The sequence below is a fragment of the Polaribacter sp. 20A6 genome, from assembly GCF_011378915.1.
GTDB lineage: Bacteria > Bacteroidota > Bacteroidia > Flavobacteriales > Flavobacteriaceae > Polaribacter > Polaribacter sejongensis.
Genome location: NZ_WTPZ01000002.1, coordinates 667,094 through 724,764, shown reverse-complemented (window position 1 = coordinate 724,764; position 57,671 = coordinate 667,094). Strand labels below are relative to the sequence as shown.

General features: G+C 30.0%; 51 protein-coding genes (1 of these 51 cut by a window edge). 32 read left to right on the top strand and 19 right to left on the bottom strand.

Going from position 1 to position 57,671, the window contains the following annotated elements; genetic code table 11:
- A protein-coding gene (locus GQS57_RS06980; protein ID WP_165731852.1) for a hypothetical protein crosses the window boundary here: on the bottom strand, nucleotides 1-1,873 show its 5' portion. 161 nt of this gene lie to the left of the window's left edge; 1,873 of the gene's 2,034 nt are visible here — the first part of the coding sequence; it begins with the start codon at nucleotides 1,871-1,873; its stop codon lies beyond the left edge, outside the window.
- Between the two features lie 239 nt (nucleotides 1,874-2,112).
- On the opposite strand from GQS57_RS06980, the gene GQS57_RS06975 reads away from it, so the two are divergent.
- Nucleotides 2,113-3,063 (top strand): GSCFA domain-containing protein, encoded by a 951-nt coding sequence (locus GQS57_RS06975; protein WP_165731851.1) that lies wholly within the window; start codon nucleotides 2,113-2,115, stop codon nucleotides 3,061-3,063.
- A gap of 73 nt (nucleotides 3,064-3,136) precedes the next feature.
- Nucleotides 3,137-3,523 carry a hypothetical protein gene (locus GQS57_RS06970; protein ID WP_165731850.1) on the top strand — a complete coding sequence of 129 codons (387 nt, stop codon included), beginning with the start codon at nucleotides 3,137-3,139 and terminating at the stop codon, nucleotides 3,521-3,523.
- Between the two features lie 111 nt (nucleotides 3,524-3,634).
- On the opposite strand, the gene GQS57_RS06965 is transcribed toward GQS57_RS06970, so the two are convergent.
- Together GQS57_RS06965 and GQS57_RS06960 are read right to left on the bottom strand one after the other, a co-directional pair.
- Nucleotides 3,635-3,913, bottom strand: coding sequence for a rhodanese-like domain-containing protein (locus tag GQS57_RS06965; protein WP_165731849.1), 279 nt, complete (start codon nucleotides 3,911-3,913; stop codon nucleotides 3,635-3,637).
- Between the two features lie 51 nt (nucleotides 3,914-3,964).
- Nucleotides 3,965-5,710, bottom strand: coding sequence for an aromatic amino acid hydroxylase (locus GQS57_RS06960; protein WP_165731848.1), 1,746 nt, complete (start codon nucleotides 5,708-5,710; stop codon nucleotides 3,965-3,967).
- A gap of 164 nt (nucleotides 5,711-5,874) precedes the next feature.
- Here GQS57_RS06960 and GQS57_RS06955 point away from each other — a divergent pair, with 164 nt between their 5' ends.
- Nucleotides 5,875-6,135 (top strand): hypothetical protein, encoded by a 261-nt coding sequence (locus tag GQS57_RS06955; protein ID WP_165731847.1) that lies wholly within the window; start codon nucleotides 5,875-5,877, stop codon nucleotides 6,133-6,135.
- A gap of 75 nt (nucleotides 6,136-6,210) precedes the next feature.
- On the opposite strand, the gene GQS57_RS06950 is transcribed toward GQS57_RS06955, so the two are convergent.
- Nucleotides 6,211-6,597: an ankyrin repeat domain-containing protein gene (locus tag GQS57_RS06950; RefSeq protein WP_165731846.1), complete on the bottom strand. Its 387-nt coding sequence runs from the start codon at nucleotides 6,595-6,597 to the stop codon at nucleotides 6,211-6,213.
- Between the two features lie 268 nt (nucleotides 6,598-6,865).
- On the opposite strand from GQS57_RS06950, the gene gpmI reads away from it, so the two are divergent.
- Genes gpmI through GQS57_RS06920 form a run of 6 tightly spaced genes read left to right on the top strand, consistent with a single transcriptional unit; the run spans nucleotide 6,866 to nucleotide 11,442 of the window.
- Nucleotides 6,866-8,383 (top strand): 2,3-bisphosphoglycerate-independent phosphoglycerate mutase, encoded by a 1,518-nt coding sequence (gene gpmI, locus GQS57_RS06945; protein ID WP_165731845.1) that lies wholly within the window; start codon nucleotides 6,866-6,868, stop codon nucleotides 8,381-8,383.
- A gap of 17 nt (nucleotides 8,384-8,400) precedes the next feature.
- Nucleotides 8,401-8,943 (top strand): thioredoxin family protein, encoded by a 543-nt coding sequence (locus GQS57_RS06940; protein WP_165731844.1) that lies wholly within the window; start codon nucleotides 8,401-8,403, stop codon nucleotides 8,941-8,943.
- A complete protein-coding gene (locus tag GQS57_RS06935; RefSeq protein ID WP_165731843.1) occupies nucleotides 8,943-9,344 on the top strand; it encodes a BT0820 family HAD-type phosphatase in 402 nt (133 codons plus the stop codon). The genes GQS57_RS06940 and GQS57_RS06935 overlap by 1 nt, the downstream gene beginning before the upstream one ends.
- A 58-nt stretch (nucleotides 9,345-9,402) precedes the next feature.
- Nucleotides 9,403-10,206, top strand: coding sequence for a type I methionyl aminopeptidase (gene map / locus GQS57_RS06930; RefSeq protein ID WP_165731842.1), 804 nt, complete (start codon nucleotides 9,403-9,405; stop codon nucleotides 10,204-10,206).
- Nucleotides 10,207-10,265: 59 nt separating this feature from the next.
- Nucleotides 10,266-10,643, top strand: a complete 378-nt coding sequence (locus GQS57_RS06925; RefSeq protein WP_262501899.1) for a GxxExxY protein — start codon at nucleotides 10,266-10,268, stop codon at nucleotides 10,641-10,643.
- 28 nt (nucleotides 10,644-10,671) lie between these two features.
- Nucleotides 10,672-11,442, top strand: coding sequence for a class I SAM-dependent methyltransferase (locus tag GQS57_RS06920; protein ID WP_165731841.1), 771 nt, complete (start codon nucleotides 10,672-10,674; stop codon nucleotides 11,440-11,442).
- Here GQS57_RS06920 and GQS57_RS06915 read toward each other — a convergent pair.
- Complete coding sequence (locus GQS57_RS06915; RefSeq protein WP_165731840.1) at nucleotides 11,439-12,758, bottom strand: hypothetical protein; 1,320 nt, start codon at nucleotides 12,756-12,758, stop codon at nucleotides 11,439-11,441. The genes GQS57_RS06920 and GQS57_RS06915 overlap by 4 nt on opposite strands.
- 69 nt (nucleotides 12,759-12,827) lie before the next feature.
- Nucleotides 12,828-13,817 (bottom strand): FAD:protein FMN transferase, encoded by a 990-nt coding sequence (locus tag GQS57_RS06910; RefSeq protein WP_165731839.1) that lies wholly within the window; start codon nucleotides 13,815-13,817, stop codon nucleotides 12,828-12,830.
- Nucleotides 13,818-13,932: 115 nt separating this feature from the next.
- On the opposite strand from GQS57_RS06910, the gene GQS57_RS06905 reads away from it, so the two are divergent.
- From GQS57_RS06905 to GQS57_RS06890, 4 genes are all read left to right on the top strand, one after another.
- Nucleotides 13,933-14,772, top strand: coding sequence for an OmpA family protein (locus GQS57_RS06905; RefSeq protein ID WP_165731838.1), 840 nt, complete (start codon nucleotides 13,933-13,935; stop codon nucleotides 14,770-14,772).
- Between the two features lie 85 nt (nucleotides 14,773-14,857).
- Nucleotides 14,858-15,577 (top strand): 3-ketoacyl-ACP reductase, encoded by a 720-nt coding sequence (locus GQS57_RS06900; RefSeq protein ID WP_165731837.1) that lies wholly within the window; start codon nucleotides 14,858-14,860, stop codon nucleotides 15,575-15,577.
- A gap of 194 nt (nucleotides 15,578-15,771) precedes the next feature.
- Entirely contained in the window at nucleotides 15,772-17,649 is a 1,878-nt protein-coding gene (locus tag GQS57_RS06895; RefSeq protein WP_165731836.1) for a mucoidy inhibitor MuiA family protein, read from the top strand.
- Nucleotides 17,650-17,779: 130 nt separating this feature from the next.
- A complete protein-coding gene (locus GQS57_RS06890; protein ID WP_165731835.1) occupies nucleotides 17,780-18,961 on the top strand; it encodes a hypothetical protein in 1,182 nt (393 codons plus the stop codon).
- Between the two features lie 82 nt (nucleotides 18,962-19,043).
- Here the strand turns inward: GQS57_RS06890 and GQS57_RS06885 are convergent, their stop codons facing one another.
- Nucleotides 19,044-19,409 (bottom strand): Na(+)-translocating NADH-quinone reductase subunit F, encoded by a 366-nt coding sequence (locus tag GQS57_RS06885; protein ID WP_165731834.1) that lies wholly within the window; start codon nucleotides 19,407-19,409, stop codon nucleotides 19,044-19,046.
- Nucleotides 19,409-20,767, bottom strand: a complete 1,359-nt coding sequence (locus GQS57_RS06880; RefSeq protein WP_165731833.1) for a DEAD/DEAH box helicase — start codon at nucleotides 20,765-20,767, stop codon at nucleotides 19,409-19,411. Before GQS57_RS06880 ends, GQS57_RS06885 begins: the two co-directional genes overlap by 1 nt.
- Before the next feature lie 100 nt (nucleotides 20,768-20,867).
- Between GQS57_RS06880 and GQS57_RS06875 the strand changes: the two genes are divergently transcribed.
- From GQS57_RS06875 to GQS57_RS06850, 6 genes are all read left to right on the top strand, one after another.
- Entirely contained in the window at nucleotides 20,868-21,632 is a 765-nt protein-coding gene (locus GQS57_RS06875; protein WP_165731832.1) for a TatD family hydrolase, read from the top strand.
- The gene (locus GQS57_RS06870) at nucleotides 21,632-22,342 is read left to right on the top strand and encodes a hypothetical protein (RefSeq protein ID WP_165731831.1); all 711 of its coding nucleotides are present in this window, start codon (nucleotides 21,632-21,634) and stop codon (nucleotides 22,340-22,342) included. The genes GQS57_RS06875 and GQS57_RS06870 overlap by 1 nt, the downstream gene beginning before the upstream one ends.
- A complete protein-coding gene (locus tag GQS57_RS06865; RefSeq protein ID WP_165731830.1) occupies nucleotides 22,339-22,857 on the top strand; it encodes a methylated-DNA--[protein]-cysteine S-methyltransferase in 519 nt (172 codons plus the stop codon). Before GQS57_RS06870 ends, GQS57_RS06865 begins: the two co-directional genes overlap by 4 nt.
- A gap of 56 nt (nucleotides 22,858-22,913) precedes the next feature.
- Nucleotides 22,914-26,291, top strand: coding sequence for a hypothetical protein (locus GQS57_RS18840; RefSeq protein WP_205860224.1), 3,378 nt, complete (start codon nucleotides 22,914-22,916; stop codon nucleotides 26,289-26,291).
- Nucleotides 26,292-26,343: 52 nt separating this feature from the next.
- Nucleotides 26,344-26,907 (top strand): DUF3575 domain-containing protein, encoded by a 564-nt coding sequence (locus GQS57_RS06855; protein WP_165731829.1) that lies wholly within the window; start codon nucleotides 26,344-26,346, stop codon nucleotides 26,905-26,907.
- A gap of 63 nt (nucleotides 26,908-26,970) precedes the next feature.
- The gene (locus tag GQS57_RS06850) at nucleotides 26,971-27,474 is read left to right on the top strand and encodes a DUF3575 domain-containing protein (RefSeq protein WP_165731828.1); all 504 of its coding nucleotides are present in this window, start codon (nucleotides 26,971-26,973) and stop codon (nucleotides 27,472-27,474) included.
- A 362-nt stretch (nucleotides 27,475-27,836) separates the two neighbouring features.
- Here the strand turns inward: GQS57_RS06850 and GQS57_RS18835 are convergent, their stop codons facing one another.
- Both GQS57_RS18835 and GQS57_RS06840 read right to left on the bottom strand, forming a co-directional pair.
- A complete protein-coding gene (locus tag GQS57_RS18835; RefSeq protein ID WP_205860223.1) occupies nucleotides 27,837-30,059 on the bottom strand; it encodes a hypothetical protein in 2,223 nt (740 codons plus the stop codon).
- Between the two features lie 107 nt (nucleotides 30,060-30,166).
- A complete protein-coding gene (locus GQS57_RS06840; RefSeq protein ID WP_165731827.1) occupies nucleotides 30,167-32,977 on the bottom strand; it encodes a TonB-dependent receptor in 2,811 nt (936 codons plus the stop codon).
- A gap of 337 nt (nucleotides 32,978-33,314) precedes the next feature.
- Here GQS57_RS06840 and GQS57_RS06835 point away from each other — a divergent pair, with 337 nt between their 5' ends.
- Together GQS57_RS06835 and GQS57_RS06830 are read left to right on the top strand one after the other, a co-directional pair.
- Nucleotides 33,315-34,523: a porin gene (locus tag GQS57_RS06835; protein WP_165731826.1), complete on the top strand. Its 1,209-nt coding sequence runs from the start codon at nucleotides 33,315-33,317 to the stop codon at nucleotides 34,521-34,523.
- An 82-nt stretch (nucleotides 34,524-34,605) separates the two neighbouring features.
- Complete coding sequence (locus tag GQS57_RS06830; RefSeq protein WP_165731825.1) at nucleotides 34,606-36,861, top strand: inorganic phosphate transporter; 2,256 nt, start codon at nucleotides 34,606-34,608, stop codon at nucleotides 36,859-36,861.
- A gap of 364 nt (nucleotides 36,862-37,225) precedes the next feature.
- On the opposite strand, the gene GQS57_RS06825 is transcribed toward GQS57_RS06830, so the two are convergent.
- The gene (locus GQS57_RS06825) at nucleotides 37,226-39,427 is read right to left on the bottom strand and encodes a patatin-like phospholipase family protein (protein ID WP_165731824.1); all 2,202 of its coding nucleotides are present in this window, start codon (nucleotides 39,425-39,427) and stop codon (nucleotides 37,226-37,228) included.
- Nucleotides 39,424-41,220: an excinuclease ABC subunit UvrC gene (gene uvrC, locus GQS57_RS06820; protein WP_165731823.1), complete on the bottom strand. Its 1,797-nt coding sequence runs from the start codon at nucleotides 41,218-41,220 to the stop codon at nucleotides 39,424-39,426. Before uvrC ends, GQS57_RS06825 begins: the two co-directional genes overlap by 4 nt.
- A gap of 181 nt (nucleotides 41,221-41,401) precedes the next feature.
- Between uvrC and GQS57_RS06815 the strand changes: the two genes are divergently transcribed.
- From GQS57_RS06815 to GQS57_RS06800, 4 genes are all read left to right on the top strand, one after another.
- Nucleotides 41,402-41,764, top strand: a complete 363-nt coding sequence (locus GQS57_RS06815; RefSeq protein WP_165731822.1) for a hypothetical protein — start codon at nucleotides 41,402-41,404, stop codon at nucleotides 41,762-41,764.
- A 10-nt stretch (nucleotides 41,765-41,774) separates the two neighbouring features.
- Nucleotides 41,775-42,443, top strand: a complete 669-nt coding sequence (locus GQS57_RS06810) for a hypothetical protein (protein ID WP_165731821.1) — start codon at nucleotides 41,775-41,777, stop codon at nucleotides 42,441-42,443.
- Between the two features lie 140 nt (nucleotides 42,444-42,583).
- Nucleotides 42,584-43,375, top strand: a complete 792-nt coding sequence (locus GQS57_RS06805) for a sensor histidine kinase (protein WP_165731820.1) — start codon at nucleotides 42,584-42,586, stop codon at nucleotides 43,373-43,375.
- A gap of 10 nt (nucleotides 43,376-43,385) precedes the next feature.
- Entirely contained in the window at nucleotides 43,386-44,066 is a 681-nt protein-coding gene (locus GQS57_RS06800; RefSeq protein WP_165731819.1) for a response regulator transcription factor, read from the top strand.
- A gap of 144 nt (nucleotides 44,067-44,210) precedes the next feature.
- Here the strand turns inward: GQS57_RS06800 and GQS57_RS06795 are convergent, their stop codons facing one another.
- From GQS57_RS06795 to GQS57_RS06770, 6 genes are all read right to left on the bottom strand, one after another.
- The gene (locus GQS57_RS06795) at nucleotides 44,211-44,810 is read right to left on the bottom strand and encodes a DUF4230 domain-containing protein (RefSeq protein WP_165731818.1); all 600 of its coding nucleotides are present in this window, start codon (nucleotides 44,808-44,810) and stop codon (nucleotides 44,211-44,213) included.
- 29 nt (nucleotides 44,811-44,839) lie between these two features.
- Entirely contained in the window at nucleotides 44,840-45,460 is a 621-nt protein-coding gene (locus GQS57_RS06790; RefSeq protein ID WP_165731817.1) for a lipoprotein signal peptidase, read from the bottom strand.
- Between the two features lie 43 nt (nucleotides 45,461-45,503).
- Nucleotides 45,504-46,085 carry a hypothetical protein gene (locus GQS57_RS06785; protein WP_165731816.1) on the bottom strand — a complete coding sequence of 194 codons (582 nt, stop codon included), beginning with the start codon at nucleotides 46,083-46,085 and terminating at the stop codon, nucleotides 45,504-45,506.
- A 142-nt stretch (nucleotides 46,086-46,227) separates the two neighbouring features.
- On the bottom strand, nucleotides 46,228-46,605 hold the full coding sequence (locus GQS57_RS06780; protein WP_165731815.1) for a TraR/DksA C4-type zinc finger protein: 378 nt from the start codon (nucleotides 46,603-46,605) through the stop codon (nucleotides 46,228-46,230).
- A 5-nt stretch (nucleotides 46,606-46,610) separates the two neighbouring features.
- Nucleotides 46,611-50,018, bottom strand: a complete 3,408-nt coding sequence (gene ileS / locus GQS57_RS06775; protein WP_165731814.1) for an isoleucine--tRNA ligase — start codon at nucleotides 50,016-50,018, stop codon at nucleotides 46,611-46,613.
- A 193-nt stretch (nucleotides 50,019-50,211) separates the two neighbouring features.
- Nucleotides 50,212-50,976 carry a TerB family tellurite resistance protein gene (locus GQS57_RS06770; RefSeq protein ID WP_165731813.1) on the bottom strand — a complete coding sequence of 255 codons (765 nt, stop codon included), beginning with the start codon at nucleotides 50,974-50,976 and terminating at the stop codon, nucleotides 50,212-50,214.
- Nucleotides 50,977-51,395: 419 nt separating this feature from the next.
- Here GQS57_RS06770 and GQS57_RS06765 point away from each other — a divergent pair, with 419 nt between their 5' ends.
- The 6 genes from GQS57_RS06765 to GQS57_RS06740 all read left to right on the top strand — a co-directional run bounded on the left by GQS57_RS06765 (nucleotide 51,396) and on the right by GQS57_RS06740 (nucleotide 55,942).
- Nucleotides 51,396-51,806: a BrxA/BrxB family bacilliredoxin gene (locus tag GQS57_RS06765; protein ID WP_165731812.1), complete on the top strand. Its 411-nt coding sequence runs from the start codon at nucleotides 51,396-51,398 to the stop codon at nucleotides 51,804-51,806.
- 77 nt (nucleotides 51,807-51,883) lie between these two features.
- A complete protein-coding gene (locus GQS57_RS06760) occupies nucleotides 51,884-52,123 on the top strand; it encodes a hypothetical protein (protein WP_165731811.1) in 240 nt (79 codons plus the stop codon).
- A 102-nt stretch (nucleotides 52,124-52,225) separates the two neighbouring features.
- Nucleotides 52,226-53,182, top strand: a complete 957-nt coding sequence (locus GQS57_RS06755; protein WP_165731810.1) for a hypothetical protein — start codon at nucleotides 52,226-52,228, stop codon at nucleotides 53,180-53,182.
- Between the two features lie 85 nt (nucleotides 53,183-53,267).
- Nucleotides 53,268-54,356: a hypothetical protein gene (locus tag GQS57_RS06750; RefSeq protein WP_165731809.1), complete on the top strand. Its 1,089-nt coding sequence runs from the start codon at nucleotides 53,268-53,270 to the stop codon at nucleotides 54,354-54,356.
- 11 nt (nucleotides 54,357-54,367) lie between these two features.
- Nucleotides 54,368-55,210: a universal stress protein gene (locus GQS57_RS06745; protein WP_165731808.1), complete on the top strand. Its 843-nt coding sequence runs from the start codon at nucleotides 54,368-54,370 to the stop codon at nucleotides 55,208-55,210.
- A 72-nt stretch (nucleotides 55,211-55,282) separates the two neighbouring features.
- Complete coding sequence (locus GQS57_RS06740; protein WP_165731807.1) at nucleotides 55,283-55,942, top strand: HD domain-containing protein; 660 nt, start codon at nucleotides 55,283-55,285, stop codon at nucleotides 55,940-55,942.
- A gap of 10 nt (nucleotides 55,943-55,952) precedes the next feature.
- Here GQS57_RS06740 and GQS57_RS06735 read toward each other — a convergent pair whose 3' ends face one another.
- Nucleotides 55,953-56,825 carry an AraC family transcriptional regulator gene (locus GQS57_RS06735; protein WP_165731806.1) on the bottom strand — a complete coding sequence of 291 codons (873 nt, stop codon included), beginning with the start codon at nucleotides 56,823-56,825 and terminating at the stop codon, nucleotides 55,953-55,955.
- Nucleotides 56,826-57,033: 208 nt separating this feature from the next.
- On the opposite strand from GQS57_RS06735, the gene GQS57_RS06730 reads away from it, so the two are divergent.
- Nucleotides 57,034-57,606, top strand: coding sequence for a hypothetical protein (locus GQS57_RS06730; RefSeq protein ID WP_165731805.1), 573 nt, complete (start codon nucleotides 57,034-57,036; stop codon nucleotides 57,604-57,606).
- Nucleotides 57,607-57,671 lie beyond the last annotated feature (65 nt).

The following is a 57,671-nucleotide window of genomic DNA, read 5'->3' as shown; positions in this document are numbered from 1 at the left end:
TATGAAAATACGTTTTATTTTCTATAAAAAGTGCATTATTTGAGTTTACAGAAAGATTTTTAAATGCATCAGGCAAATCTAACTTTTTTGTTATTTGGTTATTTTCGGTATCTAATTCCCAAAAATCTAATTGCTTATTAACTTGCCCAGAACCAATGTAAATTTTATTATTATCGACAAAAACTAAAGGGTTTAATTTAGATGTTTCGTAAGAAGAGGTAATTTCCGGAAAATTATCTATAATTTTTTCCCAAGAATTATTTATAATAGAATATTTCCAAATATCTCTCATAGGCTCTCTAAAATACCTTTCACCTAAACCTGTGTAGATGTAATCCCCAACAACAACCATAAAACCGTACTCTCTTAGTACTCCAGGGAAATCTGATAACTCTTTTTTATCATTTGTTAATATATTATAACTAGCAAATAAATCATCATTACTAGAAAGGTATTTTTTTGAATACATTTTATCTTTATAAAAAACATTTAACCTCCCAGAATTAGAGGAATACTCTTTATTAAAATTTTCATCAGTAACTTTTTCAAAATTAAAAGTATTTTTATTCAGTTTAAAAACATCTTTAAGAGTATCCCAATTCGTGTATGTAAATCCTAAAGCATAAATGTCTTCGTTGAATGTAAACATTTTAATTACACCGTGTCCCTCATAATCATTATTTACTTTTAACCAAGGTTCATCTATGCATATTTTATCTTTAGCTATGTTAACTTCATTTAAATAGTTTATTGAAATTTCATTGTCTTTAAAATCTTTAAATTTATAACCATTGTCTATTTTAAAAACTAAACTATCTCTAGTTGCTATATAAGGAGAAAGATAATTATCTTCTAACTTTATAATAAACCTATCATTATTTAAAGGAAAATTAGCTCCTTTTATTACTAAGTCATCTTCAAAAGAAAGGCAGTTTGTTGGTATAGAAGTAATTTCGGGCATTAATACTTCCATTTGTTTTGTCACATTTGTAAGCTGACTTCTAACAACTATAGTAGGGTTCTTTTTTCTTATTATTGAAGGCTCAAGGATAATTATATTTTTACTAGATTTTATTATCTTATAATTATATTGTAGATTATCTGATATAGTAGTGACCATATTTGATCTTTTAGCATCGAAATAATCTCCATAAATTCTTAATGTATCAGAATCTGTAATTCGTTTCGGAACAATAGAATCAATTCTAGGAGTATTTAAAGAAAAATTACTGATTGTATTTTCTTGATTATCTTCATTAACAATTTTTATTTTAGAATAAGGTTTAGTTAATAAATAATTGTTTTTAGGAAAAGGAACTACCACTTTAATTAATGAATCTGAACTCACAAAAGGAACAGCTACTACATCAGAAAAATAAATTTTTGGGTTTTGGGAAAAATAAGAACCTTTAATTAAAAGGGTATCTAAAAGACTCAACTTATTTGATGATAACTCTTTAATAATTGGTATTGCACTACCATTAGAAACAAAAAGTTTTTCTTTTCCATAGAAATACTCTCCATTTAAAATTATAAAAACATTAAAATAATATTTTTCACCTTCTTTTAAGCCTGATCTATATTCGATGGAATATTCATTATCTAAAACATTTTCAATTATTTTAACTTCTCCTAATTGGTTATAGGTTCCTCCTTCTATACCTGATAAAACAAACCCAAAATCTACATTTTCATTAACGTTCGTAAATCTACCTTTTAAAACAACTCCTCCTTCATTAATATTTTCATTTGAAATGGTCTCTACTAATATTTCATTACTTATTATATCTTCATCATCATCAGAACATGAAATGATAATTATTAATAAAAAACATAAAAAAAAATTACTAAAAGTACTACTAGAAAAACTCATAACTAAATAATTACATGTGAACAAAAATACAATCAATTTCTGATTAATCAACATTCAATTAATTACCGATAAATGTTATTTTCTGAAAGTGATATTATGTATTTAATTAAAGAAGAAAAGTTGTTTTTATTTTTTTAAAGTTGTTTTTATTTTTTTAAATAGATGAAGATTATTAGGTATATAAAATAAATTTAAAAACAAGCATCAAAGAGTCAAAATTTTTATTTTATCTTTATCCAATGCAACTTCAAACTAAAATCCCGTTAAAAAAAGAGCTTTTAAATCAAATAATTTATGATTCAAAAATTGTATTATTCGGCTCTTGTTTTTCAGAAAACATTGGAGATAAGCTCAATTATTTTAAGTTTCAATCTAACCAAAATCCATTCGGAATTTTATTTCACCCAAAAGCAATTGAAAATTTAATTACAAATGCCATAAATGAAAAAGAATACACGGAAACAGATTTAATTTTCCAAAATGAACGCTGGCATAGTTTTGATGCACATTCTAGTTTAAGTTCTCCAGATAAAAGTAAACTCTTAGAAAATTTAAATTCTGCTATTTCATCAACTAACAAACAACTAAAAGAAGCAACACACATTATAATTACATTGGGAACTTCTTGGGTGTATCGTTACATTGAAACAGATACAATTGTTGCTAATTGCCATAAAATTCCACAAAAAAAATTCTTAAAAGAATTGCTTTCTGTTGATGAAATTTCAGAGAGTTTAGAAGCTATACTTGTACTTTTAAAATCTATAAATAAAGATATCCAAATACTTTTTACGGTTTCTCCTGTACGTCATTTAAAAGATGGTTTTGTAGAAAATACACAGAGTAAATCTCATTTAATTGCTGCGATTCATAATGTTGTAAACCATAAAGAAAACACGCATTATTTTCCGAGTTATGAAATTATGATGGATGAATTACGAGATTATCGTTTTTATGCAGAAGATATGGTGCATCCCAATAAAACTGCCATTAATTATATTTGGGAAAAATTTGTTGCCACTTGGTTTTCTGAAGAGACCACTTTAACAATGAAAGAAGTGGATGTAATTCAAAAGGGACTTTCTCACAGACCTTTTAACGAAAACTCAGCACAACATCAGCAATTTTTAAAAAATCTAGAAGTAAAAAAAGACAAGTTAAAAGTTCAGTTTCCTTTTATCAATTTTTAAAGCACAAAAAAATAAAATTAATTTACTTAAAAATTTTATGTAAATTCCCTTCTTATAACTTTAACCTCCAAAAATGAGTAAGAAAATATTAATTGGTATAATTTCAGGACTGTTACTAGGCATGTTTATAACATCCATTTTTGTTTCAGATGAAATTAATATATCAAAACTCATTTTAACAAAAATTACGGCAACCTCAATAATAACAGGATTTATTTGTGGTATTTACGCCCATATATCAAAATCTAAAATAAAAGTTTTTATAGTTTCTATTTTTATAGGAGTCATTGTTTTCTATATCAAATACCTTATTACTGGTCATAATTTTGATCCATTGACTATGGGAGCTTTTGTAGGTGCAATGCTAGGTGGAATCTTTGCTTTTATTAGAAAAGCGACACATTCTATAAAAAAATACAACAGATTACAAAGACACAAAAAAAAGGGTTTCAAGAAATAAACTTTTTAATTTTAAACAAAAAAATAGAATTCTAACACGAAGTTAAAATTCTATTTTTTTATCTTTTCAATAAAACCCTTCTTTAAAAACAGGTTTTACAAACGTTTATTTTTAAGAAACGTGTTGATCTACGTTTTGCCAAGGACCTCCATTAATAACATCTACTCCATGTTTTTCTAAAAACTGAGTTGCTTGTCCGCTTCTTGCTCCACTTCTACAAACAGCAATTACAGGTTTGTTCCAAGCTTTAATTTTTTCAACTTCTAAAGGAATAACCGTTAAAACTACGTGTTCTGCTCCTTCTGTATGTCCTTCATCCCACTCTTCTTGTGTTCTTACATCTAGAATTACAGCTCCTTTTTCTAAGTATTCTTTAATTTCTGCACTCATATCTTTTCTTTTAAACATGTCAAATAGACCCATGTTGTTTTTATTTTAATATTAAACTTGACACAAAATTAATCCATTTTCAATTAGCTTTGTGTAGCTTTTGTTACATTTTAAAACTTCTAATCTTTCTAAAATGGTCTCCTTAATAGAAAAATTACTTTGCAAAGCTAATTCATATAATTCTAAAAGCAACAACCAATCTCCTTGAAATTTGCTATTTAACTGATTAAATATTTCTGTTATTTTTTTATTGGTCGAAGTCTCTTCTTCTCTTAGACACCTGACTTCATCATACAAGGCATACAATTCTTGTTCACTTTCTGAGTATTTAATTTTATGTGTTTTGGTTTCAGATACTTTTCCTAGACCTAAAAACGAATCTACATCTGCAGGACCTGCATAAGCCGAAACCACCTCTTTACCAACTGCCATATCATAAATTCCCCATTCTGGTTGAAACAAAACCTCATCTTTATAAGTAACCGTGCAATCATCAAAAGAAATAATTAAAATTTTACCTCTTAAATCTCTAGTTCCGGTAATTGCTTTTCCTTTTACAATAACGCCACTCTCAAACTCTAAAGTCATAAATTCACCTTCGTAAATTCCGTATGCTTTTAAATCTCTCGGACTCATATCTTCAATTGGCAAATTAATTCCTTTTAATTTACCAACCGGACTTCCAAAACCACTTGCATGACTTGTAATTCCGTGCCCAATTAATTCTTTATCTCTATTAGACAATGCCGTAGCACCTGTAGTTTGAAAATACGCTACTTTATTATTTTTAAACTGAATAACTTTTGTAAAAACGCCAGAAATTTGAATTCCTGTTGTCAATTCGATGGTTCCTAAATTATCAGAATTTATTAATTTCTGGATACTTTTTAATCCGCCTGTTCTTATTGCCATTGTATTCGCAAACTCATCTAAGACCAAACTTAAATAAGCAAAATCTGGCGTTACAAATAACTGAGGTTGGGGTTTTGTAATATCAAAATTAATGGTTGCTGCATCAATAGAATACGCAACTTTTTTTACTTCATCTTGCATACACCAAGCACTTTCTCCTATCGAAGAAAGTAAACCTGCTCCGTATATTTTAGGGTTCTCTAAAGTACCGATCAACCCGTATTCTACAGTCCACCAATGTAAATTTCTAATTTGTGCCATTTCAGACAATTCACCCATATTATTCTGCAGATAAGCTACTTTTTGTTCTGCATCATCTATTTCACTTTCTGTTGAATTTGGATTTTCTTTTAAGATGGATAAAAGCCTGATTGCTTCATACATTTCATAATCTTTAGCAGAGGAAATTGCTTTACTACCTATTTCTCCAAACCTACGTAAATATTCTGCATATTCTGGGTTTGAAATAATAGGCGCATGACCTGCTGCCTCGTGGATAATATCTGGTGCTGGTGTATATTCTATATGATTTATGGTTCGCATATCCGACGCAATCACCAAAACATTATAAGCCTGAAACTCCATAAATGCATTTGGCGGAATAAAACCATCAACCGAAACTGCAGCCCAACCAATTTCTTTTAAAATCCTATTCATACCTTCCATATAAGGAATATTTTCTACAGAAATACCCGTTTTTTCTAATCCAGTTATGTAAGACTTATGGGCTACTTTACTCAAGTAATCTACATTCATTCTCATTACATAGCGCCAAACAGCTTGGTTTTGCGCTGTATATTCTTCATACGGCTGTTGTACCACAAACTTGTGTAAATGTTTGGGTAATTTTTTAGTGACTTCGTTTAATTCGAAATGGAGGCTCATTAAAAAAGTATTGAATTATTCTTACAATAATACACTTTAAAATAATGATTATTTATTTTATACATGTTAAAATCACTTTTACACACATTTATCATAATCTATATTTTTTTTATTGTAACATTTAGTCCTTTTCAGCTACCTATAAGTAACAAAAAATAAATACTATGAGTTTTGGAGGTTCAGTTGCTGCAATGATTGCGAGTTTAAAAGCGAATAAAAGAAGTCGTGTTTCTACTTTTGATAAAATCAAAGGCCATAAAAAAAGCGAAAAAAGTGAACTTCATTTTGATAAAAAAGCAACTCCTTATGAGTTAGAACAACTTAAAAAAAGATTGATAGCAGAAAACAACACCATCTTTAAAAGAAAAGTATTGATACTTATATTAATGATTACTGCTATTTTAATAGGTTTAAATTATGTTTAATAATATCAAATAAAAAACAGACTACCTTATAAGGCAGTCTGTTTAACTTTAGATTAATTAATTCAAATAATAATACTAAAGTGCTTCTTCAATTACTCTTATAGCATCTACAGCCTTAGATCTTTTTCCTATTGACAAGGCAGTCATATTTCCAACAGATGATTTTATATTTAACTTTGCTCCATTATCTATTAAAAGTTGCGCAATTTTTGCTCTATTGTGCCTTGCAGCAAACATTAAAGGCGTTAATCCTGTAGATTTTATATTTACATTTTCTCCAGATTCAATTAATGCTTTTACAGCTTCGTAGTTCCCCATTTGAATCAACCTACAAAAAGCGTTTACTTTAGAATACGTTTTTGAATAGTTTATCTTATTAGATTTCAAAACTTCTGGTGCGCTTGCATTTATAGAATTAAAAGCAATAAGACATACGAACATTGATGAGATTATTTTTTTCATAATAAGTAGATTTTGATTTTTAATTATTTTAACCGTTATATTTAAAAGACGATTAACTACTTAATATGTTTCAAAAAGAAATCATCTATTAACAAGTATTTAAGAAATAAAAAAAAATCAGAAAAACTTAATTAAAATTAACAGCAACAGGTTATAAAATATACCTTTATTACAGAAAGGTTCTTTACGTTATCGGTTTCGTAAAAAATCTTTAAAAGCTATAAAAACGGTAAAATATTTCTTAATTTTACTGTTCAATTTTAAGACAATGGACAAGAAAGTTATATTAATGATTTTAGATGGTTGGGGAATTACACAAGACCCTAAGGTATCTGCTATTTACAATGCAAAAACTCCTTTTATAAACGGTTTATACGACAAATATCCAAATGCTCAATTAAGGACAGACGGAGAACATGTTGGTTTGCCAGAAGGGCAAATGGGAAATTCTGAAGTTGGACACATGAATTTAGGTGCTGGTAGAATTGTATATCAGAATCTAGCTCGTATTAATAAAGCTGTTAAAGAAAATACTTTAGGACAAGAAAAAGTATTATTAGATACTTTTAAATACGCAAAAGAGAATAACAAAGACGTTCATTTATTAGGACTAGTTTCTAATGGAGGAATTCATGCACACATTAATCACTTAAAAGGATTATTAGATGTTGCTAAAGAAAATAATGTAGATAATGTGTATTTACATGCATTTACAGATGGTAGAGATTGTGATCCTAAATCGGCTCCTTATTTCTTAAATGAGGTACAAGAACATATGGATAAAAGTACCGGTAAAATAGCAACTGTAACAGGTCGTTATTACGCAATGGATAGAGATAACCGTTGGGAACGTGTAAAGGAAGCGTATGATGGTATTGTTAATGGAGTTGGTACAAAAACAACTGATATTATTAGTACTATAAAAACGAATTACGAAGCTGGTATTACAGATGAATTTCACAAACCAATCATTGTAACCAATGAAGATGGTTCGCCAAAAGCTCAAATTAAAGAAGGTGATGTTGTACTTTTCTTTAACTACAGAACAGATAGAGGTAGAGAATTGACAAATGCGTTGTCTCAAAATGATTTCCCAGAATTTGGAATGAAAAAATTAGACCTTTATTACACAACCATCACTTTATATGATGCAAGTTTTAAAGGAATTAACGTTATCTATAATACTGATAATATTAAAAATACTTTAGGAGAAGTTTTATCTAAAGCAGGTAAAAAGCAAATTAGAATTGCAGAGACAGAAAAATATCCTCACGTTACATTTTTCTTTTCTGGAGGACAAGAAACACCGTTTGAAGGTGAATCTAGAATTTTAAGAAACTCACCAAAAGTTGCTACTTACGATTTAAAACCAGAAATGTCTGCTTACGAATTAAAAGATGCTTTGTGTGAAGATTTAAAGAAAGGTGAAGCTGATTTTGTTTGCTTAAACTTTGCTAATGGTGATATGGTTGGACATACAGGAATGATGGATGCTGCTATTAAAGCTTGTGAAGCTGTAGATATTTGTGCTAAAGAAGTTATAGAAACTGGTTTAGATAATGGATATTCTATTTTATTAATTGCAGATCATGGTAACTGTGAAACAATGATGAATCCTGATGGATCTCCTCATACAGCACACACTACAAACCCAGTTCCTTTTATTTTAATTGATAAAGAAATAAAATCTGTAAACAGTGGTGTTTTAGGTGATATTGCTCCTACTATTTTAGATTTGATGAATGTAGAACAACCAAAAGAAATGACACAACATTCTTTATTATAATTAAAACAACTCAACTTATGAAAAAAGTCTTTTTATTGGCTTGTATTATGGTATTTGCATCTTGCATTAGCCAACAAAAAGTAACTGAAACTCAAAAAGTACCTGCAGTTAAAAATCAAAGTGGGGATTTGATTGGAGTGGCTAACAAAGCCTCTTTTCAACAAATCCCTTATAGCACTTGGTTTAATCAGAAGTTAGAGAGTTATACTCCAGACCCAGCAACAATTACCGCTCTTAAAAGTGAGTTAAAAGGTATTACAATTAAAGGTTTTATGGGAACTTGGTGTGGAGATAGTAAAAGAGAAACACCTCATTTGTACAAGATTCTAGAACAAACTGATTTTAACATCAATAATTTTGAGCTTATTACTGTTGACGTAAGTAAAAAAACTCCTGATAATTTACAGGAAGGTTTCGACATAAAAAGAGTACCAACTTTTATCTTTTATAGAGATGGAAAAGAAATTGGTAGATATGTAGAATATGCTCGTGAATCTTTAGAGAAAGACATGCTAAAAATTGTTTCTGGAGAGCCTTATAAACATTCTTACGACAATTAATGATACCTAATAATCCGTTAATTATTGCCGTAGATTTTGATGGTACCATTGTAGAAGATGCGTATCCAAAAATAGGTGAAGAAATAATTTTTGCTTTCGACACCTTAAAAAGGCTACAATCTCAAGGGCATCGATTAATTCTCTGGACTTACAGACACGGAAAAAGATTAGATGAAGCAGTTGCTTTCTGTAAAGAAAACAACATTGAATTTTATGCAGTAAACAAAAATTTCCCTGAAGAGGAATACGATGAAAAACACAGTCGTAAAATACATGCAGATTTATTTATAGACGACAGAAATGTTGGAGGCTTTTTAGGTTGGACAGAAATACACAAAGCTATTTTTAATTACGAGCCACCTAAAAAAAAGAAAAAAGGATTTTTCTCTTTTTTCAAATAGACAAACCTTACTTCATTCTACCTAAATTATAGTAACTTTGCCATTCAATTTTTTTAACATGATTAAGATAAAAACAAGAGAAGAGATAGAATTGATGAGAGAAAGCGCACTAATCGTTTCTAAAACGTTAGGTATGCTTGCTAAAGAAGTAAAACCCGGAGTTTCTACTTTGTACTTAGATAAACTTGCCGAAGACTTTATTAGATCTGAAGGTGCTGTACCTGGTTTCTTAGGATTATACGATTTTCCAAATTCACTTTGTATGAGTCCAAATAACCAAGTTGTACACGGTATTCCAAATAAAAACCCATTAGTAGAAGGCGATATTATTTCTATAGATTGTGGCGCATATAAGAATGGTTTTCACGGAGATCACGCCTACACTTTTGCTGTTGGAGAGATTGAACCAGCAACTAGAAAATTACTAGATGTAACTAGAGCTAGTTTATACGTTGGTATCAAAGAATTTAAGGCAGGAAATAGAGTTGGTGATGTTGGTTATGCTATTCAAAAGTTTTCTGAAGACCATGGTTATGGTGTAGTAAGGGAATTGGTAGGTCATGGGTTAGGAAGAGAAATGCACGAAGATCCAGAAATGCCAAACTACGGAAAAAGAGGTCGTGGTAAAAAGTTTGTAGAAGGTATGGTAGTTGCCATAGAACCAATGACAAACTTAGGTACTCATAAAATTAAACAACATTCAGACGGTTGGACCATTACTACTTTAGACAACAAACCTTCTGCGCATTTTGAGCATGATGTTGCTATTGTAAACGGTAAACCAGAATTACTTTCTACGTTTAAATATGTACACGACGCATTGGGGATTGTTACCGATGAGGAGGATGCATTCAGACAGTAAAAAGGACACTAATTCCACTAATTGTCACTAAAAAATAAACTTTAATTTCACTAAAAAAATTGAAATCAGAACTTCTACATAAACAGGAATCATATAACATTATTGGTTCCTGCATGGAAGTTCATAAAGAGTTAGGAAAAGGTTTTAGTGAAATTATTTATGGTGATGCTTTAGAAATTGAATTTAAAAGACGTGGAATTTTATATCAAAGGGAAGTAAAATTTCAAATATTATATAAAGGAGAAAAATTGTCTCATTATTATTTTGCTGATTTTGTTATCGATAATAAAATAATACTTGAAATTAAAGCAATTGAATGTTTAACAAACAGCCATATAAAACAAACTCTAAATTATTTAGCTGCATCAAAAATAAAACTAGGCTTATTAGTTAATTTTGGTGAAGATAGTTTAACCTACAAAAGAGTAATTTTATAACTCTCATTTTGTGTAATCCGTGTAATTCGTGTCTATTTTTAAATCCATTCTAAACACCATCCCAAGACCTTGGTTAATAAAAGCTAGTTATCTAGTACGACCAATTATTGCTTTTTCTTTAAAAGGCGATAGATTTACAGACCCAATAGATGGCAAGAGTTTTAGAAAGTTTTTACCTTACGGATATGGTAAACAAAGAGAAAACGCACTTTCTCCTTCTACCCTATCTTTAGAAAGACATCGTTTAATGTGGTTGTTTTTAAGAGATGAAACACCTTTTTTCACATCAACAGAAAAACTAAAAACTTTACACATTGCTCCAGAGCAATGTTTTTTAGACATTTTTAGAAAGCAAAAAAACTTAGAGTACACAACATCAGATTTAGAATCTCCTATTGCAGATGTAAAAGCAGATATTTGCGACTTACCTTTTGATGACAACTCTTTTGATGTTGTTTTCTGTAATCATGTGTTAGAACATATTACAGATGATACAAAAGCGATGCAAGAGCTATTTAGAGTGCTTAAAAAAGGTGGATTTGGTATTTTTCAAATTCCGCAAGATTTATCTAGAGAAACAACTTTTGAAGACGATACCATAACAGACAGAAAAAAGCGTGCAGAAATTTTTGGACAGTATGATCATGTAAGAGTGTATGGTAGAGATTATTTTGATAAACTACGTTCTATCGGTTTTAAGGTGGATGAAGTAGATTATACAAAAAAAATCGCTCCAGAAAAACTAGAACGATTTTGTTTGATGAAAAATGAAATTCTTCCGGTGTGTTATAAAAGTTAGTTCTTTTTGTGTTTTCTTAAGAAATCACTTAATTTTTCTAATTCTTCATCACCCAATACAATTACCTCGTTTCTTATAATTTGATATGTACCCGACGCTAATTGCACCACTTTAGAGTCTCCTGAATATTTTTTATAACCATCTTTAACATCACTTACTTTCGCTCCTTCTTGGTTGATCCAAATAACTTTACCTTTTTTAATCGCCTGAAAGGTTTCTTTATAATAAGCTCCAATATATTCAAATCCAGCATCAGCATTTATTATTTTTTTATTGGTAGAAAACAAGAAAGAACGGACTTTATAACTGTCTTCAGAATATAGTGGATATACGCCTCCTCCTAAATGACCTCCAAACTGATACCAAACTTTATTTATTTTAACCTCACCATCTTTGTTATACCTATCAATTACATCCTCTTTTTTTAAGGATTTCAACAACTCTTCTTCATTAGGAATTCTAATAATTTTTTGATCATTCAAATCATATACCAACGGCTCAAAAGAATTATTTGGATACGTAACTAACCGACCATTTCCTCTAGGCAACATTACTTGACCGTAATCTGTGGCAAGTGGATTAAACTCAGTGACATTTGGTAGAACAAACCCTTTTTTATTATTTGTATTGAAAGAATAAATTTGATCAGGATTCACTTTTTTATTCTTTAATAAAATAAAACCTTCGGAAGATATGGCGTCTTTATAATCGGTGGCTGCTACAATAATTCTACCTCTATCATCTATAACTCCAAAATTTCCATCCTTTTTAAAAAGAGCTACATTGTTCGTATTAAAATTATAAATCTTATCTACGTTTATAGAAAGGGATTCAGATTTTTGATTCCAAAGACTTTTAAGTGAATCTATTTTTTTAGACGCTTTCTCTCTTCTAAGACGTTGTTCCTCCTCTTTCTTTAACTTGGTTTCTAAAGATTCTATAGATTCCTGAATTAAAATAAGACTCTCTAAGTTTTTGGTATACCCTTCGGCAGTATTATCTTGTTCTAAAACAAAATACCGTCTACTATAAGTTTCCGAGTTTTTAAGAAATGCTATTTTTTCTTTATCAGTAGTTTGAAATTGATAATTTTCATAATAAATAGAGGAAGCTAAGGTTGCTAAGTTCTTGTCTGAAATTGAATCGACATACTTTAATGCTTTTTCAAATTGCACTAATGCTTCTTTGTAATTTACATTGGTTTCTACCGCTTCTTTTGCTCTCCTTAAATACACATTAGCAATGTCTGTGTTAGACTGCGCATTTGTGAATGTAAAAGAAATTATGCATAAAAGTGTTAGAAGTAATCTCATCATATTAATACCAATTATTCAGCGTTATGTATCTACAATGCAAGATAGCAAAAACACAGCGTAAACGGTGAACTACTGAAAGGCAATTGTTGTGTATTCTTCTAATTCTCCATTCTCGTTATTAAATAATAAGATAGCATCAATGTTTTTATGAATATCTAAAAATTCTTTCGCTTTCTCTAATCCCATGGCCATAAAAGCAGTGGCATACGCATCTGTATCTGCACAATCTATACCCGCTATTACAGAAGCACTCAATAAATTACTTTCTTCAGCATACCCAGTTTTAGGATTTACAGTATGCACGTATTTATGTCCGTCTTTGGTAACTCTAAACTTTCTATAATTACCCGAAGTAGCCATCGATTTATTAGACAAATTTATTTTTCGATATCCTTTTATACTGTCCTTTTTTATAGGATTTACTAATTTTATAACCCAAGGATGATTTTCTTTTTTTATCCCTTTTGCCCTAATCTCTCCACCAATTTCAACTAAATAGTTCGAGATATTTTTACTATCTAGAAAACGAGCTACCACATCAATTCCGAATCCTTTGGCAATAGAGTTAAAATCTAAATAAATGTTAGGATCTTGTTTTTTAATTTTACCATTAACAATAGTCACTTTATCTAAACCAACATACTGCATTTCTTGTTTTACTTGATCTTCGTTTAAATTGATCCTTTCATTCTTTGGACCAAAACCCCAAGCATTAACTAGGTTTCCAACAGTAGGATCAAAATAACCATTGGTTTCCGTATAAATTCTTTTCGATTTTTTAAAAACCTCTAAAAATAAATCATCAACAATAACTGTAGAATCTCCTTTGTTAATTCTAGAAATATCTGAACTAGGAATATAGGTTGATAAGGATTTATTCATTAAAAAAAACAGACTATCTAAAGAGGTTTGATAGTCCTTAGCACCATCTAAATAAACAATCTTATAAGTGGTACCAAAAACGTGGCCTGTTAAGGTATAGTCTTTTGTTTTTTCTTTAGAACAAGAAAGAAACGATAGTAAAACGATAGTAATTATAACTTTATTTTTTAGAATCATAAAATTTAAAATCTTTTACAAACATAGAACATAAAGTTTTCATAAAATATCATTTATACTGTTTTTTGTAGTAACAATTCGTTAAATTTGTTCACTTAATTAAATATTATTACCAATGAAAAAAATATCAATCTTATTATTGACTGCAGTTATAGTTAGTTCTTGTGTTTCTAAAAAGAAGTTTGTTACTTTACAAGACGAACATGATCAAACTACAACAGAATTAGTAGATGTAAAAGCAACTTTACAGAAGTGTTTAATTGAAAGCGAAAAAGATGTAGCTACACTAACAGAGCAAATTAACTCTTTAAAAGAGGATAAAAAAGGTGCTTTAAAACAAGTTGAAAACTTAACGGTTTTAACACAATCTTCTTCTGATAATATTAAAAACGTTATTACACAGTTAAGTGAAAAAGACAAATTTATAAACGGTATTAGAGCTGCAATGACTCAAAAAGATTCATTAAACCTTGCAATTAAATACCACTTAACTAAAAACTTAACAGACGGAATTCAGGATGAAGACATACAGGTTAATGTAGAAAAAACTGTAGTATTTATTTCTATTTCAGACAAGTTATTATTTAAAAGCGGTAGTTATAATGTAACAGACAAAGCATACACTGTTTTAGAAAAAATATCTAAAGTAATTAAAGACCAACCAGAAATGGAAGTTATGATTGAAGGTCATACAGATTCTACACCAATAAAAAGAACTATTATTCAAGACAACTGGGATTTATCTGCTTTAAGAGCAACTTCTATAACAAGAATTTTACAATATAAATTCGGAGTTAAACCAAGTAGATTAATTGCAGCTGGTAGAAGCCAGTATGTTCCTTTAGTAGACAATAATACTGCTGCTAATAAAGCAATAAACAGAAGAACAAAAATTATCATCATGCCTAAATTAGATCAATTCTTTGATTTGTTAGAGCAAGATTCTAATAAATAATCTTTATTGAATAAAAATTTAAAAACCATCTGAAATTCAGATGGTTTTTTGTTTAGAAAAATAGTCATACTTTAAAAATTTAAAAATGGAAAATTTAAAAAACAAAAAAGCAATTATTACAGGTGGCGGAAGAGGTTTAGGAAAAGCAACCGCAATAGCCTTTGCTAAAGAAGGAATTGATGTTGCCATAACTGGTAGAACTGAAGCCGTTTTAAAAGAAACAGTTGCAGAACTAGAAGCATTTGGCGTTAAAGCGATTTACGAAGTTTTTGACGTTGGTGTTTATGAAGAAGTTAAAACAGGAATCAAGAACATTATAGACTCTTTAGGTACTGTAGATATTTTAGTAAACAATGCAGGAATTGCAGCTTTTGGTTCTTTAAACGACATGGAAGTTAGCAAATGGACTCAAATTATACAAACCAATGTTATGGGTATGTATCATGTAACAAAAGAAGTTTTACCTTATTTAATTGATAAAAATGAGGGTGATATTTTTAATGTTGCTTCTACTGCAGGATTAAACGGAAATGCAACTACATCAGCATATTCTGCTTCTAAATTTGCGGTTATCGGTATGTCGGAATCTTTAATGAAAGAAGTTCGTAAAAACAACATTAGAGTTTGTACGTTAACACCAAGTACTATTGCATCTGATATGTCTGTAGAATTAGGTATTGCAAACAAAGATTCTGAAGATTCTGTTTTACAACCAGAAGATTTTGCTGAGTTAATTGTAGCTGGATTAAAATTACCTAGAAGAGCAATGCTTAAAGGCGCTTCTTTATGGTCTACAAATCCATAAATAGACTTTTATTACCACAAAGGGTATACTTATATTAAATAGCGTAAAAACCACCTCATTAAAGGTGGTTTTTTATGTAAAAGCAAATTTGAATTTGTTAAATAAATACGGTAACTTCGTTTAACTTCTGATATAAAATATTAAAACCCTAGATATCAATAACGTTGTACCTAACTACTGAACAAAACAATAAAATGGCTATCCTTAAATTTCCCTTACTAATTGCGCTTTGCTTATTTTTTAGCAATACGTATTCTCAAGAAATAATTGAAAAAAAAATATCAACCCAGGTAAATGAGGTAACTGTATTTCTAGAAGGGGCTCAAATAACCAGAAAAAAAACGGTTCAAGTAAAACAGGGTAAAACAATCTTAAAATTCTCTAATTTATCTCCTTTTATTGACGCTAAAAGTATTCAGGTAAAAGCAGAAGGAAATATTACCGTTTTTGCAGTAAATCATCAACAAAATTTTATAGAAAAATTAGACAAACAACAAGAACTAATTGATCTAGAAACGAAACTTAAAGAAGTTGATGATAAAATAGTATTAGAACGTACCTATTTGCAAATCCTGAAAGAAGAATTAGCTTTTCTTAAAGAAAATAGAAATATTGGAGGTAAAAATCAAGAGGTAAGTGTTACTAATCTTAAAAATGCATCCATTTTTTTTGGTGCTAAGCTAAAAGAACTTAAAATTAAAGAGATTGAAAGAAACAATACCTTAAAAAACCTGACAATAGCAAGTAGAGATTTAACAAACCAAATAAATACAATATCAGGAAAGAAAGAATTTCCTAATGGAGAGATTTTGGTAAAAGTAGAAGCTAAAACTAATGCTACTGTAAATTTTGAATTATCCTATGTTGTAGAAAATGCGGGTTGGTTTCCAACTTATGACATTAGAGCAAAAAACGTAAACGAACCAGTTCAACTTATTTACAAGGCAAATATTAAACAAGATACAAAGATCAGTTGGGATAATGTAAAATTAAACTTATCGTCTGCAAACCCTAATGTATCTGGAGTTGCGCCAGAACTTAAAACCTACTTTCTAAATTACAACACACGTCCTCCTGTTTACAATAGAACCACTAATGAAGTATCAGGAGTTGTATTAGATCAAAACAACGATCCGCTACCAGGCGCTACGGTGTTAATAAAAGGAACCACAATAGGAACATCAACAGATTTTGATGGTAAATACTCAATAACAATTCCTAATAATGAGAGTTCTTTAGTGTTTTCTTATTTAGGATTTATCAGTCAGACCAAACCTATTCAAAGTGAAGTACTAAATATAATGTTAGAAGAAGATTCAGCAACATTAGATGAAGTCGTTGTAATAGGATACGGAACTTCTCGTAAAAGTAAATCTATAACGAAAGCTCTTCAAGGCACAGTTTCTGGGGTTAATATTCGAGGAGCAAGTAGTTTGCCTGTCCCAACTGTTCAAACAGAAAACCAGACCACCGTAAACTTTGAAATAAAAACTCCTTACACGATAAAATCTGATAATAAAAGTTATTCTGTTGATATTGACACTTATAATTTGTCTGCATTCTATCAATATTACGCTGTACCTAAAATTGATAAAGATGCTTTCTTAATCGCGAACATATCTAATTGGGAGCAATACAATTTATTGGAGGGTGAAGCAAACATCTTTTTTGAAGGTACCTATATTGGTAAAACATTGTTAGATGTTAGATATGCTACCGATACTTTGCAAATATCTCTTGGTAGGGATAAAAATGTAAGTGTAAAAAGAGAGAAGGTAAAAGAATTTATCTCGAAGAATTTTATGGGAAGTAAAAAGGAAGAATCTAGAGGATGGAATATTGATGTAAAAAACAATAAATCACAACAAATTAATATGGTGATATATGACCAAGTTCCTGTTTCGACAAACGACGAAATAAAAATTGAAGTTTCAGAAATTTCAGGGGCGAAAAAAAATCCTGAATCTGGTGAAATAAAATGGGAATTTACAATTGCACCAAATGAAACTAAAAATTTTATTTTAAGATATTTGGTTAAATACCCGAAAAATAGAACGATAGTGTTAGAGTAGAATCGTACACATTTAAAGCAAAAAAAACAGCTAACTTCGTTTAACTTCTGATATAAAAATTTAAAATGCTCGATATCATTATAGTTGGCAATAATTCAGGGGGGAATTAAAAAATAATATTAATAACAAAATGAAAATATTTTTAGATCTTTCTTTTTACAAGAAAAGAAAATTTAATTTTCCTAATCATTTAAATCCAATTATTGAATCAAGTTTCGTTGGTATAATAACTCATTACGTTGAACTTTCAAAAAGTAATTATGGAAAAACTCTTTTTAAAACATTTAATCAAATAGGAGATGAAAACTTACTTTTAAGTCTTATTTCAAAACATGGAATCTTCTTTGAAAAATTTTACGCAAAAAAATTAAGACTTAGATTAAATAACTCCTTTTATTCCTCTAAAAAAACTTCCGAATTAGTATTAATGTGCAAACAATATTATAGTAAAGAATACAAAGAATCGACAGCACTTAAAATCATAAAAGAAGATTTTATAAAAATCTCACAAAATAACTTGAAAAATCAAGATTTATATAAAAAACTTAATGATTCAATAAAAACATTATCTACAAACAAAAATTGTAAAATATGTGGGAATAAGTTTAAGGTAATAAATTTTCCAGATTGGCTTTATTTTGGGGTAAACGGTAACGTTTCAATCTGCTATGAATGTCCAATAAATTATAAATTAAAAAAAGCTCAAATGACTGTCTTAATCAGTCAATTTGTTAATGAATGTGGTTTTATTCCAAATTCTAATTTCAATCCAATCAACAACAATTTTAGCGCTAGAATACCTAAAGAAAAATGGATTAAAATATGTGAATTATTTTTTGAATTAGGTTTAGAGGGAAACATTAGATTATCTTCAAATAAAAAAATTGATTCAAAATTCGGCTCTTGGTTCAAAGCTTTAATCCAATCTAATGTACTACCTAACAATACATTAAAAACCTCAAGAGGTATTAGGTGTTTAGCTAAAAGTGGAAATGAGTGTTTATCATTAGATGAAATGTTTATTGATAATTGGTTCTTTAATAATAATATAAAAGCAGAAAAAGAACCATACTACCCTAAACATTCTAAATACAATAAAAGTGGGAGACGTCGTGCAGATTGGAAAATTAATGATTATTACATAGAATATTTTGGATTAAAAGGGGAAGAAACTTATGATAAAAAAACTCAGGAAAAAATTGAATTATCAAAAACCTTAAATCTAAAACTTATACCTATATATCCTTCTGACTTAGATAATCTAAATGAAAAATTTATTGAAATAAAAACTACTGCCAACACCGTGTATTAAAAATTGCTATATTAGTTCTTAATTAAAAGCAATTGCATTTTTGTGAACGGCTATTCTCCACAAAACAACACCTCAAACCAACCTACTCCAAGATCTTTATAAAATCATCAAAAGCCTCATAGTAAGGTTGATCTTTAAAAACAGGACTATCAACACATTCTGCGTTGGCAATTCCTACGCCAGCAAACCAAACTTTGGCATTCTGTTTTTTAGCGTGATTTTTAAAAGTCTCCATCCAAATGGTATCATATTCATTCGGATTTTGAATATTATTACTCGCCTTTACCAAGACAAAAATAGTAGGTTCTCCTTTTTTAAATAACACAAATTGGGGATGTCTTTTCAACTGACTGTTTATAGCCTGAAATTCATACCCCATTTTTGTAAGCTTCTTACCAACAATGTTCATTGCTAAATTATGCAATTCTTGTGCTGTTAAAATCTGCATTATTTTTTCTTTTTCTTGTTATGCTTATTATAGTTTTTATCTCCTCTAGTTTTAGGTTTCTTATATTTTGCAGCAATTTCTCGTCTGTAAGAACCTCCTAAATTTATTTGGCTATTTTTCTCACTCTTTTCATGAAACGCAGGTCCTGGAACATATTCTAAAGAAGTTCTGTTCTTAGAAATTCCTTGATCTTCTTTCGGACGTTCATCTTCTGTTAATAATTTAGAAATTTCTAAATCTTCAGGTAAGTCTAAAACCGGAATTTCATAATTCATCAATTCCTCTATACCTTTCTTTGTTTCTTGCTCTTTAGGAGTAGAAAAAAGAATCGTTTTACCTGCTCTCTCTGCACGCCCCGTTCTACCAATTCTATGCATATAATTTTCAGGAAATTCCGGAGTATCAAAATTGATAACATGAGAAACATTATCAAAATCTAAACCACGCGCCATTACGTCGGTAGCTAGTAAAATTCGGTTTTTACCTTCATCAAACTGTTTTATAGAACGAATTCTATAATTTTGCGTTTTATTAGAGTGAATCACACACATTTCATCATTAAATACTTCTTGTAAGTGCTTAAATAACAAATCTGCAGTTCTTTTAAAACCAACAAAAATCAATACTTTATTATAGGTTTCTTTATCTGCTAAAAGCTCATGTAACAAATTAACTTTGGTAAAAAAGTTAGGTAAATTATAAGAAACTTGCTCAATATTATCTAGCGGTGTTCCACTTACTGCAACAGATATTTTTTCCGGATTTTTAAAGAAATCGTAAATTAACAAATCTACATCTTCCGTCATTGTTGCAGAAAATAATACGTTTTGTCTTCTTTCTGGAATCACGTCAAAAATGTTCATCAACTGAAAACGGAATCCTAAATCTAACATTACATCTACCTCATCAATTACTAATTTCTGAATAGATTTTAGTTTTAAAGCATTGCTCAACGCCAAGTCATATAAACGACCAGGAGTTGCCACAATAATATCTTGTCCTTGTAAAATAGCTTGTTTTTGGGTATTGATGTTTGCACCACCATACACACCTAAAACACGTGTATTAATATATTTAGATAATTGTTCTATCTGTTCAACTACTTGTAAAACAAGCTCACGCGTTGGCACTAATACCAAAACTCGAGGGTGTTGTTGCTTAGAAAACTTTAATTCTTGCAAAATAGGCATCATATACGCAAAAGTTTTTCCGGTACCTGTTTGCGCAATTCCCACTACATCTTTCCCCGATCTTACAACAGAAAATGCTTGTTCTTGTATTGGCGTTGGTGTTACATAACCCAAATCGTCAATAGCATATTGTAATTGATTAGAGATTCCTAAATCTTGAAAAGTCATTCTTAATATTTTTCTGCAAAGGTACGTTTTATAAAACGCTAAACAATAGCCCTTTTCACTAAGAATAATTTGTAGTTTTGCATCTGAAATTTTACACATCATGATTACAGATACACACACCCATTTATATTCTAGTCAGTTTAAAGAAGATCAACCAGAAATGATGCAACGCGCTAAAGACGCTGGTGTTACTCGTTTTTTTATTCCTGCGATAGATTCTACGTATACAGATAAAATGTTTCAATTAGAAAAAGATTATCCAAATGATGTTTTTTTAATGATGGGCTTACACCCTACTTCTGTAAAAGAAAACTATTTAGAAGAACTAGCGCATGTTAAAAAATGGATTGATGAAAAGAAATTTTACGCCATTGGAGAAATCGGAATGGATTTATATTGGGATAAAACTTTTTTAACACAACAGCAAGATGCTTTTAGAACACAAATTCAGTGGGCAAAAGAAAGAAAAATGCCGATTAACATTCACTGTAGAAATGCTTTTGATGAAGTTTTTGAAGTATTAGAATCTGAAAAAAGTGATGATTTAAGAGGGATTTTTCACTGTTTTACAGGAACTTTAGAACAAGCAAAACAGGCTATTTCTTACAATATGAAATTAGGAATTGGTGGTGTTGCTACGTTTAAAAATGGTAAGATTGATAAATTTCTGAATGAAATTGACATCAAACACATTGTTTTAGAAACCGATGCGCCTTATTTAGCGCCAACTCCATACAGAGGAAAAAGAAATGAAAGTGCTTATTTAGCCAACGTTGTTGATAAATTGGTAGATATTTATGGACTTTCTTTTGATGAAATTGCAACCATTACTACTCAGAATTCTAAAGATGTTTTTGGTATTTAATGGTATTTGATACAATTACAACAGAAGAAAAATTCTTCAATTTTGAACATCCTAAAACATATACTAATTTAGGAATAGCAGTTGGAATGTTTGCTTTTGTAATTATTTCAATCAACAAAGTATATTTAGAATTTGATTTTATAGAAACTGTTTTTTACCCAGTTGCTGTTATTTCTTTTATAGCCTTTATCGCTTCTGTATTTTTTACAATGTTTTCTAAAGAAGATATTTTGATAAATTATACAGGGTATTTAAAAATAACTTCGGATGAATTTATTATTGATAAAGAAAAAATAAATTTCACTGATGTTGTTTCAATTAAATTATCTGTTGATGATTATGAAGGGAGAGCAAAAAACACACATTCTAGCATCAAACCAATGTATAGCATAGGTGTTAACAATTTTGTAACGATTTCAACGGATGATAAAAAAATAGAAAAGAAAATTCAGGTTTGTAGCTTAAGAGAAACCCATTTAATTTCTGATTTTTTAGCTGCTCAAATTGTAAAAAATAAATTTCCAAAAGCAAATCCAAAACAATTAATTGCTATTTTTAGTGATTCTTTCAAGAAAACAGAAGAGGGGAGGAATTATATTGCTGATCAAATTAAAAGCAATAAAATAAAAACTATTGAAGGGTTATTAATGATGAATTATTCCTCTGATGAAGAAGTTAAAGAATTAAGAAAAAAATATAATTTTAATTGAGCTTACAAACCACATACTACAAAACACCATTAGGAACCGCAAGAATTGTAGGAGACGAAAACGGAATTCAATCTGTTTCTGTTTTAGATGATGATCCCTTGTCGGAGTTTATCTTTAGCGAAGACGAAAGACTCCAAGTGACAAATTCTGAAATCCCTGAATGTTTACAAGAATGTGTCACTCAATTAGACCAATATTTTTCTAGTGAAAGAAGTAATTTCGATTTAAAATTGAATCCACAAGGAACCGATTTCCAAAAAAAAGTGTGGGATGAATTATTAAATATTCCTTTTAATAAAACCAGAACCTATTTAGAACAAAGCAAAGCTTTAGGTGATGTAAAAGCCATTAGAGCGGTTGCTTCTGCAAATGGAAAAAACCCAATTTGGATTATTATTCCGTGTCATAGAGTTATTGGTTCAGATGGTTCTTTAACAGGTTATGCAGGCGGAATTTGGCGTAAAAAATGGTTGTTAGCACACGAAAATCCTGTAAAGCAACAATCATTATTTTAATTTTTATTTTCAAACATTAAAAAACATATTTTTACGTTTAGAACATATAGTTTTTTATGATTCAAAGAATTTTCTTCTTCTTTTTACTTTTTATTGGATTCACGGTCCAATCTCAAACTGTATCTAAAGATTTTAGAGTGCAAAAATATTTAATTGAAAAAGATACCATTCAATTAGATTCTGTTGCTTTAAATCCAGAGAAATTTAAAGTATTCAATGCTTTTTCAAAGGAAATTCCTTTTTCTGAATATACCATCGATTTTAGCAATGCCGTTTTAATTATCAATTCAGCAAAACACACTGAAATTACAGTTGAATATTTTAGGCTTCCAGATTTTATCACCAAAGTTTACACGCCTTTCGATGATAAATTCATCCTGCCAAATGGTACAAATACTGGTAAATTATACAGTTTAACCACCAACAAAAAAGCATCAGACATCAAATTATTTGATGGTTTACAAACCAAAGGTTTTATAACGAGAGGAATTACCTCTGGTAATAACCAAAATGCAGTTACAAACTCTGCTTTAGATTTAGAAATATCGGGTAAACTCTCTAAAGACGTCACGTTAAGAGCCAATATTTTTGATACAAATATTCCCATACAAGAAAATGGGTATTCTCAAAACATTACCGATTTTGATCGTATTTTTATTGAAATGTTTACAGATAATTGGCGCGTAAAAGCGGGTGATATTTCATTACAAAATACCAAAAGTTACTTCTTACCATTTACCAAACAAGTTTCTGGTTTATTGGTAGAAGCACAAATTAACGACAATCTTAAAGTTGCTGCGTCTGGTGCTGTGGTTAGAGGACAATTTAGCTCGTATAACATTACGAGTATAGAAGGAAATCAAGGTCCGTATAAAATTTTAGGAGCCAATAATCAAATTGCTATTTTAATGATTGAAGGCAGCGAGAAGGTATTTATCAACGGAATTCAGATTAACCGAGGAGAAGAAAATGATTATACCATCGATTATAATCTTGGAGAAATAGAATTCAACACCACATATCCGATTACCAATGATATGAGAATCCAGATTGATTTTCAATATTCAGAAAGAAATTATACGCGTTTTATAACCTACGATGAAGCTTCTTATGAAGGCGAAAAATTTAGTATTGCTGGATATTTTTATTCTGAAAATGATGCTAAAAATCAACCTATTCAACAAAATTTAACAGACGAGCAAAAACAAATCTTAGAAAACGCTGGTAACAATGCAGATTTAATGATTGCAGAAAGTGCTTATGAAGATGCTTTTAATGAAAATAAAATTCTGTACAAAAAGGTTTTAAACGGTAGTGAAGAAATCTTCGAATATTCTAACAACGCTACAGACGAGTTATACACGGTAACTTTTTCTAATGTTGGTACAAATTTAGGTGATTATGTTTTAGATGAAACCACAGCAATTGGTAATATCTTTTTGTTTGTGGGTACAAATCAAGGAAATTATAACCCTATCATTCGTTTAACTCCACCAACAAAATCTCAGTTATTTATTGTACAATCTACATACAATCCTTCAGGAAAAACAATTATTAATACAGAAGTTGCACTGAGTAATAATGATGCAAATTTGTTTTCTACTATCGATGATGCCCAAAATAAAGCAATTGCAACAAAGGTAAATTGGCAACAAACTTTAATTGATAAAAAATGGAAATTACAAAGTAATGTAAGTCATGAATTTGTGCAAAATAATTTTAAAACAGCTCAACGTTGGGAATCTGTAGAATTTAATAGAGATTGGAATATTTTAACAAACGACGCAACGAAAAGCTACTTTCAGTCGGAATTTAGTTTACAAAATAAAAAGGAGGATTTTATTCTATATCGATACAACAACCTAAATTATAAAGATATTTTTTCTGGTAACAAACATGAACTCCAATCTAAAATGAAGTTAAAAAATACTTCTTTTTATGTAAATGGTAGTTTTTTAAAAAACACCTCAACTACAGAAGATAACTCCTTTTTTACAGCAAAAGCGAAAGCAGAACAAGATTTTAATAAAAAATGGTTGGGTGCGTTTATCAACTTTGAAACCAATAGCAGAAAAGATCTTACTACACAAGAATTTATAAATACCAGTCATAAATTTAAAGAATATGAAGCTTATTTTGGTATTGGAGACTCTACTAATGTATTTGCTAAAATGGGGTTTAATTACAGGAATAACGACAGTATCAAATCGAACAATTTTACAGAAATCAATAATAGAAAAACGTTTTATATCAACAGTAAAATCATTCAGAACAAACAAACCAATTTAAGTGTTTTTGCCAATTACAGACTTACAGAAAACAAGTTTACCGAAAATGAAAAATCGTTGAATTCTAAAGTTGTTTTTAATCAGGAATTATTTAATAGTTTCATCAATTTAGGAACCGTTTATGAAACCTCATCGGGTAACGTTGCCCAACAAGAATATATTTATGTAAAAACAGAACCTGGTTTGGGCTATTATACTTGGATAGATTATAACAGCGATGGCGTTAAGGATTTTGATGAATTTGAAGTTGCAGAATTTCAAGATCAAGCGGAATATTTGCGTTTACCAAAACCAAACTTGCAATTTATTGCCACGCAACGTGCAAAATTTACGCAGTCTATCACTTTAAATCCAAGAATTTGGACAGCTAAAAATGGGGTTAAAAAATTGCTTTCTAATTTTTACAATCAGAGTTTTTTAAGTGTAGAAAATGAACAGCAAAGAATAAGAAATTCTTTTAATTTTAATCCTTTTGATTTTGATGAAAGTAAACTGATTGGTTTAAATTTCAGTCTTAGAAATAGTCTATATTTCAACAGAAACCTTCAAAAATATAGCACAACGTATACCTATGGAAAAAACAGAAATAAGCTACAGTACTTTATCGGAAATCAAGAAAATAACATTGAGTTACATCAGCTAGATTTTGCACATAAATTCGCAACTTTTTGGTTGCTTGAGTTAATGGGTAAAACCGCTGAAAATGATTTAAAAACAGCCAATTTCAACAACAGAAACTACACCATTAGTGCACACGAGTTTCAACCAAAAATTAGTTTTTTATATAATGACAGTAATCGTCTAACTGCTTTTTATCACTTTAAAAATAAAGAAAACCAACTCGCAGATTTCGAACATTTGAAGCAACAAAAATTCGGAATTGAATATTTCTACATCAATAGTAAAAAGAATCAAATTTCGGCCAATGCAAACGTATTTTTAAATGATTTTACAGGAGATACCAACTCGCCCGTTGCCTACCAAATGTTAGAAGGTTTACAAGATGGAAAAAATTACACTTGGAATCTTTTATTCAATCAAAAATTGAATGCTTTTTTAAATCTGAATTTATCTTATTTAGGTAGAAAGAGTGAAAGCACAAAAACAATCCATACCGGAAGTGTGCAATTGAGAGCTATTTTTTAGAAACTTGAGTGCTTTTTTAATACGTTTGTTACATCAACCAAAAAAAACTATTATGAAAAAAATTACATTATGCCTTTTATTGTTTATTTCAGCAATTTCAATTGCTCAAGAAAAAGAAGAACAATACCCACAAGACATCAATAAAAAACACGAAGTAAAATTAAATGTCTTGGGTGCACTAGTTTTTGAATGGATAGATGTTTCTTATGAATACTTAATTAATGATGAATCTTCTTTTGGAGTTGGAGTTTTAGTGGGGTTTGACAATAATGAAGATCTAGATGAGTATCGAAAATTTTCTTTAACGCCTTTTTATAGAAGATACTTCTCTAACAAATTTGCTAGAGGTTTTTTTGTGGAGGGTTTTGGGATGTTACACTCTTATGAAAACAATAATTACGACGTTTATATTACAAACTCTGGAAATTATAATACACAGCGCAATGATGAAACTAAAACAGAATTTGCCGTTGGTATTTCTGTTGGAGGGAAATTTATTTCTAAAAAAGGGTTTACAACAGAAATATATTTAGGAATAGGACGCAATTTAGTTGGAGATAACGGCTCTTTAGAGGCTGTAGGTAGAGGTGGAATCTCTTTAGGATATAGATTCTAAAACCAATCTTATTTATTAGATTTGCACTCTATAAAAATCATTAAATACAAAAAAACAAAAAACATGAAAAAATTACTTTTAGCTTTCGGACTTTTAGCGAGTACTTTAAGCTACGCACAACAAGAAATTAAATTAGACATTGGAGATGCATTGGTTATAAAAAGTTTAGAGTTTTCTTATGAAAACTACATCTCTGAAAGTTCTTCTTTTGGTATTTCTGCTTTATTTAACTTAGCCAATCAAGATGACAGTTTTAGATATAATGAAAACACGATGATTACACCTTATTATCGTAATTATTTTTCTACAAACGAAGAATGGAACTTTTTTGGTGAAGCTTTTTTAGGAATTAATTCTGGAAAAGAAGAATCTGATGAAGAAAACAACCCTGGAGTTTACGATAACAAATATACAGATGGTGCCTTAGGTGTTGCTGTTGGTACAAAGTATATTACAGGAAGTGGTTTAACTATTGATGTACACGCTGGTGTTGGTAGAAACTTATTTGGATCTGACTCACCTACTTTAGTACCTAGATTAGGTGTTAATATTGGTTGGAGATTCTAATACATTTCTTACTTTATAAAACAAAAAACGCACTCTAGGGTGCGTTTTTTTTGTTTTGCTTTTGGTCGTTTATTAATATAAGAAAAATTGTTGTTTGTCAGAAATGAAACGATCTTTAGTTAATCAATAATTTATGGTTTTTGTATACACCCTTAGAAACCTTTAACACTTTGTTTTCTAGTATCAAACATAATTGATTTTCAGGGTCGATTGAAGCTTTAAATCTACTAATTTAAGTATTGTATATCGCTCTCATTGCATTCAAAACTAAAAGGCCTTAAACAGCAAATTACACCTATTAATTTAAGCTAAAAAAAGCAGACTTTTCAGCCTGCTTTCTTTATTTATAATATTATTAAATCTTATAAACCTTTTGTCCAACCATTAGTCCAATCCGGAGCGGCAGCTCCATTTCCTGCACCTGTAGCTGTACCATTAGTAATAAAACTTTGGTTAACACCTATATAATCCGTCATAACAAATCCAGTTACACTATCTGCAAACTCTACATTCGTCATTACTAAATTTCCAGACTCAATTCTAACAGCAGCTTCTGCATCTGTACTTTTTACTTTTACTCCTAAGTTAACACCAGAAACAAATAAGTTATCGACAGTAAAATTACCACCACCTTCTTTAAAGTATAAAGCACCTTCTGTTACGGGACCAACTACTGTAATGTTTTTTAATGTAGCATTTGTTACAGGACTTGCATTTCCATTATCTCCGTTATTAGATCCTTCTATTCCTGCTTTAGCACCACCAGATATATACCAGTATTCTCCAGTTCCTGCCCATCCGTCAGCAAAATCAATTGAATCATCTCCACTATTTGTAGAAACTAAATATTTACCATTAACAGTTCCTCCAAAAAATTCGATTCCGTCATCTCCTCCTTCAAAAGACTGAACATACTCTACAGTAGTACCAGAACCTACACCAAATAAAGATAAACCATTAAATTCTTTAGAACTATTAAAAGTAGCTCCTGAATATTCGATTCTTAAATACTTAATGCTTCCAGAATTATCATTAGAAACTGTTCCTCCGTAAGTAAGATCTGCAACTTCAGAAGTAGCTACATCACCAACATTTGTTGGAGCTTTACCACAAACCACTAAACCACCCCAATCTGAAGCAGATGGGTTCGCTGCACCAGAAGTCATTACTACTGGATTAGTAGAAGTACCTTCGATATAAATTTTACCTCCCTGAGCAACTGCGATATACGAACTTGTTCCTCCGGTTGCTTTAATTATTGTTCCTGCAGGAATCGTTAAAGAACCACCATCTTTTACTACAAAAGAACTAGTTAATTCATATTCTACATTAGCATTTAAAGAAACATTTCCTGTTACCTCACCTGCTAAGTTTTCATTAGTAACACCACTATTACTTAGACCTCTTGTCCATCCAGCAGTCCAATCTGGAGCAGCTGCACCGTTTCCTGCACCTGTTGCAATACCTTGTTGTATGAATGACTGATTATCTCCTGTATAATCTGTTTGAACAAAACCAGTTGCGTTGTCTGCAAACTGTACATTTGTCATAATTAAATCACTTGCCTCAATTCTAGCTGCAGCTTCTGTATCTGTATCTTTTATTTTTACTCCTAAATCAGCACCAGCAATATAAAAGTTATCTACATAAAAGTCTCCTCCACCTTCTTTAAAGTATAGTGCTCCTTCTGTTACAGGACCAACTACTGTAATATTTTTTAAAGTAGCATTTGTTACAGGACTTGCATTTCCATTATCTCCGTTGTTAGAACCTTCTATTCCTGCTTTAGCTCCACCAGAAATGTACCAATACTCTCCAGTACCTGCCCATCCATCAGCAAAATCAATAGAATCATCTCCACTGTTAGTAGATACTAAATATTTACCTTTAACTGTTCCTCCAAAAAATTCAATTCCATCATCTCCACCTTCAAAAGACTGAACATACTCTACAGTAGTACCAGAACCAACACCAAATAAAGACAATCCGTTAAATTCTTTAGAACTATTAAAAGTAGCACCAGTATACTCTATTCTTAAATATCTAATACTACCAGAGTTGTCTGTTGAGTTTGTACCACCATAAGTTAAGTCGGCAACTTCAGAAGTTGCAGTAGCGCCTACATTTGTTGGTGCTTTACCACAAACTACTAAACCACCCCAATCTGAAGCAGATGGGTTCGCTGCACCAGAAGTCATAACAACTGGGTTACTTGAGTTACCTTCTATAAATATTTTTCCTCCTTGAGCCACTGCTATATAAGAGCTAGTACCTCCAGTAGCTTTAATTGTTGTTCCTGCAGGAATCGTTAAGGTTCCTCCATCTAGAACGACATACGAAGCCGTTAATTCATATTCTACGCTAGCATCTAAAAGAACATCTCCAGCAACTTCACCTTCTAATATATTACTTTGCTCATCCACACATTCGTTGCAAGAAGAACCTCCACAGTCAATCCCTGTTTCATCTCCATTTTGTATACCATCTGTACATGAAGCTGTAAAAACTGGATCATCACTTCCACAAGAAACTACAAATGCTGTAGAAGCCATTAGTAACATTAATTTTAAAATTTGTTTTTTCATTTTTAAATGCGTTTTATTGTTTTATTTTATTTTATTTCCACAAATAACTTACTTGTACTTAAACTTAATGTTGCTTGTAAATTAATGTTTAGTTATTCAAATGTTAATTAAAAGTTATATGAAAACGATAACTTAACATTCATTCCTGCTTTATAAGAAGATACAACTACATCTTGTGTTTCTTGCTTTCTTTCTATAGTAGGGTTTAATAGGTTTTTTGCAGTTAAACTAACCCCAAAGTTCTTACTTAATTTTCCTTTTAGAATAAGATCTAATGTACCAACACCAGCATCTATAAGATCTCCTTTACCTTCTGTACCAAGAGCAAAGATTCTATCTGAAAAATAATTATATGCTACAGTTGTTTGTAGGCTTTTATTATTTTTAAAATCTTTAAAATAACTTACGTCTGTATTTAATAATAAGTCTGAAGCTCCTGAAATTCTACTTTCATCATTTGTAAAATCTACACTCATAGGAAATCCTCTTTCTGTTGTTTCTTTAACTACTTTATCTCCATCTAAATCTTGATTTGATTTCATGTAAGATGCGTTAAAACCTAAAGTTAAGTTGTTTTTAAGCGTAGTGTAATCATCAGTTTCTACCTCTTTATCGAAAAGTGTTTTTCGTATTTCAAATTCTGCACCAAATGCAGTTGCTTTGTCACCAGAGTTTACCCAACTAATATCATTTGAAGCAGAGTTTATTGTTGCTTCATTAATTGGATTTTGAATATATTTCCCGAAAAGACCTAAAGAAATAATTTCACTTGATTTAGGAAAATAATCCCATTTTAAATCGACATTATAATCAGTAGAAGCATATAAAGCTGGATTTCCTATATACGCCTGAGTTACATCTTCGTATTGAAACAAAGCTCTTTCTTTATACTGAGGCAATGTATATGTTTTACTTGTTGCAAATTTTAAATTTTGATCGTCATTTAATATATATTTTAAAGAAATAGCTGGAAGTATTTCAAAAATATTTAAAGCACTAGAATCTCCAGAAGGATCTAAAGATGTAGTCCAAGAGATCGTTTGATTGATATCTTCTCCTCTTACACCAAAAACTCCTGAAAATTTATCAGAAAAAACATATTCTAAAGAAACATAACCAGCATGGATTGTTTGATCTCCGTCATACGTTTGTGGCAATAAAACATTTGTACTTGTTGTTCCCAACCCACCTCTAAATGTTTTTATTTCGAACAAACCTGCATTAAAATTATCTTGATTAAAATAATCATCTAAATTATAAATATCACTTATAATAGGTTGATTACTTTTATCTAAAATTCTAAAATTAAATTGAGTTGCTCTAAATTTCACATTTTTAAATCTTCCATTATACCCCAAGGTAATTTTACCCTTATATTCTTCATCTTCATTTTTGTTGAATTTATATGAAGTAGCAAAATTAGCCGCAACTTCTTCTTCTTCTAAATTTTGATAAAACCTATGATTGTCAGATTCATTATTTGTTTGTTTAAAAGATTTTGGTCCCTCAGGAATATCCCAATTATCTGGTGTTAAGATAACTTGCCTTCTATTTGGTACTTTATTATCTACAAAATTATATGAACCTCCCCAATTAACTTGAAATTGATCACTTAATCTATGATCTCCTAATAATTGATGAACTATTAACTGTGTTCTTTCAAATGTTTGACGCTGAACAAATGCGCCTCCCTCAGGTGCATAATCAAAAATATCTACAGTACCTGCATATTCATCTTGTTTCTGACTAGAAGTATTTACTCCTAAACCATTATATTTAAAAGTGTGATCTTTATGTTTTAAAACCATATTTCCCATAAAGGTTGCATTCGTTTCATATGCATAACTTTTAAAAGTGTAATCTCTTCTTGCTACACCAGAAACATTTACACTACCTCTAGAAACTCCTTCTTTAAATTTAAACTCATTATCAAAAGAAGCAACTGCAAAAATATTTAATTTTGTATTTTCTCCTAAACTATATGAATCTCCTCCCTTAATAGAAAAACTAGAATTAATAGGAGTTCCTGTTTTTTCTCTATCCCAACTTGTAGTAAAATTATAATTATTTAAAGGAAATGCAGGATAATTTTTCTTGTAGAAACCAGATGTGTTTGGACCATCAGTTAAGTAAAAATCACTTTGAGAAATTGCTTCTGAATTTATACCAGATCCAACACCTACTTCAAAGAAACCTTTTCCTGTATAATTTTTAGAAGCTATATCAACATTAGCTCCAGCAAAATCGCCATAATTACTAGCATTATACGTCTTATCTATTCCAATATATCCTACAATATCTGTAGAAAAAATATCTAAATCTATATTTTTTCTTGAAGCATTATTAGAAGGCAAAGGCAAACCATTTAAAGTAGTAACATTGTATCTATCTCCTAAACCACGAACAAAAACGCCTCCAGAACCTTGTTCTTTAGAAATCCCTGTTGTTTTTGTTAATGCTACAGCAACATCACTAACTCCTTTTTTAGATAATTCTTGAGCTCCAATTTTTGTTTGTATAGTAACAGCCTTCTTTTGCTCTAATAACAAAGCAGACACTGTTTCTTTACTTTTAAAAGACCTTACGACTACCTCTTCTAAAGAAACTCCTTCTTCTGCAGATAGTATTTGATTTATCGTTAAAGTTTCTCCTACAGCAATTGTAATTGATTTTTCAATTGTTTTGTATCCTAAAAAACTAAAAATAACAGTATGAGTTCCTGCTGGTACTTTTAATACATAATTTCCATCAAAATCGGTAGTTGTACCCATTGCGGTTCCTTTAATAAGAACGTTTGCAAAAGGCAACGGTTCATTATTTGTTTCTTTGTCAGATAGTATACCCTTTAATGTACCTTGACTTTGGGCTACTAATAATTGACTAAAAGCTAAAAAAGTAATAAATAAAAATTTTTTCATTTTTTTCGTATAATTTACTGCCGCAAAAGTCCACCGCATTTGTAAATTCTATGTTAGCTTTAAATTATGCTTGCATCACAAAAACATTAACTAAATGTTAAGCAGGTATAAATCGTTAACATTTTTTTAATTTTGAAAAAACATTCATTTTAATTTTTGGTGAGATATTTGAACTATTCTTTAGAAATAAAGATTACCATAAATTAAATTAGTTTTTGTCGACTACAATTTATGATCTACTGCCTCTCACCAAGGCAGTTTTTTTGTTTACTTAATACTGAATTAACATTAATTTAACATTGTTAACGGTTCTTTGCATCGACAAAAACTAATAATTATGCAATTTCCAACACTACGTAAAGTAGTAGTTCTCATTATTATGTGTGCTTTTTTAAGTATACAAGCACAAGAAACAAACGCACCTAAATTTGGAAATGGCCTCTTTAACTTAATTGGTAAAGACAGTACCTTTACAATGAAGGTTGGATTAAGATTTCAAACACTAGCAATTTCTAAATGGGATGTAAGTAACGGGTTATCTAACCCGGAATCTTCTATGTTAATTAGAAGATCTCGCTTAAAATTTGATGGTTTTGCTTTTTCTCCAAAACTAAAATATAAAGTAGAATTAGGTTTATCTAACAGAGATCAAGCTGGTGCTTCTGAGTTTACACACGATGCACCTAGATATATTTTAGACGCTGTTTTAAAATGGAATTTTTCTGGAAATTTTGTATTATGGTTTGGACAAACAAAGCTTCCAGGAAACAGAGAACGTTTAATTTCATCTGCCAATATGCAAATGGTAGACAGATCTATATTAAATAGTAATTTTAATATAGACAGAGATATGGGAATTCAATTAAAACACCATTTTAACCTTTCAGATCGCTTTCTTGTTAAAGAAACAGTTTCCATTGCGCAAGGAGAAGGTAGAAATATTACAACAGGTAATATAGGAGGACATCAATACACTACAAGAATAGAATTGTTTCCTTTTGGAGATTTTGCAAGTAAAGGAGATTATTTAGGAAGTGATTTAAAATTTGAAAAAGACCCAAAGCTATCGTTAGCTTTTGCTTACGACTTTAACAACAACGCTTCTAAAACAAGAAGTAACCAAGGTTCTTATATGTATAATGATACTGGTTTTTTCTCTACAAATATTTCTACACTTTATTTTGATGCGATGTATAAACATAATGGTTTTTCCTTTATGGCAGAATATGCAAATAGAAATGCAGACGATGCATTAGCTAAAAATTCAGATGGCAGTTTAACTGGAGATGCAGTTCAGGTTGGTAATGGTTTAAATTTACAAACAGGGTATTTAGTATCTAAAACAATAGAAGTATCTGCACGTTACACCAACGTTACTTTAGACAAAAAAACAACAGGTGAAGGAGCCGAAAATGAATATACTTTAGGAGTATCTAAATACATTGCAGGTCATAAATTAAAAGTACAAACAGACCTAAGCTATACTGATATTGGTTTTGATACAAATAAATTACGTTTTAGATTGCAAGTAGATATTCATTTTTAATATCGATTAAGATAACATAAACATAACATTAGCAATTTTATATGTTTGTAAATTTGCACAACAAAAAAATTAAATAAACAAAATGGGAGATCCATATATTTTAATGTTAGTAGCTCTAGCTGTTTTAGCTATAGTAGATTTAGTTATAGGAGTTAGTAATGACGCCGTTAACTTCTTAAATTCAGCCATAGGCTCAAAAGCAATATCTGTAAGAAATATTATGATAATTGCAAGTTTAGGGGTGTTTTTTGGAGCAGTTACCTCTAGTGGAATGATGGAAGTTGCACGTAAAGGAATTTTTAACCCTAACATGTTTATGTTCCAAGATATTATGTTCATTTTTATGGCCGTAATGATTACAGATATTTTATTACTAGATATCTTTAACACGCTCGGGATGCCTACGTCTACAACCGTTTCTATTGTATTTGAACTTTTAGGAGCTGCCGTTTGTATTTCTTTAATAAAAATATCTGCTAACGAAGCACAATCTATTTCAGATATTTGGAGTTATATTAACCATGAAAAAGCTTTTGAAATTATTAATGGAATACTATTATCCGTTGTCGTCGCATTCTCTGTAGGTGCACTTGTACAGTTTGTATCGAGACTTATTTATACTTTCAACTTTAATAAGAGAGCTACTTATATTAGTGCTCTATTTGGTGGATTTGCAATTACTGCAATTACCTACTTTATCATTATAAAAGGAATGAAAGGAACTCCTTGGTATTCTGATATAGCACATTTAATTGAAGGAAACACTTTAGCTATTATTTTAGGAAGCTTTGTTATCTGGGCTATAATTTCTCAAATTTTAATTCAGTTTTTTAAAGTTAATATTTTAAAATTGATTATTGGAGTTGGTACATTTTCTTTAGCAATGGCTTTCTCTGGAAATGACTTGGTAAACTTTGTAGGGGTACCAATTGCAGCATGGAACTCTTACCAATCTTGGAGTATTTCTGGTATTGAAGCAGATGCATTTTCTATGGGTATTTTAGCAAAAAAAGTACCTTCTAACATTTGGTTATTATTAATTGCAGGCGCAATAATGGTGGTTACTTTATGGACTTCTAGTAAAGCACAAAATGTAATAAAAACAGGTATCGATTTATCTCGTCAGGGAGAAGGACATGAAAAATTTCAACCAAACCCTTTATCTAGAGTTGTGGTAAGATTTGCAATGGGTCTTAACTTCGGAATTGCTAAAATTTTCCCGAAAAAAGCATTGAATTATGTAGATTCTAAGTTTCAAAAACCGGTAATAGAATTACCGAAAGATAAAACATACGAGTTACCTGCTTTCGATTTAGTAAGAGCTTCTGTTAACTTAATTGTTGCTGGTATCTTAATATCTATTGCAACTTCTATGAAATTACCATTGTCTACTACTTATGTAACATTTATGGTTGCTATGGGTACTTCTTTAGCAGATAGAGCTTGGGGACGTGAAAGTGCAGTTTACAGAGTTGCCGGAGTAATAAATGTTGTTGGTGGATGGTTTTTAACCGCAATTACAGCCTTTTTAGCTGCAGCTTTAGTAGCATACTTAATTAGTTGGGATATGGTTATGATTCCTATCCTATTGGCCCTTGTTGCATTCTTAATTGGAAGAAACAGTCTAATTCACAGAAGAAGGTCTAAAGAAGTAAAAAAACAAGTATATATAGAAAGAGCAGAATTGATTACTATTAATGGGGTAATTGAAGAAAGTGCAGATCATATTTCTGAAGTTATAACCCGTGTAAATAAATTATACACCAATGTGGTAAATGATTTAGCAAACCACGATTTAAATAAATTACGTAAAACAGACAAACACGTTGCCAAACTTAATGATGAAATAGATGGTTTAAAAGATGGCGTTTTCTATTTTATTAAATCTTTAGATGAAACTTCTGTAGAAGCTAGTAGATTTTATATTATGGTTTTAGGGTATTTACAAGACATAGCGCAATCTATTAGTTATATTTCTAGAGCAAGCTACAAACACGTAAATAACAATCATAAAAACTTAAAGAAAGGTCAAATAAAAGATTTAAAAACTATTGATGTAGCCTTATCTGCTTTATTAACTAAAGAAGCTAATATTTTTGAAAAGAGAGAATTAGACAATTTAAACAGCCTATTAATAGAAAAGAATGAGTTGTTACAAAGCGTAAGATCTTCTATTGAAAAGCAAGTTGCAAGAATTAGAACAGATGAAACTAGTCCTAAAAACACAACTTTATACTTTAGTGTATTATTAGAAACAAAAGATTTAATAAAAGCTTTAATGAGTTTATTAGAAACGTATGAAGAGTTTCATTTAAGCACAAAACAAGTAAAATTATAATACTTATTATATTTCAAAAAAAACCATGAAGCGCTCTTCATGGTTTTTTTTGTTAAATACTTTACAGCTTTCTAAATGCAGCTGTTCTTAAGTTTAGTAAATAGAAAGCAAACAGTAACACCGTGTAAGTTAAAGGTGTTTAAATGCATAACTACACACAAATAACAGCAAGCCTTATACTCTTATTCCATAATAAAATTCTTTATTATGAGGTTAGAACTTAGACACGTTTAATATTCTTGCCCATTTAGTTTAATATACAATAGAGTATGTACAAAAAAGAAATCTAGTATTACACTAATAATATCAACAGAAAATAAAAGTTAATTTTAGAAGAGTATTACTAATGTTTATAGGCTTATTACTAAAACCAAAAACCTAAATTAAACAACCAATATTGTTCTTTAGTATCTGGAGACCAACTATATTTTATTTCTAAAGGACCTACAAAAGAATTATAACTGTAACCAAGAGCGTAACCAGATTTAACATCAGTAAAAAGGTCTATGTTTTTAAAAATATTCTCATCTAAACGTCCGTAATTGGCTATAAAGGTTGCATAATGTTTACTAGCAAAGGCATATCTTAAATTAAACTCGGTCTTAACATAAGTATTATCTGAAAGTTCCCCAAACTCATAGCCGTAGAAAGGCACAAAAGTATTAATATAGTTTTGGTTGTATCCTCCCAAGTAAAAATCAAAAACATCAGAATCCACATCGTTTAATGTAAAACCAGCTTCACTTGTTACCTGTAGAGTAAGTTTATCTAAAAAAGTAGTAGCAAAACCTAAAGTTCCTTTTGTTTGGGCAAATTGCGAGAAATCATCATTATGATCTGATGAAACCATGTACCACTTAAAGTTTAAGTCTGCAAAATATCCTTTTGTAGGAAAATATTTTTTATCATAAGTATCTAACTTTAAATAGCCAAAAGAATTAAAATAGTTACTATTATCAAAAACAGTAGCTTCATTAGTTTCAGAAGCAATTGTTTCTGTAGTTGCCTTTACATATTTATACTCTACACCTAAACCTAGAGCAAATCTTCTATTAAAAGTTGTTTGCAGAAAAAATTGATTGGTAATATCTGTATATTTTAAATTAATACTGCTAACAGAAGGAAACTGAGATATAATGGAATTAAACTTAGAGTTTGTTCTAAAATGATTGTACCTAGATCTAAAACCATAACTAACATAAAATCCATTATCTACAAAATAATCTAAGTTATACCTTAAATTATCTCCTAAAACAAGGTTCAAAGAAAGCATATCATTATTTAATAGAAAGTGTTTCTTATTATAATTTGCCAAAAGACCAGACTTATATAAATAATCATAATGGATACCTAATTTTAGATTAGCACTCCCACTTGATTCGTTTAAATTCAGTTTTAGGTTATACGTATCATCTTCCTTTTTTGTTAAATTATACGTTATTCGTTCGTAATTTTTTGTAGCAGATAAGAGGTGAATTCTTTTTGTAATTTCTTTTCTCGTTAAACTATCTCCAGATTTTATCTTTATTTTACCTAAAACAAAAGCTCTGGTATAGATGTTACATCCAGACAAATTAATATCTGTAATCGAAAATTTTTCTTTATCAAAATTTAACTTTTTACGTTCTCTTTTATGTACTTGCTTTTCTGCTAATTCTTTAAAAACATTGCTAAATTTCTTTCCTTCTTTAATTCCTATTTCTAAAATATTTTGTTTATCATCAAAACTAACCACATTATAATCATTAACAACAGGATGAATATAAACGTCTAATTTTTCTTTTTCCATGTCTGTAGTTTTATACATCTGATAACTAACTATCTGATTTAAAAGAGCCACAATAGAATTTAGATTCTCTTTTTCATATAAATTCCCTTCCACATCAACTCCTATCACCACATCAACCCCTTTAGATTTCATGACACTAATAGGGAAATTATTAGCTATCCCGCCATCTACCAATAATTTATCATCTACAACAACCGGATTTAATAACGTAGGGAAAGATCCACTAGCCCTTAAAGCCAAAGGCAAAGAACCCTTTTCCAATAAAACAGGACTCCCATTTTCTACATCTGTAGCAATACAAAAGAAAGGAATAGGAAATTTTTTAAAATCATTAATAAGTTCTACTGATGATGATAATTCTGTTAAAAAGTTTAAGACATTCTGACCTTTAGAAACGGCCACCGGAAAACCTATGGAGCCTTTGTCAACAGGCAAAGTAATTACTGTTTTTTCGCCAAATTCTTTTTCAAAAAAAGGTTCAGAATTTCGAGGCAACTTATCTTGTAAAAGTGCCATAAAATCAGTTTCTAAAACAATCTGCTCTATCTGATCACCAGAATACCCTATTGAATATAAACCTCCTATAATTGCGCCCATACTGGTACCGCCTACATAATCTACCTGTAAACCTGCTTTATCAATTTCTTTTAAAACCCCAATATGAGCAAAGCCTTTTGCGCCTCCTCCACTTAGAACCAAACCTATTTTTGGCTGCTTTTCTTGACTATTTACAGTTATAGAAAGCAACAATAAAAATGCTAATATTTGTTTTTTCATTTTTTATTCGGTTGAAAATATTCATATACTTTTATAGCTCTTGCATTTCCAATAACTTCTTTTAACTCTTCTAAAGAAGCTTCTTTAACACGTTTTGCCGACTTAAATTTACGCAATAAGGTTGTAATAGTTTGCGCACCAACATCTGGAATTTGTTCTAACTCAGATTTTATAGCACTTTTGCTTCGTTTATTTCTGTGAAATGTAATTCCGAATCTGTGTGCCTCGTTTCTTAGATACTGCGTAATCTTTAGCGTTTCAGATTTTTTATCTAAATATAAGGGAATTGGATCTCCTGGATAATAAATTTCTTCTAATCGTTTTGCAATTCCTATAATGGCTATTTTACCTCTTAAACCTAAACTATCTAACGCTTTTAATCCAGATGATAATTGCCCCTTTCCACCATCTACAATAATTAATTGCGGCAAAGGCGCTTCTTCTTCTAGCAAACGCTTGTACCTCCTGTAAACAACCTCTTCCATAGATGCAAAATCATCTGGCCCGTCTACTGTTTTAATATTATAATGTCTGTAATCTTTTTTACTTGGTTTTCCGTCTTTAAAAACCACACATGCAGCCACCGGATTTGTACCTTGTATATTAGAATTATCGAAACATTCTATATGACGTGGTTCTACAGATAAACGCAAATCCTTTTTCATTTGCGACATAATTCTTTTTACATGTCTGTCTGGATCTACAATCTGCACCTGTTTAAATTGTTCTTGGCGATAATATTTTGCATTTCTTTCAGACAATTCTACAATACGCTTTTTGTCGCCCAATTTTGGGACGGTAACTTTTAAGGTTTCACCCAAATCTACTTTAAAAGGAACATAAATTTCTGGTGATTGAGAATCGAAACGTTGTCTAATTTCAACAATAAACAATTCTAATAATTCTTTATCTGTTTCATCTAACTTTTTCTTAATTTCCGTAGTATGAGACTGAATAATAGATCCATTAGAGATTTTTAAGAAATTGGCATACCCATGTGTTTCATCAGAAATAATAGAAAAAACATCCACATTGTTTATAGATGGATTTATAATGGTACTCTTAGATTGATAATTGCTTAATAAGTATAGCTTTTCCTTAATTTTCTGAGCTTCTTCAAACTCCATGTTTTCAGCAAAACTTAACATCATTTCGTTAAACTTCTCTAAACTCTCTTTAAAGTTTCCTTTAATAATATTTCTAATTTCTACGATAGAATTATTGTAATGACTCTCGGTTTCTAAGCCTTCGCAAGCACCTTTACAATTTTTTAAATGATATTCTAAACAGACTTTATACTTTCCTTCATTTATACTTTGATGGCTTAAATCATATTTACAGGTTCTTAGCGGATACAACTCCTTAATTAAATCTAACAAAACCCGAACAGTTTTTATAGAAGTATAAGGTCCAAAATATTCCGAACCATCTTTTATAACTCTACGCGTCATAAAAACTCTAGGGAAACGTTCTTTTTTAATACAAAGCCAAGGATACGATTTATCATCCTTTAGTAAAACATTGTAACGCGGTTTGTATTTTTTTATTAAATTATTCTCTAATAATAGAGCATCTGTTTCTGTATTAACAACAATATGCTTTATACGAACAATCTTTTTTACTAAGACTCTTGTCTTACCGTTCTCATGATTCTTATTAAAATAAGAAGCCACTCTTTTCTTTAAATTTTTAGCTTTACCAACATAAATAATAACGTCTTCTTTATCAAAATACTGATAAACTCCGGGTTCATTTGGTAAAGTTTTAATTTGTAGTTCTAAAGGTGTAGGCATAGAACGAAATTACACATTTTTAAACATCCGGAATATAAAAACAAGTGAAAAAAGAAGTTTAAAAAAAAGAGGAAAACTATTTTTAATATTTAAAATTACGTATTAATAGGGCATCTTAGTTATTTTCTATACTTTTAAAACCTAACCAAAATTATTTATTAACTACCAATACAAACTAAACATGGCAAAAAAAAATACCATTTCATTAAAAACAGCTAAAAAATGGACCAAAAGATGGCGAAAAATGGAAGGCACCTATAATGCACACCGAGATTGCAGGGCTTTTAACATTCCTTTAGAAGATTTAAAAGAGGTAATTGCAGAGGGAGCTGTAACAGTAAGAGCCTATTTAGGTGTACATAAACATAAAATTGAAGGAGAAACTGTTTTTGAAGAAAAATTAATTATTGTGGGTGTAGATGCCAATGGTAAAGACATGATTTCTTCTAAAGATGGCGAAAATCTAGATTCAGAAAGTGATTTTATTTATGATTTGACGACTCCTTGTCCGGATAAATGCGACTCTGAAAGTCCTTTAAATTAAGCTGCCTAATATGACTTTTGATGATTTTGTAATAAATACTGGCTATGCTGTATTAGTTTTAAATACACTCGTTTTTATTATAAGCTATAATAAAAAACACAAAGCACTAAAATACTTTATTATGTATTTATTGCTTTGTCTTTTTATTCAGTTTTTATCTAACATTTTAAATTCGTTAAACAATTACAACCTTTTTTTAAGTCATTATTTTTTTATTGGTCAGTTTATTTTTTTAAGCCTATTCTTCTCCTCTCTTACTGATTTTAAAAAGTACAAGCGCTTACATATTTTTCTAACATTTATAATAGCCACTTCTTTTATTATATACCTCTATAATTTTCCTAATAATTTAAATAGGTGGAGTGTTTTAGAAATTGCAATTACATCTATAGCATTGTTATTATATAGTTTTTTCTTTTTTCTAAAAAAAATAGAAGATGCTAAAGATAAAAGATACATTTATTTTAACTCTGGTTTCTTTGTATATACATTGTGCAGTACGTTAATTTTTACATTAGGAAACATCGGTTCTAGAGAATTAAAATTTTATGTTTGGCAGTTTAATACCATCTTGTATCTTGTTTTTCAGCTGATGATTTTTGTAGAATGGTATAAAAACTTTAGAAAACCAATTACTAAGAAAATCTATCAAATATTTACATCCAAAAACACAGATTAAATTTATAAGACTTATTTTTTTTAAACAAAGCAGGTGTTAAGTATAGATCTATAGATAATACTATTTAAAGTAATAAAAACGACAATTATAGAAATAAAAAAAAATGTTGTAACTTCGTTAAGATTCTTCAAAAACCCCCAATGACAGAAGCACTTATTCAAGAAAACCAAGTGATCCTTATCGCTTTAATAGGGGTTTTATTACTTCTATTTATGGGCCTTGCGCTCTTACTATTTTTCTTCTCTTCAAGAAAAAAAATTGTAGACAAAGAGCTAGAAAAAAAGAAATTAGAAGTAACCCATCAAAAAGAAATTATACAGTCTATCATTATAACTCAAGAAGAAGAACGCAAACGTATTGCACAAGATTTACATGATGATATTAGCTCTAAACTAAATGTAATTAACCTAAATGCAAACCTATTAAAAGATGGAGATTTATCTCCAGAAGAATATTTAATTGTTAACAATGGTATTTTAGAAGCTACAGACAAAACCTTAGAAAGTGCTCGTAAAATTGCACATAATTTACTACCTCCAATTCTAGAAGAATTTGGTTTTAAAGATGCCGTAGAAGAACTTGCAGACTCTTTTAATAATAGTAGAAAAATTAATATAACATACAATATTAATTACCTCAAGAAGCATTTAAACCCACAAAACGAATTACACCTTTTTAGAATTACTCAAGAATTAATTAATAATTCTGTAAGGCACGGTAAAGCAAAAAATAGTACTATAAATATTTCTCATAAAGACAAAAATCTTATTTTTAGCTATACAGATAACGGCATTGGTTTTAATTCTGATAAAAAAGAAAATAAAAAAGGCCTTGGTATGAAAAATATTGAAAGTAGAGTTTCTCTGTTAAATGGAAAATATAGTATTGGTAGTGAAGTAGGAAAAGGATTTAATATTTTAATTGTAATATAACCCCCAAATAATGATGAAAATTAATATCATAATTGCCGATGATGAAGAACTTTTTAGAAAAGGTATCCGATTTTTACTAGAAAGAGAAAGTAACTTTAACATTACTTATGAAGCAAAAAACGGTAAAGATTTAATTGATTTTTTATCCTATTCAGAAGGCACTCCTGATATTATTTTAATGGATCTAAAAATGCCAGAAATAAATGGTGTAGAAGCTACAAAAATAATTCATAAGACACACCCAAACATTAAGATAATTGCTTTAACTAGTTTTGACGGAAAATCTTTTATAACCAATATGATTGATGTTGGAGCCTCTTCTTACCTTCTTAAAAACACAAGCCCTAAAATGGTAATTCATACCATAAATGAAGTATATAATAAAGGTTTTTATTATGATGAAAAGGTTTTAAAAATTATACATGAAAACATTAATTCTTCTAGTGGAAAACGCATAAAAATAGATTTAGATAAAAAGCTACTTTCTAAAAGAGAAATTGATGTTTTAGAATTAATTTGCGATCAATGCACTACTGCAGAAATTGCAGACAAACTATTTATTAGCCCAAGAACCGTAGAAGGTCATAGAAATAACTTATTACTTAAAACACATTCTAAAAATGTAGCGGGTTTGGTTATTTATGGTATTCAAAAGAAATTAATAGAAATTACTCCAGATTTTAATATCTAAAAGACAGCTAATTTTATAATAAACTATGGTAAATATGCCGATTTAACGGTTTAAACTTTAAGTCTAGAAATAGCTACGGATGTATTGTAATAAAAAAAGGATTACAAAAGCTCTCAACTTTATTTTTGAGGGCTTTTTTTAAACTTAATCTTTAAAATTACTAAAAATTCCCGAATTTGTATTATCTATAACTTTCCAATTATAAACAGCAGAAAGTTGATATATTTTAGACAACTCCTCAAACAATCTTGTTTTTGCTTTTTCTTTTAAGTCAGTAACCGTTATGGTTTCTTTAATTTTTTCGATACTTTTTTGGTTGATTTTATTCAACTCATTCTTGGTAAAAGTATTGAATTGACTTTGTTGTAAGTCGAAATATTTTATATCAGGAGAAATAACAACCTCTTCTTTCGGTATTTTATTAATATAAATTTTCCTACCTACAGAGTCTATCCGAATTTCTAATTTAGATAAATCATAACCAACCTCTACAGTTGCATTTACGGTTACAATGGCTTTTTTATCAAAAGAAAGATAATCGTAAAAGTATTTTTTAGAGTCTGAGTAATTATAAACTTCAGAAAAAGTTCCTTTAGAAACCACTAGTTTACTCAAATTCTTAATAGAAGTAACTACTACTTGTATTTCTTCTTGTTTATGATTTCTCTCGTTTCTATCACACCAATATTTGGCGATAAAAAATCCGAGAAAAAAAACAACAAGGTATTTTAGAAAGCGTTTCATAGGCATAAACTTTCTTTAAAGGTAAAATATTATTCTTTTAAAGCAACTTCCTCTTCTTTAGGAAAAGCTTGCTTGCTAAAAATAAACAACAATGCCACACCAATACTTATAAAAGCATCTGCCGGATTAAATATATATTGAAAAAAAGTAAACATTTCTCCACCCATAACAGGAATCCAATCTGGTAAAACACCTTGCCATAAAGGAAAATAAAACATATCTACTACTCTACCATGAAATAATTCTCCATACGGTTTGTCTGTAAATAGTGTTGCTACTTTGTGGTTAGATCCGTCAAAAATAATTCCGTAAAAAACAGAATCTATAATATTACCAACTGCTCCAGAAAAAATTAAAGCAATCGCTATAATTACGGCATTGTGTACCTTCTTTTTAATGTTTTGTATTAACCAATAGATTATTCCAGATACTGCAATCAATCTAAATAAGGTTAAAAAGAGTTTCCCTCCTTTTCCTCCAAACTCAAAACCCATTGCCATACCATTATTTTCTGTAAAATGGATTCTAAACCAATCGAAAACAACCACTTCTTCACCTAAAATAAAATGGGTTTTTACATAAATTTTAATTACTTGATCTAAAATAATTGCGATAAAAATTATTAGAATAGCAAGACTCTTTTTTGACATCTGTTTTTAATTTGTGCTCACAAAAATAACAATAATATTGCGTTTATTCGGCTGTTAAGAAAATATTAGCTTTTGCAGAATTTACACGAACTTCTTTAGTAGATTTTGCGTCTCTTTTTTGATAAGTTTTATCAACTAAAACATCGTTAATTATTATTTTACCTGTATTAGAAACGATATCAATACTGGTATTATTTGAAGTTGCATATAAGTTTCCGGCATACATTTTTACTACTAAATTCTCAATAATTGTATGTAATTTTAAAATTCCTTTTTCAATAAAAATATTTAAATTTCCTTTATAGCTTTTAGATTCAATATTTATTTCGTCGCCAAAAACAGTAATCTCTTTATTACTTGGAATTTTAAGAACTACACTTGCTCTTTGCAATCTTTCTGTTATAAATTTTCTAAACACCTTGTCTTCTGGCAAACTTTCTGGTATTTCAAATTGAATCTTTAAAGTATTAAATTCTTCTTTGTAAATAATATGCTGTTCCGCTATATTTTCTGCAGTTAAAAAAATCTCTATAAAATTAGCGTCTGTATTCTCTATTAAAACATCATCTAACCCAAGTGTAGAAATTTCTATTTCTTTTAATTGAGTTTCAAATTTTTTAATCACTTTCTTTTGCGATAAAACCGTTGCAGAGGTCAATAAAAAGAATAGAAACAGCCTTAAATGCAGATCAGTAAACATTATATTAATAGTATAAAACAAAAAAAAGCTTCCCTAAAGAAGCTTTTTAATTATGATAAGTAATTTATTATTGTTTACGCTTAGCTTCTATGCTTAAAGTTGCATGAGGTACTATTCTTAAACGTTCTTTCTGTATTAATTTACCTGTTACTCTACAAACACCATACGTCTTATTCTCTATACGTAACAAAGCGTTTTTTAAGTCTCTAATAAACTTTTCTTGTCTAATAGCTAACTGAACATTTGCTTCTTTGTTCATCACTTCAGAACCTTCATCAAAAGACTTAAATGAATGTGAAGTATCATTTGTACCGTTATCTGAATCATTTTTATAAGCAGCTTTTAACAACGCTAAATCTTCATTTGCTCTTGCTATCTTCTTGTCTATAATTGCTTTAAACTCTTGTAAGTCTTCCGCTGAATATTTTTGTTTTACGTCTGACATAAATCTTACATTTTTTCTATTAATATTCTACTTTTTATGGTATCAAATTCAATTTCTGTACCATCATTTAATTCATCAACAAAAACCAATTCCTTAGTTAATGTTTCACTCATTATGTAGTCTTTATTATCCGTGATAGATTTTTGTAAGTTCTCGAAATTTAAAACCGTTAATTTTATTCTATCTGTTACTTCTAAACCGGTGTCTTTACGTGCATTTTGGATTCTATTTACCAATTCTCTGGCAACTCCTTCTTTACGCAAATCTTCTGTTATGGTAACATCTAAAGCAACTGTTAACGCCCCTTCATTTGCAACTAACCACCCTTCTATGTCTTTAGATGATATCTCTACGTCTGAGAGTTCTAAAATAATGCTTTTTCCATTAATTTCTAAAGAAATGTTTCCAACTTTCTCTATTTTGTTAATATCTTCTTGGTTAAACTTCTGCACCTCAGCAGCTATAAAACGCATGTCTTTACCAAACTTTGGTCCTAAGGTTTTAAAATTAGGTTTTATTTGTTTAATTAAGATATCTGAAGCATCGTCTAAAATCTGAATTTCTTTAATGTTTACTTCATTTTTAATAAGATTAGCAACCGCTAAAATTTCTTCTTTCTGTTGTTCATTATCAACAGGAATCATAATTTTTTGTAATGGCTGACGCACTTTAATCTTTTCTTTTGCTCTAAGTGATAAAACTAAAGATGATATTACTTGTGCATTTTCCATTTTACGCTCTAGACTCTTATCAACAAAACTTGCATCATATACAGGGAAATCTGATAAGTGAATACTTTCTGATGTTTCTTTACCTGTTACCGAATTTAAATCTTGATACAATCTGTCCATAAAAAATGGCGCAATTGGCGATGCTAATTTTGCTATCGTATTCATACAAGTGTACAAAGTTTGATATGCAGAAATTTTATCTGTTTGATAATCTCCTTTCCAAAAACGTCTTCTACTTAAACGCACGTACCAGTTACTCAAGTAATCTTGTGTAAAGTCTGATATTGCTCTTGCAGCTCTTGTAGGTTCATATTCTTCATAAAACTTATCTACTTTAGCAATTAAAGTATGTAATTCTGATAAAACCCAACGATCTATTTCTGGTCTTTTTTCTAAAGGAATATCTGCTTCTTCATAAGAAAAACCATCAAGATTTGTATATAAAGTAAAGAAAGAATAGGTATTATATAAAGTTCCGAAGAATTTACGTTTTACCTCTTCTATTCCATCTAAATCGAATTTTAAATTGTCCCAAGGATTTGCATTTGCAATCATGTACCAACGTGTTGCATCTGCTCCATACGTAGATAATGTTGTAAAAGGATCTGTTGCATTCCCTAAACGTTTAGACATTTTATGTCCGTTTTTATCTAAAACTAAACCGTTAGAAACAACGTTTTTATACGCTACAGAATCGAAAACCATTGTTGCAATTGCGTGTAAAGTATAAAACCAACCTCTGGTTTGATCTACTCCTTCTGCAATAAAATCTGCAGGGAAAGATTCGTTTCCATCAATTTTTTGTTTGTTTTCAAACGGGTAATGCCATTGTGCATACGGCATAGAACCAGAATCGAACCACACATCAATTAAATCGTTTTCACGTTTCATTGGTTGTCCAGATGCTGAAACTAATACTATTTCATCCACAATGTTTTTATGTAAATCTATTTTTGCATAGTTTTCTTCTGAGTTGTTATCAACTTCAAAATCTTCAAAAATATCTTTCGCTAAAACGCCAGCTGTTACAGCCTTTGCCATTTCTTCTTTTAATTCTTTAACAGAACCAACACAAATTTCTTCTTTACCGTCTTCTGTTCTCCAGATTGGTAATGGAATTCCCCAATAACGAGAACGAGATAAATTCCAATCGTTTGCATTTGCCAACCAGTTTCCAAAACGTCCGGTTCCTGTAGATTCAGGTTTCCAGTTAATGGTTTTGTTTAAACCGTGCATTCTATCTTTAACATCAGTCACTTTAATAAACCAAGAATCTAATGGATAGTATAAAATTGGTTTATCGGTTCTCCAACAATTTGGATAACTGTGTTTATATTTCTCAACCTTAAAGGCTTTATTTTCTGTTTTAAGCTTAATCGCTAACTCAACATCAATAGATCTTTCTGGTGCTTCACCTTCAGGATAATATTCGTTCTTTACGTATTTACCTGCAAACTCGCCCATTTCTGGTCTAAACTTACCTTGTAAATTTACTAAAGGAACTAAATTATCATTTTCATCTTTCACCAACATTGGTGGAATTTCTGGTACTGCTTGTTTTGCAACCAAAGCATCATCTTGACCAAAAGTTGGTGCTGTATGTACAATTCCTGTTCCGTCTTCTGTAGTAACAAAATCTCCTAAAATTACTCTAAAAGCATCTTCCGGATTATCATTTGGTCTACAGTAATCTAAAACTGGTTCGTATTTAATATCAACTAAATCTTTACCAATAAATTCTTTTATAACGTGATAAGGTATTTTTTTATCACCAGAATTATAAGAACTTAATTCTTCCGAAGTTTCAACTTCTACATTATTTTTACCTGCAAATTGCTTTCCAACTAATTTCTTAGCTAAAATTACTTTGATAGGCTCAAATGTATACTGATTAAAAGTTTCTACTAAAACATATTCAATTTTAGGTCCAACAGTTAATGCAGTATTAGATGGTAACGTCCAAGGAGTTGTTGTCCAAGCGATAAAATAAACAGTTCCTTCGTTTTGTAAAAAGTCTGGTAATGTATTTTCTACAGCTTTAAATTGTGCAACAATAGTAGTATCAGTTACATCTTGATACGTACCAGGTTGATTCAGCTCATGAGAACTTAAACCCGTACCCGCTTTTGGCGAATATGGCTGAATTGTATACCCTTTGTAAATTAATTTTTTATTGTAAATCTCTTTTAGCAACCACCAAACAGACTCCATATATTTAGGTTCGTAGGTAATATATGGATCTTCCATATCTACCCAATATCCCATTTTATTGGTTAAGTCATGCCAAACATCTGTATATTTCATAACGGCTTTTCTACAAGCTGCGTTATAATCTTCTACAGAAATGGTTTTTCCAATATCTTCTTTGGTAATTCCTAATTCTTTTTCTACACCCAATTCTATTGGTAAACCATGCGTATCCCAACCAGCTTTACGCTTTACTTGGTAGCCTTTCATAGTTTTATAACGTGGAAAAATATCTTTAATAGCGCGTGCTAAAACATGGTGAACTCCTGGAAGTCCGTTTGCAGAAGGAGGTCCTTCAAAAAACACAAAAGGTTTTGCATTTTCTCTAGAAGATACACTCTTTTCGAAGATGTTATTTTCTTGCCAATAGCTTAAGATTTCTTCTGCTACTTTTGGTAAGTCAAGTCCTTTATACTCAGGAAATTTCGCTTTCATTTTCTGTCTTTTCTAATAAGATTGCGAATTTACTGAAATTCTTCTAATTTTTAAGTTTGTTTCTAAAGAAGTTACAAAGCATAAAAAAAGTTACAAAGTTGGGAAGAAGTTACAAAGTTGCAAAGACTAAAAGTTACAAAGTAACTGAGCTTGTACTTTGTTACTCTGCAACTATGTAGCTTTGAAACTTTATTTACAAGCCACGTTCATTTTTTATCTTTTCATATGCAGCTTGTATGCTTTGGAATTTTTCATTTGCACCTTTTAAATGCTCTTCCCCTAAACCTTGTAATTTATCTGGATGGTATTTTTTTACCATTTTTCTATAACCACTCTTAACTTCTGCATCTGTAGCTGTCTTTTCTATATCTAAAATTTTATAGGCATTTTCTGAAGCATCATGGAACATTGCTTTTATAGACTCAAAATCGTTTTGGTTGATGTACAAATAACCAGCCATCTTTCTAATTTCTTCTATTTCAGACTCTGCTACAAAACCATCTGCTTTTGCAATACCGAATAAGAAATGTAATAATTGCAAACGAGATGCGTGAGACATATTTTGTCTAATCTGTATACAAACTTGACGCGCAGAAACTTCCTTTTTTATAATTCCGCTAAAAAGCTTAAAGGCATTGTTAGCTCTTTCTTTACCGTACATGCCAACAAATTGAGAACGTACAAAGTCTAATTCGCGCTGATCTACTTTTCCGTCAGACTTTATAACTATTGATGCTAAAACCAATAAACTCATTTCAAAATCTCCAGATTGTGTATCTGCAGCGCTACCTCTAGCACTAGATTGTCTGGTTCTTTCGTAATCTAGTTGCTCTTGTGTAAGATCTTTTATAGAAAAACCATCTACAAAACTACCTACTGCAAAACCAATGGCTGCACCTATTGGACCTCCAAAAGTAAATCCTAATCCTGCTCCTAACCATTTTGTAAAACTTCCCATTATTTATTTTTTATTTGAAGCGGCAAAGTTACAAAGTTTCAAAGAAACAAAGACTTATAGTTTTTGAAATTGGTTTGTTTGATTTTTAAAAATCTAGACACTGTAATTTATTACTTTTTTTACTTTGTAACTCTGTAACTAATAAACTTTGATGCTTATATGCATGAAGGATTGAAAAGTTTGTTTGAGCTCTCCCGCTTTTTAGCGGGAAGCGAGCTTTGAAAGCCTGACGATTTTTAAAAAAAGTGTAGTGTAAACGGAACTTTGTTTTAAAAATGGGGATGCCCAAAGAATAAAGAATAGCTTTTTAATAATTTATTTGATATCAATTTTATTGATATTTCTATTGAGACAACTATTTTTATAAAGTTGACTTTTCTTTAACTTATACCTATCTTTGCATTTTAAAATTAGAAAATATGTATCCAGAAGAATTAGTAAAACCAATGCGCGATGAGTTAATTAACGCAGGTTTTGAAGCATTATATACAAGTGAAGACGTAGAAAACGCAATGTCTAAAAAAGGAACTACTTTGGTAGTGGTTAACTCTGTTTGTGGTTGTGCTGCAGGTACGGCAAGACCAGGTGCTATTGCATCTTTAGGAGCAGACAAAACACCTACAAACTTAACAACTGTTTTTGCTGGTGTAGAAAAAGAATCTACACAAAAAGCACGTGAGTTTATGATTCCTTTTCCAGCATCATCTCCAGCAATGGCTTTGTTTAAAGATGGTAAATTGGTACACATGTTAGAGCGCCACCATATTGAAGGAAGATCTGCACAAATGATTGCACAGAATTTAGCACAGGCTTACGAAGAGTTTTGCTAGGCTTCTAAAAATATATTATACAAAAAAAATCCACTTAATAATATAGGTGGATTTTTTTTTCAATAACATTACTTATTATGGCTTCAGAATTTTCTACATACACCAAAGAAGAACTTATAACAAAACTAAAAAAGCAAAAAAACTTTTTTATCATTAAAATAGTTGTCATTCTTTTAATGGTAGTATTTGCTATTTTTTCTACCATTGAAAACGGTACCTCTTTTCATACCTTTTTACCTTTGTTTTTTATACCGATGTCTATTTATATGTATGTTGATATCAAAAATATAAAGAAGGAACTTGCATTAAGGAAATAACTTCTACTACCTCAAACTTTATAGTATCATAATATTTACTTAACATTTACTGTTTTGTAATAGTATTCCTTTGAGTTAAATTATAACTAATTTAATTTACCTATGGAATTAACAGTAATGTATTTAGGGTTTTTCTTAGCAGCATATTCTGTTGTAGGAAATGACACCATACAAACATTAGGAACCTTTTTAAGTTCTAACGAACGTAAAAAATGGTGGGTTCTATGGCTTTTTGCTGGTGGTATACTTGCCGTAACATTAATCTACGGTTACGTTACTCATAACGGAGATGTTTCTTACGGAAGATTGGCAAAATATCCTTTACCACAACCATTTGCTTGGTACTACATTCTACCTCCAATTGTTTTAATGCTTTTAACACGTACTGGAATACCGGTAAGTACCTCTTTTTTAATTCTTACATTTTTTAATGCAAAGAACTTAGGAGATATGGTTACAAAATCTGTTTCTGGTTATTTACTTGCGCTAACAGCATCCATCGTCTTATACCTAATTATCTCTAAATCGGTTGAAAAGAAATTTATTGAAAACCCAATTACAGATAAACAAAGAAATATATGGACAGCCTTACAATGGTTATCTACAGGTTTTTTATGGTCGCAATGGCTAATTCAAGATTTTGCTAATATTTATGTGTACTTACCAAGACAATTAAGTGTTTGGGAGTTAATAGGTTCTTTAGTTGTTATTTTAGGACTTTTGGCTTACATTATTAAATCTAAAGGAGGTGCAATACAAAGCATTATTCGCTCTAAAACAAACACAGTAGATATTAGATCGGCTACATTAATAGACTTTACGTATGGTATTGTTTTATTCTACTTTAAAGAACTAAACAACGTACCAATGAGTACAACTTGGGTGTTTATAGGAATTTTAGCAGGTAGAGAAATTGCCTTAAACTTTGTATTGCGTAAAAACGAAGCTCGTAGAGATATGTTTAAAAGTTTAGGAGTAGATTTATTTAAGGTGTTAATAGGCCTCTTAGTAAGTATTGCACTTGTCTATGGTGTCAAATTTATAGCAACTTCAATTTAACAATCATTCTAAATTAAAACCAATGTATTTTAAATTTAAAACTTGCATTATATTAGTTTGTCTACTTTCTTTTACTGATTTAACAATGGCACAAAGCCAAAAAAACGGAATAGATACCGATGAAAAAGGAATTACTATTGCAGATTTTCTTCAAATGTCTGGAAATTGGTTTATTGCCTATAGAGATGGTATTTCTCAAACACAAGCCGATGACGAAATAGGCATTACAAACGATCATCAGAGTGCTTTTGTTTTAAAAAGGAGTTATTTTACCTTAAAAAAAGACTTGAACAAAACCTATTCCGTACGTTATACGATGGATTTAACTGTGGATAGAGATGGACCCGATGCTGGTAATATAGAAACGCGTTTAAAGTATTTATATGTAAAAGCAAAACCCAATTTTAATAGTGATGTTTTTACAGGAAACTGGGTAGAAGTTGGTATGGTACATACTCCTTGGTTAGATTTTGAACAAAAAATAAATACCTACAGAGTACAAGACAATATGTTTATTGAAAGAAATAGAATTTTTAATTCTGCTGATTTTGGTATCACCTACGGTGGAAATATTGGTCCTGCAATGGATAAAAAATTCCTTAAAGAGGCAAACGGAGCTATGCCTGGTAAATACGTGAGTTATGTAGTCGGTTTATTTAATGGTGGAGGATATTCAGGTGAAGAAAACAACAATAATAAAGTGCTTTCGGGACGTTTATCTGTTAGACCATTTACCAATAAATTACCAGAATTACATATAAGTGGTTATTTTAATGTTGGAAGAGGAAATAGTGAGTACAATCCTAAATTTAATCAGCTATTAGGGTTTATTGCATATACAGGAAAACAATTAACTTTAACAGGACAAATGCATAGCGGTATAGGAGATTTTAGAGGAGAATATGTAGATGAAAACGATTTTAGTAAAGCAATTGAAAATGATGGCTATAGTTTTTTTGGAGAATATAAAATAAAAAAATCACCTTTAGCACTTTGGGCAAGATACGATTCCTTTCATTTAGAAACTTTAGACGATGCGAATACAAAACGTTTTATTGGCGGCCTTTCTTATACTGTAAACAAATATCTAAGATTGGTATTAAATGCAGAACATAACAACAAAACATCCAACGAAAATAATATTTACGAATTAAACCTCGAGGTATCTTTCTAAAACTAAAAATTATGAAAAACATATTATTTCCAACAGACTTTTCAGAAATTTCTTTAAACGCGTTTGCGTATGCAATGGAATACGCACAAAAGCTAGATGCTACCTTAATTATATATCATGCCTATCATGAAGACATATCGGTAGATGAAAAAACAAAATCTATTTATGAAAAAATTGATATTGATAATTTTAGAAATAAAAAAGATAAATTTCCGCCTTTTCAAAAGCTGATAAAAGCAAGTAAAAAAGGAGACTTAAAAGTAAAATATATTGTTGATGAAGGTGTTTTTTCTGATTCACTATTTAAATATGTTGCCAAACGTGATGACAAAATTGACATCATTATAATGGGAACCAGCAAAGGAAAAAATAGCAGTCTTTTTAATATTTTTATGGAAACCAATACCATTAAAATTTTAGAAGAAATAGACAAACCTGTAATCGCAGTTCCAGAAAACGCAAAATTTGATGGTTCTTTAGACAATATTATGTTTTTGGTAGATTATAGAGATGAAGAAATTGAACCTTTAGAAAAAATAACAAAAGTAGCTAAAGAGTTTAGTGCTCAATTACACGTTGTACATTTCGATTTAGCACATGGTGAATCAATTTCTCCATTAATGGATAACTTTAGACAGAACTTAACTTTAAAACATAAAAAAACCAAATTTGTTTCTATAGATACTTTACATTTAAAAACATCTTTAACAGATTATTGTACCGAAAATAAAATAGACATGGTTTGCTTATTAAATCAAGAACGTAACTTATACCAACGTTTATTTACCTTTAGTTTAGCCGAAGATTTAATCAATCATATTGATATCCCAGTAATGGCTATTTATAAAAAGTAATAGATACAAATATCTAGTTTAAAAATTAAAATCTCAAGTTTCTTTTAACTTGAGATTTTTTACTTTTGTAACATGGATAAAGACAACATCATACTAAATACTATAAAATTTGTAAAAGAAACCTTAAAAGATGCCGAAGGCGGACATGATTGGTTTCATATAGAGCGTGTCTATAAAAATGCTGTTTTAATTTCTAAGGATGAAAAGGTAAATGCTTTTATAGTTTCTTTAGGCGCTTTGTTGCATGATATTGCAGACCCTAAATTTTATAATGGTGATGAAACTGTTGGTCCTAAAATAGCTACAACCTTTTTAGAAGAACAAAACGTAGCTAAAGATATAATAGCGCATGTTATAAATATTATAAAACATATTTCTTTTAAGAATTCTTTAGAGACTAATGGTATAAAATTTACGTCTAAAGAATTAGAGGTTGTGCAAGATGCAGACAGATTAGACGCAATTGGCGCCATTGGTATTGCACGTTGTTTTAATTATGGTGGATTTAAAAACAGAGCTTTGTATGACCCAGAAATTCTGCCAAATCTAAATATGACAAAAGAAGAGTATAAAAATTCTTCCGCTCCAACAATCAATCATTTTTACGAAAAATTATTGCTATTAAAAGATAAAATGAATACTGTTACTGGACAACAAATTGCTACAGAAAGACATTCTTTTATGGAATTATTTCTAAAGCAATTTGATGATGAATGGAACGGAGTTAAGTAATATGAAACGCTTAATTCTGAATTAAACTCATCATTTCACTTCTATATTTTGAAGCTGATTTCCCTGTAAACTCTTTAAACAATTTATTAAAGTGAGAAAAGTTATTAAAACCACATTCAAAACAAATATCTGTAATACTCGTTTGGCTTTCAGATAACAATTTAGTTGCATGTACAACTCTATATTCATTTACCAATTTGGTAAACGTTCTTCCTGTTGTTTTCTTAAAGAATCTACAAAACGCAGGAACCGTCATACTTACAAGATCAGAAATTTCATCTAAACTAATATGTTGATTAAAATTTTCGTTTATATGTTTAAAGATTACATCTATTTTGCTACTGTCTTGCGGTTGCGTTTCAAATGCATAACCATCGGCATTCAATAAAGTATAATCGTCTGATTTAGAAAGTGTGTGTAAAATTTCTAACAAAATCAAAACTTGTTTAAAACCCTCTTTTTCAGATAATTTTTCAATTTTCGGACCTAATTTTTGTTTTGTTTTTACACCAAAAAGAATTCCTTTTTTAGCTTTTTCAAATAAAATACTAATAGGTTTCATTTCTGGAACTTCAAAAAACTCATTTCCTAAAAAATCTGGTTTAAATTGTACCAAGGTTTCAGAACCATTTGTTGTTAGCCTATCTGTAAAACCATTATGTGGCAAATTAGAACCTATTAATAATAACTGACTATTATTAAAGTAAGACAAATGATTACCAATATGTCTTTTACCCTTTCCCTTATTCACATAAACTAATTCGATTTCAGGGTGAAAATGCCAGAATGCTTTTATTTGCTTCAAAAACTCTGTATGTTTTTTTACAAGTATTGAGCTTCCAAAATCGGGACTAATTTTCTCTAAAGTAGGTTTAACGTTCATAAATAGTACTATTTAACGGCAAATTTACGACACTTAACACTAAAAAGCTGTATAAAATTAACAAAATTATAGACTAAATTATCTTTACTTTCTTTTAACATAAAAATAACAGTTAATCTACTACATAAACCTACCAATTTAGATGTTTTCTAAACAGAATTGCTACCATAAATTTGCAGTGTTATTAATCATATAAATGACAAATAAAATGAAGAAAATTATATTAGTTGCTTTAATGTTCGGAACATTAATAACTAGCGCAAACGAAAAAGACAATACCAATTATAAAGAAGCAAAGAAAACTGTTAAGGTTGAATTTAATAATGTAAAAAAAGGTCAGACTTTAACTATTAAAAATAGTAACGGTTTAACTGTTTATAATAATGAAATTCAAAATTCTGGAGACTATTCTAAAACATTTGATTTTTCTGCTTTAGAAAATGGAATCTATTCTGCTGAGTTAAATAAAGACTTCGAAATTGTTATTAAACAATTTTATGTTGAAAATGGATTGGTAACATTTTTAAACAATAAAGATGAAAAAATATTTAAACCAATCATTAGAACGGAAGGTGAATTATTATTAGTATCAAAAATTAATTTTAACAACGAACCTTTAAAAGTTACTCTTTATTATAATGATGAAGCTGTACTTTCTGAAACCTTATCTGGGGACAAAATTTTAAAAAGAGTTTATAAATTGTCTCAAAAAGAAACTGGTGTTTATAAAGTAATTGTTAGTTCTGATGAAAGAACTTATACAAAAGAATTTAAAATATAAAAATTTAGTTAATTGTTTCGTCAAATTACTGCTATAGTTTGATGGTAAAAGCGAGTCCAAAAGGA

Bases quoted from the DNA above. Each gene is read 5' to 3' on its own strand.
- GQS57_RS06975 (WP_165731851.1), top strand. From the start codon at position 2,113: ATGCAACTTCAAACTAAAATCCCGTTAAAAAAAGAGCTTTTAAATCAA.
- GQS57_RS06970 (WP_165731850.1), top strand. From the start codon at position 3,137: ATGAGTAAGAAAATATTAATTGGTATAATTTCAGGACTGTTACTAGGC.
- GQS57_RS06965 (WP_165731849.1), bottom strand. From the start codon at position 3,913: ATGAGTGCAGAAATTAAAGAATACTTAGAAAAAGGAGCTGTAATTCTA.
- GQS57_RS06960 (WP_165731848.1), bottom strand. From the start codon at position 5,710: ATGAGCCTCCATTTCGAATTAAACGAAGTCACTAAAAAATTACCCAAA.
- GQS57_RS06955 (WP_165731847.1), top strand. From the start codon at position 5,875: ATGAGTTTTGGAGGTTCAGTTGCTGCAATGATTGCGAGTTTAAAAGCG.
- GQS57_RS06950 (WP_165731846.1), bottom strand. From the start codon at position 6,597: ATGAAAAAAATAATCTCATCAATGTTCGTATGTCTTATTGCTTTTAAT.
- gpmI (WP_165731845.1), top strand. From the start codon at position 6,866: ATGGACAAGAAAGTTATATTAATGATTTTAGATGGTTGGGGAATTACA.
- GQS57_RS06940 (WP_165731844.1), top strand. From the start codon at position 8,401: ATGAAAAAAGTCTTTTTATTGGCTTGTATTATGGTATTTGCATCTTGC.
- GQS57_RS06935 (WP_165731843.1), top strand. From the start codon at position 8,943: ATGATACCTAATAATCCGTTAATTATTGCCGTAGATTTTGATGGTACC.
- map (WP_165731842.1), top strand. From the start codon at position 9,403: ATGATTAAGATAAAAACAAGAGAAGAGATAGAATTGATGAGAGAAAGC.
- GQS57_RS06915 (WP_165731840.1), bottom strand. From the start codon at position 12,758: ATGATGAGATTACTTCTAACACTTTTATGCATAATTTCTTTTACATTC.
- GQS57_RS06910 (WP_165731839.1), bottom strand. From the start codon at position 13,817: ATGATTCTAAAAAATAAAGTTATAATTACTATCGTTTTACTATCGTTT.
- GQS57_RS06905 (WP_165731838.1), top strand. From the start codon at position 13,933: ATGAAAAAAATATCAATCTTATTATTGACTGCAGTTATAGTTAGTTCT.
- GQS57_RS06900 (WP_165731837.1), top strand. From the start codon at position 14,858: ATGGAAAATTTAAAAAACAAAAAAGCAATTATTACAGGTGGCGGAAGA.
- GQS57_RS06895 (WP_165731836.1), top strand. From the start codon at position 15,772: ATGGCTATCCTTAAATTTCCCTTACTAATTGCGCTTTGCTTATTTTTT.
- GQS57_RS06890 (WP_165731835.1), top strand. From the start codon at position 17,780: ATGAAAATATTTTTAGATCTTTCTTTTTACAAGAAAAGAAAATTTAAT.
- GQS57_RS06885 (WP_165731834.1), bottom strand. From the start codon at position 19,409: ATGCAGATTTTAACAGCACAAGAATTGCATAATTTAGCAATGAACATT.
- GQS57_RS06880 (WP_165731833.1), bottom strand. From the start codon at position 20,767: ATGACTTTTCAAGATTTAGGAATCTCTAATCAATTACAATATGCTATT.
- GQS57_RS06875 (WP_165731832.1), top strand. From the start codon at position 20,868: ATGATTACAGATACACACACCCATTTATATTCTAGTCAGTTTAAAGAA.
- GQS57_RS06870 (WP_165731831.1), top strand. From the start codon at position 21,632: ATGGTATTTGATACAATTACAACAGAAGAAAAATTCTTCAATTTTGAA.
- GQS57_RS18840 (WP_205860224.1), top strand. From the start codon at position 22,914: ATGATTCAAAGAATTTTCTTCTTCTTTTTACTTTTTATTGGATTCACG.
- GQS57_RS06855 (WP_165731829.1), top strand. From the start codon at position 26,344: ATGAAAAAAATTACATTATGCCTTTTATTGTTTATTTCAGCAATTTCA.
- GQS57_RS06850 (WP_165731828.1), top strand. From the start codon at position 26,971: ATGAAAAAATTACTTTTAGCTTTCGGACTTTTAGCGAGTACTTTAAGC.
- GQS57_RS18835 (WP_205860223.1), bottom strand. From the start codon at position 30,059: ATGAAAAAACAAATTTTAAAATTAATGTTACTAATGGCTTCTACAGCA.
- GQS57_RS06840 (WP_165731827.1), bottom strand. From the start codon at position 32,977: ATGAAAAAATTTTTATTTATTACTTTTTTAGCTTTTAGTCAATTATTA.
- GQS57_RS06835 (WP_165731826.1), top strand. From the start codon at position 33,315: ATGCAATTTCCAACACTACGTAAAGTAGTAGTTCTCATTATTATGTGT.
- GQS57_RS06830 (WP_165731825.1), top strand. From the start codon at position 34,606: ATGGGAGATCCATATATTTTAATGTTAGTAGCTCTAGCTGTTTTAGCT.
- GQS57_RS06825 (WP_165731824.1), bottom strand. From the start codon at position 39,427: ATGAAAAAACAAATATTAGCATTTTTATTGTTGCTTTCTATAACTGTA.
- uvrC (WP_165731823.1), bottom strand. From the start codon at position 41,220: ATGCCTACACCTTTAGAACTACAAATTAAAACTTTACCAAATGAACCC.
- GQS57_RS06815 (WP_165731822.1), top strand. From the start codon at position 41,402: ATGGCAAAAAAAAATACCATTTCATTAAAAACAGCTAAAAAATGGACC.
- GQS57_RS06810 (WP_165731821.1), top strand. From the start codon at position 41,775: ATGACTTTTGATGATTTTGTAATAAATACTGGCTATGCTGTATTAGTT.
- GQS57_RS06805 (WP_165731820.1), top strand. From the start codon at position 42,584: ATGACAGAAGCACTTATTCAAGAAAACCAAGTGATCCTTATCGCTTTA.
- GQS57_RS06800 (WP_165731819.1), top strand. From the start codon at position 43,386: ATGATGAAAATTAATATCATAATTGCCGATGATGAAGAACTTTTTAGA.
- GQS57_RS06795 (WP_165731818.1), bottom strand. From the start codon at position 44,810: ATGAAACGCTTTCTAAAATACCTTGTTGTTTTTTTTCTCGGATTTTTT.
- GQS57_RS06790 (WP_165731817.1), bottom strand. From the start codon at position 45,460: ATGTCAAAAAAGAGTCTTGCTATTCTAATAATTTTTATCGCAATTATT.
- GQS57_RS06780 (WP_165731815.1), bottom strand. From the start codon at position 46,605: ATGTCAGACGTAAAACAAAAATATTCAGCGGAAGACTTACAAGAGTTT.
- ileS (WP_165731814.1), bottom strand. From the start codon at position 50,018: ATGAAAGCGAAATTTCCTGAGTATAAAGGACTTGACTTACCAAAAGTA.
- GQS57_RS06770 (WP_165731813.1), bottom strand. From the start codon at position 50,976: ATGGGAAGTTTTACAAAATGGTTAGGAGCAGGATTAGGATTTACTTTT.
- GQS57_RS06765 (WP_165731812.1), top strand. From the start codon at position 51,396: ATGTATCCAGAAGAATTAGTAAAACCAATGCGCGATGAGTTAATTAAC.
- GQS57_RS06760 (WP_165731811.1), top strand. From the start codon at position 51,884: ATGGCTTCAGAATTTTCTACATACACCAAAGAAGAACTTATAACAAAA.
- GQS57_RS06755 (WP_165731810.1), top strand. From the start codon at position 52,226: ATGGAATTAACAGTAATGTATTTAGGGTTTTTCTTAGCAGCATATTCT.
- GQS57_RS06750 (WP_165731809.1), top strand. From the start codon at position 53,268: ATGGCACAAAGCCAAAAAAACGGAATAGATACCGATGAAAAAGGAATT.
- GQS57_RS06745 (WP_165731808.1), top strand. From the start codon at position 54,368: ATGAAAAACATATTATTTCCAACAGACTTTTCAGAAATTTCTTTAAAC.
- GQS57_RS06740 (WP_165731807.1), top strand. From the start codon at position 55,283: ATGGATAAAGACAACATCATACTAAATACTATAAAATTTGTAAAAGAA.
- GQS57_RS06735 (WP_165731806.1), bottom strand. From the start codon at position 56,825: ATGAACGTTAAACCTACTTTAGAGAAAATTAGTCCCGATTTTGGAAGC.
- GQS57_RS06730 (WP_165731805.1), top strand. From the start codon at position 57,034: ATGAAGAAAATTATATTAGTTGCTTTAATGTTCGGAACATTAATAACT.